The following is a 40489-nucleotide window of genomic DNA, read 5'->3' on the forward strand; positions in this document are numbered from 1 at the left end:
CCGCCTGGGTGACACGCTGGAGCTTGTCACAGGTGCGGTAGGGCACGGCTCCATGCTGCCGGAAGTCCTTCAGGAGCCGGAAGACCTGCCGGCGCTTGAGCTGAAGCAGGACGCAGGCGTCCCGAACGGTCATCCGGCGGGCGTCTAAATCCATCAAGACATTGAGCCTGGAAAACTCCTTGTCGCTCATCGACACCACCGCCATCGGCCACATCCTCCTGCAACCCCGGAAAGCAGGAGAGTGCCATTTGAACTTTGCAAAGGGGTGTCATCTCTATATTGCGGCTACAGATAAGATTCGCATAAGATATATTATGGAACTTAAATCTGTCTGGCTTTAGAGGGATCTGGCTTTCGATACGTATCTCTGGCCTTCAGCACGCTCGCTGGCCTGCATAGATCTGCGGGCTGTCACTCCGCCTCGACAGTCAGGCCGTCATACGCCGGCTCTATCTGCGGCGGCAGTTCCCGGCGCAGCGTTTCGTAATCCAGATCCGTGTGAAGATTGGTCAAGACGGCGCGCTTCGGTTTCACCTTTGCGATCAAGTCGAGCGCCTCGGGCACGGAGAAATGTGTGGGATGCGGCGTCTGGCGCAAGGCGTCCAGGATCAGGACGTCGAGGCCGTCCAGAGCGCCGAGGCTCTCCTCAGGCATCCGGCTGACATCCGGCGCATAGGCGATCCTGCCGAAGCGGAAGCCCATGGCCTCGATATCGCCGTGGATCATCCGGAACGGCAGAGCCTTGATCGCGCCTCCGGGACCCGAAACCGTGGTCGTGAGGCCGGGCTCGAGGTGATGCATTTTCAGGATAGGCGGATAGCCGCTGCCGGCCGGCGTCTCGAAGCAATAACCGAAACGCATCTGGAGCACCTCGCTCGTGAACCGGTCCGCATAGACCGGGATGCGATGCCGCTGGACGATGGCGAGCGGCCGCAGGTCGTCGATCCCATGAATGTGGTCAGCGTGCTCGTGCGTATAAAGCACGGCGTCGAGCCGGCGCACATCCGCGCCGAGCAATTGGTCGCGCAGATCGGGTGAGGTATCGATCAGAACCACAGTCTTTTCGCCGCTGCCCGAGGTCTTCTCGACAAGGACCGAGCAGCGGCGGCGCCGGTTCTTTGGATTCGACGGATCGCACTTGCCCCAACCGACCCCGACCCGCGGCACGCCGGCCGAGGATCCGCAGCCGAGAATCGTCAGTCTCATCGTCATGACGCTATTGCGAGCCCCATATCCGCATCGGCCTGCGCGGCCTTCGAGAACAGCCGGTAGAAGTTGGCCGTGGTGATCTGCGCCATCTGCGCATCGCTGACCCCGATCACTTCGGCGAGGACATGCGCCGTGTGGGCGACATAGGCCGGTTCGTTCGTCTTGCCGCGAAATGGTACGGGAGCCAGATAGGGCGCGTCGGTTTCGACCAAAAGGCGGTTCTGCGGCACGCCGGCTGCAATCCGACGAATCTCCTCCGAGTTCCTGAAGGTCAGGATGCCCGAGAACGAGACGTAGAGCCCGAGTTCGACGCCGACCTGGGCGAGCTTTTCCCCCGAAGAGAAGCAGTGGAGAACCGCATCGAAGCGCCCTCGCCCCATCTCCTCCTGGAGGATCCGGATCATGTCCTCATCCGCATCGCGGGCATGAATGACCAGAGGCAATCCGGTCTCCCGGGCCGCGTCGATATGAGTGCGGAAGACCCTCTGCTGCACATCGCGTGGGCTCTTGTCGTAGTAATAATCAAGTCCGGCCTCGCCAACGGCGACGCACCGCGGATGCGCAGAGAGTTCGACGATGCGCTGCGCCGGGACATCGGGCTCGGCTCCCGCGTTATGAGGGTGCGTCCCGACCGTGAAGTACACGCTCTCATGGGCTTCGGCGATAGCCCTATAGGTGTCGAAGCGGGCCACATGGGTCGAGATCGTCACCATCCGCCCGATGCCGGCGGCCGAGGCCGCGGCCAGGATCTCGGGCAGGCGCGCCTGAAGGTCGGGAAAATCCAGGTGACAGTGGCTGTCGATCAGCATCGGTGCAAGCGCCCTCCTCTCCCGCGAGACCGGGAGTTTCCGGCTGCATAGATCGGATTGGCGTCCTCGTCTACCAATGCACGCCCTGTGCTGCCGGCTCAGGCTGCCGGGCGTCTTCCCGCGCCTCCTTGCTGCGTAGCTCGCGCATCCGTTCCTGATGCCGGCGCACCGGAGCGTCGTGCTGCTCCTGTGGCCAGACGACGGGGACTGTCAGGCAGACGCTCTGGGCGGGAAGGACGTCGCACCAGTCGTGGATGAGTTGCTTGTAGCAGCGGCCCACGGGACGGATGTTGCGGTCGAGATCGTAGAGGCCGACGGGCGTGACGCGGTTGTTCTCCTCCCGGAGAGCCGTATCCCAGTCCATCTGGTCGGTCAGGGAGTACCAGGTGAAGCCGACGATGGGCACGCCGGTATTGCGGACCCTGAGCACGTTGGCCCACTGTTTCCAAAGCCAGTTGACGGCCTCGTTCCCGTTCGGCCCTTCCATGAGATTTGTCTCGGTGTGCATGACGGGGAGCTTGTAGCGATCATAGTATTGCCGCGTGATCTCGTCGTAGCCGAACACGTCGCCTGCGGCGCTCGTCACGCCGTCGGCGCGGACCCGGTGCTCGTTGGTGATGTAGTAGTCGTTCCCCATGATGCAGTGGTGGCGCAGCGACGAGCGCTTGAGGAAGAAATGGTATTCCTCCCGCGTCATGCCGCTATCCAGCAGGAACTCGTACATCTCCGAGTCGACCCGGCGCCCGTAGTTGAGGTCGAGCGACAGGAACCGCCGGGAGTTCATGATTTCGGCCGGCTTGATGGCCTTCGGGTTCTCCGCGTGGAAGTATTCCGAGGATTCACTCTGGATGAAGAGCGCATCGGGGCGAACCTTCAGGATTCGCTCCATGGCGAGGACATTGGCCTTCACAACGTGCTTGAGGGCCGTCACGAAGGCCCTGTCGCTGCACATCTGCTCGTTCCACCAGCCGTAGGCTGCCGAGAAGGTGGCGCAGATGAACATCTCGTTGATCGGCGTGTAGAGCTGCACCCAAGGAAACCGGCGGGCGAAAGCTTCGGCATAGTCCGCGAAAAGGTAGGGGAAATCCGGGTTCTGGAAATTCCCGATCCAGTCCGGGACGCCGAAATGGCAGAGGTCGACGATGGGAATGATCTGGCGGCGCTCAAGCTCGCCAAAGGTCATGTCGGCGAAGGACCAGTCGTAGCGGCCGGGGCCTAGATAGGACGTGTGGAGCGGCGGGCCGTAGCGCAGGACCTGGATGTTCAGGTCCTGCAGGAGATCGAAATCCGACCTCCAGTGCTCGTAATGGCCGCACTTTTCCATCTGGTCGATGCGGGTGCGGCCATTGTTGATGGTCGGGATGCTGTTCTCGATCCCGGTCGCGAACATGAAGGTGGTGAACATCTTACGCTTCCGCTGCAGGCCCTTTTGGGGCCAACCGAGGCGGAAGCGTTACGGTGCCTCCGCTTCCAGGTAACGCGGAAAGATCGGCGACGGTTGCGGAAGGGCCGTTCCGGCTTTCAGGCGCCGGTCGGGGCCGACGGCCGCCAGCGGCCTGTCTTCCGGCCCGATGGCCAAAAGGTCGAGGAGCTTGGCAGCGGCCTCCGGCACGAAGGGCTGGGCCAGAACGCCGACTGCGCGCAGCACCTCCGCGGTTACGTAGAGAACCGTGTTCATCCGCGCCGGATCGCTCTTGCGCAGAACCCAGGGCTCCTGGGACGCGAAATAGCGGTTCGCCTCCGCGACGACCGACCAGATGTCGGACAGGGCCGTGTGCAGGGCGAAATCCTTCATCGCACCCCTCACCTTTCCGGGCAAGGCATCGGCGAGCCAGAGCATGTCCTGATCGGCCTGGGTGAACTCGCCCGGATGCGGCACGGCGGCATCGCAGTTCTTGGCGATCATCGACAGCGAGCGCTGCGCAAGATTGCCGAGATCGTTCGCCAGATCCGCATTGATGCGGTTGACGATAGCCTCATGCGAGTAGTTGCCATCCTGGCCGAACGGTACCTCGCGCATGAAGAAGTAGCGCAACTGGTCGACGCCATAGGTATCGGCCAGATCGAAGGGGTCGATCACGTTGCCGACCGACTTAGACATCTTCTCGCCCCTGTTGAACAGGAAGCCGTGGCCGAAGACACGCTTGGGCAACGGCAGGCCCGCCGACATCAGGAAGGCCGGCCAATAGACCGTATGGAAGCGGACGATGTCCTTGCCGATGATGTGAACGTCCGCCGGCCAGTACTGCCAGCGCGGGTTGTTCTCGTCCGGAAAGCCGCAGCCCGTCACGTAGTTGTTGAGTGCGTCGATCCACACATACATCACATGCTTCGGGTCGCCCGGAACCGGCAGGCCCCAATTGAAGGTCGTGCGGCTGATGGACAGGTCCTGGAGGCCTGAGCGGACGAAGCTGACGATCTCATTGCGCCGGGTCTCCGGGCCGATGAACTCCGGATGGGCCGCATAATGCTCGAGCAGACGGTCCTGATAGGCGGAGAGGCGAAAGAAATAGCTCTCCTCCTCGATCCACTCCACAGGCGTGCCTGTCGGGGCGCGCCAGCTGCCGTCAGGCTGCTTCGTCAGCTCGCTCTCGTCGTAATAGGCCTCGTCCCGGACCGAATACCAGCCGGAATACTTGGAAAGATAGATATCCCCCCTCTCCTGCATCCGCCGCCAGAGTTCGTGGGTCGAAGGCAGGTGGTCGGCGTCGGTGGTGCGGATGAACCGGTCGTAGGAGCAGTTCAGCCGGTCCGCCATGGCGCGGAACTTCGCGGCCATCTCGTCGACGAAGGCCTTTGGCGTCGTGTTGTTCTTGTCCGCCGTCTGCTGGATCTTGAGGCCGTGCTCGTCCGTCCCGGTCATGAAGAACACGTCATAGCCGTCGATGCGCTTGAAGCGCGCAATCGCATCGGATGCGACGATCTCATAGGCATGACCGATATGGGGAGCCCCATTCGGGTACGAAATCGCCGTGGTGATGTAGTACTTCTGTCTGTCGGCCATGGCGCACTCTTTGAAACGTCGGGCCGCTGAGTGACAGCGGCGTCAGGCCGTCCGCCGAACGGCATCGGCCAGATCGTCGAACAGCGTCAGGATAAAGGGCCGGCGGTCGAGGTTGAACACGTCGATCTCGCGCGCCGAGCGGGCGATCTTGTCACATACCTCCACCAAAGGCGCAAGGCGTGCCGCACCAAGGCCTGCGCGCTCATGGAGCTTGTCGGACACCCAGCGCTGAACGGTGTCGAGCGTCAGCTCATAGCTGTCGTCCGCATCCCTTCGGGCGAGGGATTCGGCCAGACCGAGAATCTGCTTGGCGTCAGTGCGCGGCAGTCCCTCTAGAAGGCCTGTGACATGCTCGATGAACGACACCTTCTCGGCGTCCAGAAGCTCCAGCGTCCGCCGGACCGAGCCCTCGCCATAGCGAAGCGCCTGATCGATCAGCGGGCCCGGGATCTCCGCCCAGGCCTCGCCCAGAGAGCCGATCGCGGCCTTGATATCCTGCTCCGCAAGCGGGCGCAGCAAGAGGCGGCGGCACCGGGAGCGGATGGTCGGCAGAACCCTTTCCGGAGCATGGCTCACGATGAGGAAAAGCGAGCGCGGGGGTGGCTCCTCGATCACCTTCAGCAGTGCATTGGCGCTGGACACGGTCAGGTCCTCGGCACTATCCACAATGCAGACGCGGTAGCCCCCGTCGGCGGCGGTGGAGCCGAACATGCCCAGCGCCCGGCGGACGGCATCCACGGGGATCGTGCTCGATGCAGCCTTCTTGTCCGTGGCGGGAGCCCGCCTGAGGACAGAGAGGTTGGGATGGGACAGCGCCGCGACCTGGCGCGACACCGTCGAATCCGGAGCAACGTCCAGACTTCGAAGAGCAGGATCGCGACTCTTCTGCGGGTCGAGAACCGCCCGGGCGACCCGATAGGCAAGGGTTGCTTTGCCGATTCCCTGAGGGCCGCCGATCAGCCATGCGTGATGGAGGCGGCCGCTCCGCAAACCCTCCAAGAAAGCCCCCTCGCCTTCCCCGTGACCGAAGAAAGCGATCTGCTCTCGCGGGTGCACGGCCCCGTCGAACTGATCCGGCTCGACCGCATTTTGATCATCACGCGACATCGAGGGGCCTCGCCATGGTCTGGGTCAGTTGGGGAAGCCGCTCCCGCAGGGCGGCCCAGATGGCGGCTTCGACCTCATCGGGTGCCTGATCGGCATTGATCACGGCGCACCGTCCCGGATCCGCCTGGGCGATGGAGAGATAGGCCTGACGCAGGGCGTTGTGAAACGAGGCATGCTCCTCCTCGAAACGGTCGGCCCCCTCTCCTTTCCTGGCCCGCCGCTCCCCGGCACGAGCCAGCCCTACTTCGGCCGGCAGGTCGAGGATGAAGGTCAGGTCGGGCCTCACCCCTTTGAGCGTGATGCGTTCGAGATTGTCGATCAGAGCGGGATCGATATTGCCCAGCGAACCCTGGTACGCGCGCGTCGAATCTGCGAAGCGGTCGCACAGGACATGGGTGCCGCGCCTGAGAGCGGGCACGATCGTGGTGTCTAGGTGGTCGATACGAGCGGCGGCAAACAGCAGTGCCTCGGCGAAGGGGCCCAGGCTCTTGGCATGACCGCCGAGCAGGAAGGAGCGGATCTCTTCCGCATAGGGCGAGCCGCCCGGCTCACGCGTGACGATAACCTGCTGGTCGAGTTGCTCCAGCCGTCTACGGAGCCTGTCGATCTGTGTCGACTTGCCTGCGCCCTCTCCTCCTTCGAACGTGATGAAGCAGCCTGCCATTAAATCCCGTCGACGACTCTTGAGAAGGCTCGGCGGACCCAGCCGGTGCTGAACTCCAGCAGGCCGTCCAGGGCACGCTGGCTCAGCGTTCCTTCCTGGATGTCCTCTTTGGCATAAAGGGGCATTTCAAGAGCCTGCATGTCGCCACGGTTGACCTGGAGTTTGGCTACCTCGGTGCCCTGCTGGATCGGGGCCTGAATCGGGCCGGTGTAAATGATGCGCGCGGTCACCCGTTCGTCATCTCCCCTCGGCACCAGTACACGAACAGCCCGCTTGGCGACAAGCGGCAGCGAACGCTTGTTACCGCCAAAAACCTGAGCCTCCCCAACAACCTGCCCTTCCTCGAAGAGTTGCCGTGGCTCGAAGGCCCTGAAGCCCCAGTCCAGGAGCTTGCGTGCCTCGTTGGCCCGCTCCCTGGACGATTTCAGGCCGTTCACCACGACGATCAGGCGCTGATCGTCCTGGACGGCAGACGCCGTCAGCCCGTAGCCTGATTCCTCGATATACCCGGTCTTCAGGCCGTCCGCTCCGAGGCCGTCGATGGCAAGCAGCGGGTTGCGGTTCTGCTGGCGGATCTTGTTCCAGGTGAATTCCCTCTCCCCGAAGATCTTGTAGAGCTCAGGGTAAGTCTCAATGACGTGCATCGAGAGCTTCGCCAGATCTCGGACCGTGACCTTCTGCTCCGGGTGGTGGTAGCCCGTCGCGTTCCTGAAGGTCGAACTCTCGAGGCCGATCTCCCTGGCCCGCCGGTTCATGAGATTGGCGAAATTCTCCTCGGTGCCCGAGATGCCCTCCGCGATCGCAACAGCCGCATCGTTCCCGGACTGGACGATGAGGCCGCGCAGCAGATCCTCAAGCCTGACGCTCGTATTGACCTTGGCGAACATCGAGGAGCCACCCGAGCCTCCACCACCCTTGCGCCAGGCGTTTTCCGAGATGTTGAACTCGGTGTCCATCGAAAGACGGCCGTTCTTCAATTCGTTGAAGACGACCTCAGCCGTCATGATCTTGGCCATGCTCGCCGGAGCTGTCTGCTCATCGGCATTCTTTTCGAACAGGACCGCATGACTGGTGGCGTCCATGAGTATCGCCGTCGGAGCCGCCGTCTGGAACGACTGAGCCCGTGCTTCCTGGGTCGTTTCGACCAGAACGAGACCAGCCGCCCACAGGAGGCCGATTGACACCATTATCCGAGCAACCTTGAGATGACGCATATAAGATTCCAAGCCCTTTCCCTTAGGAAAGACTGAATCTGTAGCGCGTCAACAACAATTCAACGTCAGGCGGGGCGACCTGTGCGCCAAGTCACGAAGCGGTGAGCGCTCCTGGCGGACCTAGCGCTGAATGAATTTCGACTGATCGAGGGTCGTGAAGGAACCGCTCTTCTGGAACCCGCTCTTCGGCTCCGGCGAAGCATAGTAGAGCCCCGCAAGCACCGGCCGGGACGGGGGAAGGACACTGGGAGACAGGGAGCTGACGGCGACCGGGGTCGCAGCTCCAGGGATGGTGCCGAGGTCGAATGGCCGCTCCGGCGGCAGCGGAACGTTTGCTGCGACGGGTGTCCCGGCGGAAGCGGGAGCCCTGACGGGAGACTGGAAACTGCCGACGCCGACGGCCTGACGCGGCGCATCGGGGCGCGGCGTCGCCTGGGCGATCATGGTCGGAGCCGGGTTCGTCAGGCTGGCCGGCAGCCCGTCGGTACGGAGACTTGCCAGGAGAATCCGGTCGTCGCTACCGTTGGTCGAGGCGCGGCCAACATATTCCACGCGGACTTTCGCTGTGCCTTGCCGCTTGAACCCGAGGGCCAACGCCGCACGCTCCGACACGTCGATGACGCGATTGGCATGGAAAGGACCGCGGTCGTTCACGCGAACAATCATCGAGTGGCCGTTCTGCAGGTTCGTAACCCGCGCATAGCTCGGCAACGGCATGGTGGTGTGAGCAGCCGCAATCGAATCGCGGTCGAAAATCTCACCATTGGCGGTCATGCGGCCGTGGAAACTGGGCCCATACCAGGAGGCCATCCCCTCCGCCTGGTAATTGGGGTTTTCCCGCGGAGTATAGGCGCGACCTGCTACCGTATAGGATTTGCCTACCATGCGGCGCCCGCCGCCCTTCGGCACGGGCTTCCCGTCGGCGACCATTTTGGGGCTCGGCGCAACGCCGTACTTTGGATCGATGCCCCCTCTGGAGGAGCAGTTCGCGACAGTGAGCGCGACAGCAGTCACCCCTGCGAGGCGCAGGAGGGTCAAGGAATTGAACGAAATGACGCCTGCCTTGCGGCCTTTTCCGGCTTGAGCGCGATCAGAAATCATGTCGTTCGTGTCCTGGCTATCCGCACCTTCTGCTGGCGGCGTCAGCAATCTGCCCCCGGCAACCCGCCAAAGTGCCTTTTCAGCCCTCGAAAAAAGGGGAAACGGCTGCGCTTGTCAATGGCCAAGCCATCGAAGCGACAATATTGTTTCATTATTACTGTTAACGCTTATAAAACAGCAGGATAACCGGCATCAGTTGCAGCCGAACTTCAATTGGGCCGCTTCCGATAGGCCTTTTTTGGCCCGCGACAGTACGAGGCACCTTCGGATGCCATCGTTGTAACAGGAGATTGGCTGCGCAGCTCCGATATTGTGAGCCGCGCCCGCGGAACGGTCGTATCCGAGGGCGAGTTGACGGAAGCGGCCCGACAGCCTTAGAGCTTGGACTGCGAAGCGCTGGGGCCTGTCCGACAGCATCGCTTCCGGAGGGGTGGCCGAGTGGTTTAAGGCAGCGGTCTTGAAAACCGCCGTGGGTGCAAGCCCACCGTGGGTTCGAATCCCACCCCCTCCGCCGTAGGCTCTCGGACCGATTCCGGCTTTGGCAGTCTGCCTGGAAGGCGCTATCTCGGATCGACGCGGTGGTCGTTTCCGTTGCCGGCTGAAGCTCCGCCCTCGCCTCTCCCACCCGAGCCGAGCAACTCGGCAAGGCGGTTGCGGGCCCGGTTCACGCGGCTCTTGATGGTGCCGACCTTCACGCCGAGGGCTGCAGCAGCATCTTCATAGGACAACCCTTCAGCGCCGACGAGGATGATGGCCTCGCGCTGCTCGTCGGGCAGCTTGTACAGGGCGGCCGATAGGTCCTGAAGCTCAAGCCTGTCCTCCTGGTCCGGAATCGCAACCATCTTGGCTGCGTGGGCGCCATCCTCGTCCTCGATCTCGCGGCTGGTCTTCCGGTGAGTGGAGTAGAAACCGTTGCGGAGGATCGTGAAGAGCCACGCCTGAAGGTTCGTGCCCGCCTCGAACAGCTCCTGCTTGGTAAGCGCTTTGAGGACGGTATCCTGCACCAGGTCCTCGGCCTGATCGAGCTTGCCCGTGAGCGAGAGAGCAAAGGCCCGCAGGTTCGGCAGCGCCTGCATCACTCCCTGGATGAAAGCCTCGTCGACGGGTTCGGTGTGGGCACGGATAACCTGCGCAACCCGCTCCGCAAGCTTCGCCAAATCGCGCGGCAGCTTGTCGTCGGCGGGATCGCCATACAAGGCCCGCAGTTGCTTCCCCAAATGGGTACGAACCGCAGAACTGAGCGCCTTCGCATTGGTTTCCGATACAGAGCTACTGGTCTTGGGCATAGAATTCCTCGGCATGAGGGGATATCTGGGGCGCATCCTGGCCAGTTAAATATCGGCGCGACATTTGGACCGGGAGAAATTCCGTCAGTCGCCCGGAACCTGCTCGGCCACTTTCGCTGCCGGATCTCCGGCATCGTAGAGTTTGACATCCGCTATGCCCGTGATGCCGATGCGTCTGGCGCTTTCCCGCGACAGGTCAATGACGACATGCCTCGTGGTGCTCGGAATCCGATCATTGATGCGCACGACGATCGAGTCCCCCGTAGCATCATTGACGACGCGGACACGGGTCCCGAACGGGAGTGTATGATGCGCAGCCGTGAGCTGCTCAGGATCGAACACCTCGCCGCTCGCGGTTTGCCCTGGATGCTCGTACCAGCTGGCGCGGCCGGCGCCGATTCGGCGGGTTTCATCCACTCCAGCCGTGGTTTCGGGCTCCGGGAGCGCCGTCGCATCCTCGCTCCGGGGCATCTGGGCAGTCTCGGGCATCTGGGCAGCCTCGACCGGCTGGGACGGTTCGGAATCCTCCTGCCTGACCGGCGGAGGAGACAGGCTCAGGTCGGGGGCAGCCTCTTCCGAGATATCGCCCGCCTCTTGGGCCGGGCTCTCGGGCAGGGATGCAACTGTCTCCTCGGAGGGGGCCTCTGCCGGCTCTGGCTCGGCCGATGCCAACAGAGGCGCATCTGCTGCGGCCCAGGGCGGCAACGCTGCTAAAGATTGCCGGACATAAGGGTTCACGAATGTGGGATCAGCAGGCTCCCCGAACGTGACACGCTCCTCGAAGCTCCAAGTTGGCGGGGTTGCGGCGACGACGGGCTCATCTCGGCTCGATATGGAGGCAGTCCTATCCTCCGGAGCATCGCCCGCCGGTACGATATCGAGATCCTCTGCCGCCCAGGGCGGCAGAACAGCAAGAGCCCGTCTGATCTCGGGCCGGGTGAAGAGCGGCTCCGCTCTTTCGCCTGCATCGAACAGCGCGTCGAAACCGGGCCCAGTCAGAGGCTCAGCGCTCAGCGGCAGAGGAGTGGCTCCCAGTGCACAGAGAAGCCCTGCGGTAGCGGCTATGTGGCTCTCTGCGTGCGTGCTGCCGCGGCGAGACACGGACAAACTCCCAGCGTAAGAACGGACCTACGAGCCAACCGGTCGCCGCCCGAAACGTTCCGGCAAAGCAGGTAATGGGGTGGCGTGGCGTCCAACCGAAGGGGGGCTTTTCGGAATGCCTCGCGCTACGGCCTCAGCTCAGGAGGTCGTGATATTCCTTGTGACGGCGCAACCATGCCGATGCATAGCCGCAGAGCGGCGTTATCGTTCGGCCTTCGGTTCGCGCGAGTTCGGCTATCCCCTGCATCAGGCGACCTGCCGCGCCCGTTCCACGAAGCGCGGGAGGGGCCTCCACGTGCCGGATCACGAATGCGAAATCCCGGCGCTCATAGGTCGCAAAGACGACCTGTCCGTCCACATCGAGCTCGAGACGCCTGCCGGCGGCGTTGTCACGGATGACGCTGTTCATGCCCTTTTCTCGTTCTGCAGGCGAAAGGCAACGCGACGCCCGAACCTCCGTTCCTTGAGAGAGTCTTGAACCGGGCCAGACTGTCCGCCGCCTCAAGCCGGCAGTTGCGCGAGAACGGTCTTCTCTGACGATCAGAAACGGGCCGGGATCAGGCGGATCGGAACGGGGCTGCATGGCGTCCAGCCCTCCTCTGCAAGGACATGATTGCTTTCGACCGGCCGGCGGTCCTGATTTCGGTCCAGCGACCATGTAATGTGATAGGTGCTACCGTCCGGCCTTTCCGTCGTGCCGTCGATACGCACCACGAGCGCCTGGAGACCACGACCGTCATCAACGTGGCCCACGATCTCTCCTGCCGTCGCAGTAGGCAGCGGACCATCGGCTGGCGTCTTCGCCCGAAGGGTCACGTGATGGGCCACAACGTCCGGATAGACGGGTGGAAAGCGGCGGAGCAGTTCCTCACGCTCGGTTTCGTCCAGCAGCCAGCCGACGACATCGTTCATGCGCGGCTCCCCTCAGCCCGTCTCCTGGAGCGATCTGATTAGTTCTGCAATGTGCATGGTCTTTCGCCTTGTGCCCTGCTCAATCTGCTCGCGGCAGCTGAAGCCATTGGCGAGAATGAGTACATCCTCGTCCGCCTCCCGCACCATCGGCAGCAGCACCCGTTCTCCGGCAGCGAGCCCAACATCGTAGGTCTCCGACGCAAAGCCGAAGGCCCCGGCCATGCCGCAGCAGCCCGATGGCATGAGGTTGTAGTCGACTCCGGTCCGGTCCATCAGGCGGCGCTCTCCTTCAGCCTTGAGTACCGCATGATGATTGCAGTGCAGTTGAACCAGGGCCCTGCGGTCCCCCTTTGAGATATTCAGGTCATCCACCCGCTCGCCGAGAAAATCGCTAAAGAAGGATGTCTGCGCCCTCAGGCGCTGTGCGCGCTCGTCATCCGGAAAGAGGCCCGTGAGTTCATCCTTGAACGCCGTCACACAGGCCGGCTCGAGGCCGACGATGGGCGTGCCATCCTCGATTTCGTCGTGGAGGGTACGCATGGTCTTCCGCCAGAGGCGTTTGGCAGTCGGGAGCATGCCCTGATCGTAAAGGGGACGGCCGCAGCACAGGGGACGGCTGGGGATCGTCACATCATACCCGGCGGCCTCCAGGACTTGGGTTGCGGCGATTGCAGTCTCCGGGCGGAAGAAATTGTTGAAGGTGTCGGGCCAGAGCATGACCCGCAGTCCATTATTGGCCGGCTTGTCGCGGCGCCTGAACCATTCCGTGAATGTCTGATGGGCTAGAGCCGGCATGGTGCGGCTCTGGGCGATCCCTCCGACAGCCTTGGTGAGATTGCGCACCAGTGGCATCTGGGTCGTGAAATTCGCAAGTCGCGGGGACTTCGATCCCATCCGGGCCCACCAGTAGATCAGCCCCATGGAATAGGCGGAGCGCGGCCGAAGCCTACGTTTGTAGTAATGGGCGCGGAATTCGGCCTTATAGGTGGCCATGTCCACGTTGACGGGGCAATCGCTCTTACACCCCTTGCAGGCGAGACAGAGGCTCAGTGCATCCTCGACCTCATCGCTTCTCCAGCCCTTCTCGATCGGGCCTCCGTGCAGCATTTCGAAGAGCATGCGGGCCCGACCGCGGGTGGAGTGTTTCTCCTCATGCGTCACGAGATAGCTCGGACACATCACCTGGTCCTTGCTGTCATGGCGGCGGCACTTTCCGACTCCGACGCATCGTTCCGCCGCCCCCCTGAAGCCCCCCTCCTCCTCGAAGTGGAAGTAGGTGCGCTGCTTCTTCGGCCGGTAGCTCGGGCCCAAGCGGAGATTAGAGGTGATCGGGTAGGGATCCACGATCTTTCCAGGATTCATCCGTCCCTGCGGATCCCAGATTTCCTTGAACTCGCGAAAGGCCTGGATCAACTCGGGGCCATACATCCTCTCCAGCAGCGCTGCACGGGATTGTCCGTCACCATGCTCGCCCGAGAGGGACCCGCCGTAGCGGATGACGAGGTCGGCGGCCTCGTCCATGAAACGTCGCCAGATCTCTATTCCGTCCTCTTCTTTCAGGTCGAAACTGATGCGGCAGTGGACCAGACCGTCTCCGAAATGTCCGTACATGGGGGAGACATAGCCATATTTGTCGAACAGCGCCTTCAGATCGCGCAGATAGTCTCCGAGCCTGTCTGGAGTAACGGCAGAGTCCTCCCAGCCTTCCCATGTTTCCGGACGGTCGGGAACATAGGCGCTGCCGGGAAGCCCCGCCCGGCGAACGGCCCAGATCCGGTCTTCCGCTTCATCTTTGCGGATCAGCTTGGCCTCGGCATGAGGCTGAGCCTCGAACACATTAACAAGCCGCCGACCTTTCTTGACAGCTTCCTCTTCTGTATCCCCACCAAACTCCACTACGAGCCAGTCGCAGCCTTCAGGTAGGAGTCGCATATCGCTCTCGTGCAGGTGCTTGCGCATCATAGCGTCGACGAGAAAGTGATCGATGCCCTCGCATGCGAGGGGCTTATGCTCCAGGATCATGGGAACGACGTCGGCGGCCTGGAAGATATCGGGAAAGCCGATGATGACGAGGATGCGCTCTGGAGGGCTCGGGATCAGCCTGAGTGTCGCCTCCAGCACCGTTACGCATGTGCCCTCCGTCCCGACCAGAGCCTTTGCTACATCGAATCCGTTTTCAGGCAGCAGCTTGTCGAGATCGGCGTAGCCCGAAACGCGCCGAGGGATCTTCGGAAAGCGCTCACGGATCAGGTCCGCATACTTATGGCGGAAGGTATCCAGCTTGCGATAAATCTCCGCCCGTCGCCCACCGGATGCGAGGATCGAGCGCAGTTCGGCATCGTCAGTCGGGCCGACCTGGAGACGCAGCCCATCATAGGTCAAGATGTCCATGGCCTCGACATTGTCGGCCGTGCGCCCTGCCTGAACCGAATGGACGCCGCAGGAATTGTTGCCGATCATGCCGCCAAGGGTGTTGTGGCTATGAGTGGCTGGATCGGGACCGAAAGTCAGGTGGTGGCGCTCGGCCGTATCGCGCAGATGATCGAGAATGCATCCCGGCTCGACGCGGGCTCTTCGGTGATCCGGGTCGAGATCGAGGATACGATTGAGGTATTTCGAGAAATCGACCACCACGGCCGTGTTGCAGGCCTGTCCGGCAAGACTGGTGCCTCCGCCCCGGCTGACAAGCGGCGCGCCGTGGTCGCGGCACACCTCGACGGTCCGGACAACATCTTCGACGGTTTCAGGGACTACGACACCGATGGGGACCTGCCGATAATTGGAGGCATCGGTGGCATAAAGCGCACGGTCGCCATGGCTGAACCGAACCTCGCCTCGGATGGCAGCTCTCAGATCACGTTCGAGCTCATCCGGATCGGGCGTTTCCGTCCAGGCGCTCTGAACCCGGCCACGGGAATTCCGCTCTTCCCGGCGTCCAGGAAAGTGCCGATCAAGATCGTCCTTCAACACATCTGCCAAAGAGCCCTCCTCTTTTCTTTGCGTTCTGTCCCCCTCAGACGGAAAACCGCTCCGCATCCTCAGACTTGAAAATGAGGCCGTGGCCTGGCTGCGACAGGTCCGGCCGGATCACGCCGCCTTTGGCATCCGGTGCCCCATCGAACAGAATCTGCTCGATCCGCACATGGTCATGGAACCATTCGATATGGCGAAGTCGCGGGGCCGCGCAGCAGACCGGGAGATGGAGAGACGGCGCCGTGTGCGCCGAAAGCGGCAGAGGTTCGGCATCGGCGAGCGCTGCCACCTTGAGAAAGCCGGTGTAACCGCAGCAGCGGGTTGCGTCTGCTTGGACGACATCGACGGCTCCTGCATCCATCATGCGCTTAAAATAGAACGGCTCGTAGCCGTACTCACCCGCGGCGATCTCCACAGGAGTCGGCGCTCGATCCCGCAGGAGGCGCAACCCGGCAAAGTCATCGCTCGACACAGGTTCCTCGAACCAGATCACCCCAAGATCAGCCGCCTGCTCCGCGAACAGAAGTGCCTCTTTGCGGTCGAACGCACCGTTGGCGTCGATCATCAGAGCGGAATCGCCAATGGACTCCTTTGCGGCCTTCATCCGGGCCAGATCCCGGCGCGGTTTGCTCCCGATCTTCATCTTCACGAACCGGCAGCCATTCTCGTGAACCCAGGCCCCGAGTTGGTCTTGCAGCCGCTCATCGGAATAGCTCGTAAATCCGCCGCTGCCATAGATAGGCACCTCCTTACGGGCCAGCCCGAACAGGTGCGGCAGAGGTATACCAAGAAGACGCGCCTTCAGGTCCCAAAGGGCGACATCCACCGCCGAAATGGCGGTTGCGGCGATCCCCCGCCAGCCCATGTTGCGCACTTGGCCGACCATGGCCTGCCACAGGCGCGGGATCGAAAAGGCATCCTCTTCCATCAGGACGGGCGCAAGCGTCGAGGCGATCACCTGCACCGCGGCCATGCTCGAATAAGTGTAGCCGAGACCCGCCTTTCCGCCTGCCTTCACCTGAACGACAATGAGAGTCGTACGCTCCCAGGCGAAAGTTCCGTCCGCCTCGGGAGCATCGGTTGGCACCCGGTACGCCCGGGCCGTGACCTCCTTGATCGGCGCTTCGGCCCAAGCCACGGCGACCTCCCGGTTCAGACGATCTCGCGCACCGTGTTGGAAGCGACGGTCAACGCAATCTTGGAGGCGTTCGGCGTACCTGAAGCAAGCGATTGGGCGAACTTTGCGGCCTGCTTCACATCCACCTTCGGAGGCATCGGCGGCTCATGGGGATCGACGACGGCCTCGATCAATACCGGGCCCGGGGTCGACAGGGCCTGCCGGAGCTGCGCGCCACACTGCTGCGGATCCTCAATGGTAATGGCCTGGAGCCCGAACCCTCGTGCAATGGTGGCGAAATCCACCGGTTCAAGTTCGCAGACATATTCCGGATTGCCCAGAAAGACCATCTGCTCCCATTTGATCTGGCCGAGCGTATTGTTCTTGATGACGACGATCTTCACGTCGAGATTGTACTTCACCGCCGTCGCCAACTCACAGCAGAGCATTGTGAGACCGCCATCGCCGACGAACGCAACGACCTGCCGGCCCGGGTAGGCCACTGCCGCCGCATTCGCATAGGGTAGCCCGCAGGCCATCGTGGCGAGGTTGCCCGAGCACGAGAACATCATGTTTCCACGAATATCGACGTGGCGGGCGATCCAGCTGGTGATGGTGCCGGAATCCGTAGACAGAATGGCATCATCCGAGAGGAGCTTATTGAGCTCGTGGGCCACAACCTGCGGCTTCATCGGCATGTCCGTCCGGGTGCCGCGCTCGTTCATCAGCTCGCGCCACTCTTTCATTCCTTCCTGCCCCTGATCAAGGAAGGACCTATCCTGGTGGTAATCCAGCCGGGGCAGAAGCATCTGCAGGACTCTTGCGGAGTCGCCTACGAGAGCGGCATCGACCGGGTAGCGAAGCGAGATCCGTTTCGGATCGAGTTCGATCTGGACGCACTTCGCCTGTCCGGGCTTCGGGTAGTATTCGATATAAGGGAAGCTCGAGCCGATAATGAGCAGGGTATCGCATTCCTCAAGAGCGTCCTGAGCGGGACGAGTGCCGAGAAGACCGGTGCCGCCGACCGTCAGAGGATGCTCATCGGGCACGACAGCCTTGCCGAGGAGCGGCTTGGCGATCGGGGCGCCGAGGCGCTCGGCGATGGCGATCACCTCGTCGCGGGCATGAAGCGCGCCGCGACCGGCGAGAACGACGATTTTCCGCCCTTCATTGAGGATGGCGGCGGCCCTTGCGAGCTGGTCCTCTGTGGGAACATGGGCGCTCTCGGCCATCAGGTCAGAGACGTGGCTCGGGAGATTGCGCTTTGAGCGCTTACCGGACGACACCGACTGCGACTGGATGTCGACCGGCATGGTGATGTGAGCAACGCCCCGATAGGCGAGCGCGGTGCGGCAGGCTAGTTCCGTCACGTTCTCCACATGGGTGGGGCCCATGATGCGTGAGTTGTACACGCACACGTCCATGAAGAGCTTATCGAGTTCCACGTCCTGCTGGGTATAGGTGTGCAACAGGTCATGGAACTGGAGCCCGGTTATTGCAAGCACCGGCTGCCCGTCCAGCTTGGCGTCATAGAGCCCGTTCAGGAGGTGGATGCCACCAGGACCGGAGGTGGCGAGGCAGACGCCGAGCCGCCCTGTATATTTGGCATAGGCGCAGGCCATGAAAGCTGCAGCCTCCTCGTGCCGGACCTGAACGAAACGGATCTGATCCTTCTTCTGGCGCAGCGACTCGATGATGCCGTTAATCCCGTCTCCCGGAATTCCGAAGATCGTGTCGACTCCCCAATCGATGAGCGTGTCGACGAGCACGTCAGAGGCGGTTGTTGCCATGGCTATTCCCTTGCTCCCAGTTTCCGCTCCGCCGCGCGAGCATGGGCGCGGCACGGAGGATTCAGCGCAACCGGGCGGCTTCGCTGACAAGCATGTGCTGGGCTAACCCCGTCGAGTCCCTCCTGTTCCTATGCTGTCGGGCGAAGATCCCGGTCTTGGTACGTTGGCGGACAGAGAGGGATGGCCAATGGTCAGGCTCCGGAACCCGGCATCCATCCGTACTGTTTGGCCAGGAGCACCTTGGCGGTGACCTCATGCGACCTATACCGAACGGTGTGGCCTCTCGGCTTCGCTGTCGATCCGGATGTTGCATGATGTCCGCAGCAGCCGTCCAACTGGAGAACCCGTATGAAAAGCCGCGTCATCCACGAGGCCCAGGGGCTTCGCACCATCGTTGCAGTTCTCGGCATCGGTGATGAAGTGAGCCGCTGTCTGCAGGAGCTTGCCGAGACGGAGAAGCTCTCAGCAGCTCAAATTACGGCCATCGGGGCCTTCAAGGACGCGGTTCTCACCTATTGGGACTGGGACACCAAGGAATACCAGGAGATTCCCGTTCGCGATCAGGTCGAGGTCCTGTCCCTTAATGGGGACATCACCCTCGATTCCTCCGGCAAGCCGAAGCTTCATCTCCACACCGTCCTTGGCCGCCGGGACGGAGCCGCCATCGGCGGCCACCTGAAAGAGGCTCATGTGCGCCCGACCCTCGAGGTCATTGTGACGGAAGCTCCTGCCCATCTGCGCCGGCGACACGACCCCGAGACCGGCCTGTCCCTGATTGCCATCCAGGAATAACGCCGAGGCGGCGCGGAGACCAAGAATGAATCTTGATAACGAGAGGACCTTCCACCTCCGCAACCGAAGCAACGGTGCGCCGGTGGTCGTGATCACCGGCGCATCTGCTGGCATCGGCAGAGCCGTCGCACAGGTTTTTGCGCGGCAGAGCTGGCGGGTGGCTCTTCTGGCCCGGGACGCAGACAGACTTGCAGAGGCGCAGCGCGATATCGAGAGCGCCGGCGGTCAGGCGCTCACCGTTCCGGTAGACGTCGCGGACGCAGGGGCGGTTTTTGCCGCCGCCGACCACGTGGCGGCGAAGTGGGGCGGCATCGACGTCTGGGTCAACAACGCCATGGTCACCGTCTACTCGCCGGTCCATCAGATGTCGCCGGAGGAATTCAGGCGGGTCACGGAGGTGACCTATCTCGGCCAGGTGAACGGCACTCTTGCTGCGCTCCGGCATATGCGCCCCCACGATGCCGGGACCATCGTTCAGATCGGCTCCGCTCTCGCCTACCGCTCCATCCCGCTGCAATCGGCCTATTGCGCTGCAAAGTCGGCCGTACGCGGCTTCACGGACTCGCTTCGCAGCGAACTGATCCATGAAGGGAGCGCCATCCGCCTCACTATGGTCCAGCTGCCCGCCGTCAACACCCCGCAATTCGATTGGGCTCGCTCTCGCCTGCCGCGGAAGCTCCAGCCCGTACCGCCGATCCACCAGCCGGAGCCGGTTGCCGACGCCATCTACCAGGCTGCCCTGGAGGCTCCCCGGGAATTCTGGGTTGGAACCTCCTCTATGGAGGCGATTCTCGGTCAGGCGGTTGCGCCCGAGTGGCTAGACCACATGATGGCCGAAAGCGCCTGGAAGGGGCAGATGACAGACGATCCTGCCACGAGTGACAGGCCGGACAACCTCTTCGAGCCTGTTGCCGGAAGCTTCGACGCTCATGGACGGTTCGACGATCGCAGCCGGACCCAGGTTGTTTCGGCTTCCTCGGGAATGGTTCGACTCGGCATTCTCTTCACCGCCCTGGGCCTGGGCGCAGGAGCCCTGCTCGGGGCTGGGATGCTGGGGCGCTACAGCGCTCGCCGACAATCCCGTCCTGCGCCTGGCCTAGGCAGAGGACCGTCACGAATAGGGGCATTCGACGGCCGCCGTAGGCCGGAGCCTCGGCTCGGCTAGCCTCCAAACGATAGGGATACTCACCTTGCCGGGTTCACTGCCAACCAGCGGAATCATACAGCCAGCCGGGAGCAGCGCCTGATGGCTCAGTTGTTTCGGCCGGAAGCCAATGCGAGATTCCGGGTCGGAATTATCGTCGCTCTCCCGGCGGCTATCGGTGCAGTTGGCGTGGTCTTCGCCTACAATCATTCCGACAGCGCCTGGGATGTGGGGCAGACCGTTTCGCAGCCGATCCCGTTTCGGCACGATATCCACGCCGGCCAACTCGGCGTCGATTGCCGTTACTGTCACAACTCGGTCGAACGAGCCTCCTTCGCGGGCATGCCATCGGCCCAGACCTGCATGACCTGCCACTCTCAGGTTCTGGCCGGAGCAAGCGTACTGGAGCCGGTCCGCACGAGTCTCGCCCTCGATCAGCCCATCATCTGGAACTCCATTCATCAATTGCCGTCCTACGCCCGCTTTCACCATGGCATCCATGTCTCGAAGGGCGTGGCCTGCGAGACGTGCCATGGCGAGGTGTGGACAATGGCGCAGACGAGGAAGGTCGAGACCATGTCCATGGGATGGTGCCTGGACTGCCACCGCAATCCCGCGCCCTATCTCAGGCCTCCTGAGGCAGTCCACGCCATCGGCTGGACACCCGACAATCCGGCGGAATTGATCAACCTGCTCAAGGCCTACAACATAGCTACCGAGCGGCTGACCAACTGCAGCACGTGCCATTACTAGCGATGATGAACAACCGCGACACGGAGTTCTGGGCAAAGGTCAATGCCCGCCTTGCAGGAGAGAACGGGCCGCAGCTTTGGCGCAGTCTGGAAGAGCTTGCCGGTACGCCGGAAGCGCAGAGGCTGATGGAGGCGGAGTTTCCCGATCTGGCACGTCCCGATCTGGTCGACCGACGCACTCTGCTGCGGGTCATGGCCGCTTCCCTCGCGCTCGCCGGCTGCAATCCCTCTCATCCGCCTCTCTATTCTCGTCCCGAGGGCGTTCCCGGGCATCTGCGCGGACGTTCGATCTATTTCGCCACCACCTTGGAACTCGGAGGCTACGGGCGCGGCGTAGTCGTCGACACGCATGACGGACGCCCGATCCGGATCGACGGAAACCCGCTTCACCCGGCGAGCCTCGGGGCCATGGATGTGTTCGGTCAGGCCGAGATCCTCTCGCTCTACGATCCCGACAGATCCCGGTCGCCGCTAGAGAACGGGCTGGAGCGCGACTGGGAGACGGTGAAGCTCTTTCTCGCCTCCGTACGGGCCGATCTCCTGGGCAGCCGGGGCCGCGGCGTGCACATTCTCTCCGAACCGCTGACATCGCCAACCACCATCATGCTCGCCGAGGCCGTACGTACGGCCTATCCGGAAGTCGCTTGGCATGAGTACAGCCCGATCCTAGACGATTACGAGCGCGTCGGAGCCGCAATGGCGTTTGGGCGACCTGTCGAGACGGTTCTCGACCTCACCCGGGCGGACGTGGTGCTCAGCCTGGGGGCAAATCTCTTCCTCGAGACGCCGGGGCACATCCGCTATGCAGCCGATTTTACGGCCAGGAAACGTCAGGGGTGGGAAACGGGCGGCAGGCCTCGTCTCTATGTAGCTGAGACTTCGCCGAGCATCACAGGTGCAAGCGCCACCGAACGCATCATCCTTCACCCTAGCGAATTCGAACCGTTCGCGCGGGCCGTCCTCGCACACCTGACCGGCCAAATTCGTGCCGAAGCGTCCCATCCGGCAGTTGCTGCGGTCGCCTTGGCTTTGCAGGCCGGATCGCGTGGCCTGGTTGCTGTGGGACGATCACAAACACCTGTGGTCCATGCCATTGCCCATGCAATCAATGCCGCACTCGGCGCACCCGGACAGACTTTGCGCTACATCGACCCGATTTCGCCTTGGCAGAAGCCTCGGGTCGAGTCCCTGATCGAGCTGACCGAGGCCATTGCTGCAGGTTCCGTTTCCCACCTCCTGATCCTCGGAGGCAACCCGGCCTACGATGCTCCTGCCGGGCTTAATTTCGGGGACATGATCCGGCGCGTTCCGCTCTCGTTCCACCTTAGCACCCACTTCGACGAGACGTCGGTCGCCTGTCGCTGGCATCTGCCTCGCCGACACCCGCTTGAAAGCTGGGGGGATCTTCGTGCCTTCGATGGCACCGTGGGGCTACGCCAGCCCACGACGATGCCCCTTGTCGATGCACTGACGCCTGACGAATTGCTGGGTGCCCTTGCCACCGGGACGGTTCCCGATGGCCGCGAGCTGGTGCGCTCCTATTGGCGGACCCGATGGGCGGATGGGTTTGAGGATCGGTGGCTGAAGGTGCTCGAAACTGGCGTGGTGCCCGGAACCGCATCCGAGCCGCTTGACCTTAGGCTGAGGGAGGACTGGGATCCAGGACCGACGCCCACGCCGAACCCGGCAGGAGTCACGGTTACCTTTACCGCAGACCCCTCGGTCTGGGACGGACGTTTCGCCAATAATGGGTGGCTGCAGGAACTCCCCCGGCCCCTGACGAAGATCGTGTGGGGCAATGCGGCGCTGATAGCCCCTGTGACCGCCGAGGCTCTCGGCTTCGAGGCTGGGGACATTGCCGAACTGCGGGCCGGCGAGCTGACGCTGCGGGCGCCAGTGTGGCCGCATCCAGGTCAGGCGCCTGGCACCGTGACGCTCCAGCTCGGCTATGGGCGCTGGGCCGCCGGACGCGTCGGCAATCTCGTGGGCTTCAACGCCTACAGCCTTCGGCCAGCGCAGCAGCCATGGGCGGTCGACGGTGTTCAGATCGCCAGCACCGGCGAAAAACAGCGACTGATCAGCACGCAGAACCATCATTGGATCGATGGGAACGAAATCATCCGCACGACTTCCGAGCGTGATCTCGCCGTGACCCGCGAGGCTGCCGATCTACCCTCGCTCTATCCCGAATATCCCTATGTAAGTTACGCCTGGGCGATGGCCATTGATCTCGATGCCTGCATCGGCTGCAACGCTTGCGTCATCGCCTGCCAGTCGGAGAACAACATCCCCGTGATCGGCCCTGACGAGGCGGCGCGCGGGCGCATCATGCATTGGCTGCGAGTCGACCGTTACTATTCGGGAGAGCCATCCGACCCCGAAACCTATTTCCAGCCAGTCCCATGCATGCATTGCGAGAAGGCGCCCTGCGAGGTGGTGTGCCCGGTCAACGCCACCGTTCATTCGAGCGAGGGCCTGAACGACATGGTTTATAACCGCTGCATCGGCACGCGGACCTGCTCCAACAACTGCCCCTACAAAGTGCGCCGGTTCAATTGGTTCGACTACAGCGGCGGCGAGCTGAACACCGTCACCGCGCAGGCGAACCCGGAGGTCACGATCCGCCCACGGGGCGTGATGGAGAAGTGCACCTATTGCGTCCAGCGCATCAGCAGCGCACGCATTGAGGCCCGGCTGGAGAACCGGCTCATCCGCGATGGAGAGGTTGAGACCGCCTGTCAGTCCGCCTGTCCGACCCGGGCCATCATCTTCGGAGATTCCAACGACCCGACCACCCTGGTGAGCAGGCTCAGGGAGAGCCCGCGCAACTATGCGCTCCTCGGGGAATTGAACACGCAGCCGCGCACCACCTACCTCGCGAGGGTGGAGAGCAGCGGGAGCCCCGTCAGTCCGCGTCCGGTGAATGTCGAGGGAGAGTAGCCGTGGCGCACGAAACGCAGGCCTCCGCCGCACCCATAGCCGACGTCCCCCTCTCCCCCTCCTTCGGCTGGGGCTGGACGATCGCGCTGCTCCTGTCCGGCATTCTGGTGGTGCTGCTGGCCTATGCGCTGATCATGCTGCTTCTGGTCGGCACCGGGCTCTGGGGCACCAATATTCCCTTCGTCTGGGGCTTCGACCTCATCAACTATGCCTGGTGGATCGGCATCGCCAATGGTGCGACGCTTGTCGCGAGCATTCTCGTCCTGAGAAAGCACGACCTGCGAACGGCTGTGAACCGTTTTGCCGAGGCGGTCAGCCTGTTCGGGGTCATCTGTGCCGGCATTTTTCCGATCTTCCACCTGGGCAAGCCATGGCTGTTCTACTGGGTGTTTCCCCTGCCCTACACTTTCGAGGTCTGGCCGCAGTTCCGCAGCTCCCTCACCTGGGACTTCTGGGCTATCAGCACCCATGCGATCATGACGGCCATGCTCTGGTACACCGGCCTGATCCCGGATCTCGCGACCCTTCGCGACCGGGCGGCGACCCACCGGTGCCGGAAGGTCTTCGGCTTTTTCGCTCTTGGCTGGCGGGGATCGGCGCGGCATTGGGCTTACCATCAGACGGCCTACCGCATCATCGCGATTCTGATGCTTCCCCTGATCCTGGTCATGCAGAGCGTCGTCTCGCTGGAGCATGCGGTCATGCTGCCACCCGGGTGGCACCAGAGTTCGCAACCCCTTTATTACATTGCCAGCGGCCTTGCTCAGGGCATCGCTGCGGTCCTGCTCATAGCCGTTCTTCTACGCCGCCTCCTTGGACTGGAGCGTTACATCGACGATGGCGACGTGCAGCTGATGGCGAAGCTCGTCGCCTCCAGCGGACTTATTATCGCTTACGTCTATACCTCCTGGATTTTACTTTCCCTCCTGTCGAGCGATGCGGTTCGCGCGGCGACGGTCGCCCGGCTCAATGGCACTTATGCCGCGTTCTTCTGGAGCAGCCTCGTCCTGATGGCCCTTGTCCCGCAGCTGCTTTGGATACCCCGGATCCGCAACAGCTTCTGGGGCACCGTCCTTGTGGCGCTCGCCGCCATCGTCGGCGTGTGGCTCGACCGCTTCTCAATCATGATAGGCGGTCTCGAAAAGCGATACCTTCCCTGGGGCTACGATCTCTACTGGCCGACCACCCCCGAATGGTTTCTTCTCGCCGGGACCGCCGGTCTCTTCACGGGACAGCTCCTCCTCTTCGCGCGCTACCTACCGGTCGTCTCGATGTATGAGACACGCCATGACGAGCACCTGGTGGAAGGCCGATGAGACGGCCCTCCGTCAGCGGCATTATCGCCGAGTTCGACCGTCCCGAAGCGCTGATCGAGGCAGCTCAGCGCGTGCAGGAGGCCGGATACACCAAGGTCGACGCCTTCAGCCCCTTCCCGCTCACCAAGGTGAACGAGATCCTTGGGTACAAACCATCCTGGTTCCCCTATGTCCCGCTTGCCGCCGCCATCGTCGGTGGGGCTGTCCAGTACTTCGCCCAGTACTGGATGAACGTCATCGACTACCCGATCAATGTCGGCGGGCGTCCCCTGCACAGCTGGCCGCCGTTCCTGCCTTCAATGATCATCGTTGCAATCCTGTGGGCCGGCGTCACGACTTTTCTCATATTGCTCTTTGCGGCACGTCTTCCGCGCCTGAATCACCCCGTCTTCGCCGTACCGGACTTCGAGCGGGCGTCGCAGGATCGGTTCTTCATCTGGATCAGGGCCGACGACCCCCTGTTCGACCTGGAGGAGACGAGCAGGCTCCTCACAGCCTTGAACCCGCAGGCGCTTCGGGAGGTGCCGGGGTGAGACGGACCTTAAGCCTGGCCGTCCTGGCTTCAGCTCTGCTTGGCGCCTGCGATGCAAGCACCGAGGGGGAGAACTACAACCCGCCTCATCAGGCCATCATAACGCCGGCGCGGCCCGTTCCGCCCGGCACGGCTCCGGTAGGTACGACGGAATATCTCGCGGCTGTCGCGCCACCTGGACCTCCTCTCACCCCCGCCCTCCTCCAGCGCGGCCGCGAAAGCTATCTGGCGTTCTGCACGTCGTGTCACGGGTCGTCTGGAGCAGGTGATGGAGCGGTGATTGGAAGAGGCTTTCCCGCGCCGCCCTCCTTTCATCAGGCGCAGTTCCTGGAGATGGAGCCAGCCCGGATCGTTGCGGTTGTCACCGAAGGCAAAGGCCGGATGCTGCCGATGGCGGAGCGCATCCCGCCGCTTGATCGCTGGGCTATCGCCTACTACGTCAAGGCGCTCCAACTCAGCAGAATTCCACCGCATATGGTCCCGAACGAGGGACGAGGCCCATGAGCGGCAAACGCGCCAACACTGGTCGATCGCACCGGCTTCTTCTGTTCATGGCAGGCGGAACCGCTGCCGCCGTGGCTTCCCTCTTCCTCGATGCGGATCTGCTGGAGTCCTGGCTCTTCGGATATGTCCTGCTCGCGGGCCTCGCGACGGGTGCGCTTGGCCTTCTGATGATCGGCCATTTGCTAGGGGGGTACTGGCTCACTCCGGTGCGAAATGAACTCGAGGCCGCCGCCCTTACGATGCCGCTTGTCGCCGTTCTCGCAATACCGATTGCCTTCGGTCTGGATCAGGTCTTCCCCTGGGCCGCTGCAAGCGGCAGCGTGGCTATTCCTCAGCCAAGGGAAATCTATTTCGAGCCGACCTTCCTCCTTGTCCGAAGCGCAGTTTATCTCGCGATCTGGATCGTCCTGGCGCTCTGGGTCGCCCGTCCGGGCGAACACCGGGCTCGGAGCTCCATCGGTCTCGTGTTCCTAGTTCCGACTGTGACGCTGGCAGCCGTCGATTGGGTGATGTCGCGCAATCCCGAGTGGTGGTCGAGCCTGTTCGGAACCGTCTTTGCCATCACCCAGCTGCTTCCTGCACTAGCCGGCGCCGTTCTGCTGACGCTCGTGCGCCCCGACCAGCCGGATCGCAAGCGGCTTCGCAGCATGGAACGGGCCCTGATCACCCTCGCGCTTCTCATCCTGTGGCTGTGGTTCGTCCAATTCCTGATCATCTGGATGGCGAACCTGCCCGATGAGGTCACATGGTACATCGTGCGGCATTCGGAGTGGGGCTGGGTTAAGCTGTGGGTTGTCCTGCCTGCACTCATCATCGGGGTCGTCGCTCTGCTTCCTGCCATCGTCGGGGGCAAGCTGCTTCGCCTCGGAGTCGTTCTGCTCCTGGTTCAACATGTCGGGCATATGCTGTGGCTCGTGAACCCGGATGTGAACGGCCCGCTCTGGCCCGGCCTGATCGTCCTGGCCGTCATGATCGCGCTGTGGGCTCTGTGGCTCGCAAGCGACCTGCGGGAGCGCCCGAACGTCCCTCAGGGCGCCGGGGAGCCCGCCTGACCAGCCCCAACCCGCCGCACTAGCGTGTCCATTGCCCGCTCGACGGAAGCACTCTCGAGCCGGATCCGTTCGCTTTCGGCGGCAGGAACGGCGCGGTCTACCTGAACCTGCCCGTAGGGCTGCACATCGACGGGCCAGATCTGGGCCTCTCGGGCTCCAAGCGTGTATAGGTACGTGGCGATGTCACGGGCCTCAGGTTCGCTGATCCCAAGGTTCGGCATGGCCGTGTCCGGGTCTATGGCCGGCGGATTCATGAGCCATGGCACAAGTGTGCGCGGTGCATTGGGCACAATGCCGGCAAGCAGCATACGCTGGGCATAATCAGTCAGCGGGGGACCTACGACGCCGTCGGCGCCGCGGATGCCTTCTATCATGTGGCAGGAACCGCATTCATAGGCCTGGATCAGGGCCCGGCCCCTTTCCGCATCGCCGCCGACAATGCGCAGGTGCGCCGGGGGCTGCATATCGGAGCACCCCGATAGTCCGAGGAGAGCTAGAACCAGGGTTCTTGCCTGAAGTCGTCTGGCCGGAGTGCCGATCGGCTGCCTACGCATGCCCTGTCCCGCTGGGTTCCTGCCCAGGCTTGTCGTCATCAGTCATGACTCTCATCCAGAGAAAACCGTAAGGATTCATCGTGATCGGATCGAGCGCGCTCCTTGCGGTGCGATCGTCCGTGTCGCAGAACATAGGCACGAGGCGGGCCTGTTCCCCCTCCCAATCGATCTTGGTCTCGACGCAGCGGTCGTCCAAGTTGTGAAGGACGACAAGCGTATTGCCCCGCCAACGATACCGAAGTGCGAGCACGCTCGTTTCACTCGTTGGAAGCACCGTCCAGTTCCCCCATCCAACCTCCGGGCAGGACCGGCGGGTGCGGATCAAACGCTGGATGTGCTCCATGATTGAGCCCGGTTTATCATGCTGGCTTGCGGCGTTCACTTTCCGGTAGCTGTAGGGCCCGTCATTGATCACCGGACGCAATAACTTGTCGGAGGATGCACTCGAGAAGCCGGCGTTCGGCCCATCGTCCCACTGCATCGGGGTTCGAACAGAGTTCCGCTCGGGCAGTGAGAGGTCCTCACCCATCCCGATCTCCTCGCCGTACCAAAGCACCGGCGTGCCCGGCATCGCAAACATCAGGCTGTAGGCCATCTTGATGCGCCGTTCATTGCCCAGCATGGGTGCGAGTCTGCGGCGGATTCCTCGGCCGAAAATCTGCATCGACGGATCAGGAGCGAAAGCTTCGAAAACTTCCTGCCGCTCCGAGTCTGAGAGACGCGCCAGATCAAGTTCATCATGGTTCCGCAGGAAATTCGCCCATTGTGCCGTCTCCGGCAGCTCCGGCATCTGGCTCAGGGCTTTGCGGATCGGCTCCGCATCGCGACGAGACAGGGCGAGGAACATATTCTGGTTGAGCACGAAATTGAAAATTATCTGGATCCGGTCGCCACCGCTCCCGAAGTAGTCGGTCGCATGATCGAACGAAATATTCGCCTCGCCCAACAGAATTGCTCGCGACTTCCGCCAGGCGAGGAAGGTCCGCAGCTCCGTCAGGTAGTGGTGAGGATCGTGGTCCGGACGCTCCTCCTCCTCCAGCCCCTTGAATTCGATGAGGAACGGCACCGCATCGAGGCGAAACCCAGACGCGCCGAGCTGGAGCCAGAAGCCCATGATCTTATCGATTTCCTCCTTCACAGCCGGGTTGGCGATATTCAGATCGGGCTGGAAGTCGAAGAAGCGGTGGAAGTACCACGCCCCGGCGACCTCGTCATAGGTCCAGGTGCTCTTTTGCATCCCCGGAAAGATCATGCCCTCATGAGGATCCTCCGGCTTTTCCTTCGACCAGATGTACCAGTCGCGATACACCGAGTCCGGATTGCGGCGGGCCTCCTGGAACCAGGGGTGATCGATCGAGGTGTGGTTGGCGACAAGATCCAGGATAACGCGCAGGCCCCTGTCGGACGCAGCATGCATGAAGCTGACAAAGTCCCCGAGGCTCCCATGAGCGGAATCGACCGAATAATAGTCGCTGACGTCGTAGCCGTTGTCTCGATTAGGACTCTCGTAAAACGGTAGGAGCCAGAGGCAGTTGACCCCCAGGGCCTCGATATGATCGAGGCGATTGGCTAACCCCTGGAAATCGCCGACTCCCGTGCCGCAGGAATCCCGAAAGGTTCCGACATCGAGACAGTACACGATTGCATTCTTGTACCAAAGGTCGAGCATCTAGGCGTTCCGTTCGCTCACATTCCCGATCAGTGCACCGCGGTCGCGGCAGTCCAGGCCCTTCTCCATCAGTGCCAACCCGTCAGAGTCCGCATCATCGCTTGTAGCCACGTGTATTCGGCCGCCAACTATTCAAGGCGCTAAACGCTACGCTCCGCCATAAGCAGAGCATTGGGCTACACTCGCGATCTGACTATCACTCTTCTCAGTTCGCTACCGGACCAAAACGTCCGAAAATAGTGAACCATGTGGGCGCTTGAGGGTTTCGCCGTCTGTCGGAAAAGCCAGCGTTCTGTCCAGGCGGCTCCGACGATCTGGTCGGCCGACAGCCAGTTACTGGTGCTCAAAACGATCCCTGTTCCTTATGACCGGACCAGATCAGACACGCGCTTGCAAACTGCAACAGCTCGACTGAAACAGGAGAATTCTATGCGACACGCATCGATTGCGACGCTTGCAGCAGCCCTGATGATGGGCACCGCTGGAATGGCCTATGCACAAGGCGCAAACCAGCAGTTCGGACAAGGTGGCCAAGGCTATGGCAACCAGCAGCAGTTCGGACAAGGCCAGCAGCAGTTCGGCCAAGGCCAGCGGCAGTTCCGTCAGGGCCAGGGTCAGTTCGGTCAGGGTGGCCAGCAGTTCGGACAAGGCCAGCAGTTCGGTCAGGGTGGTCAGCAGTACGGCCAGATGGGCATGATGCGCTCCGGCGGAGACCGCTTCCAGCAGCGCGCAGCCCTGCGGCGGCAGCTCCGGCAGGTCGGATTCCAGAATATCCGCATTCTTGATGCCGCCTACCTCGTTCAGGCCAGCAGCCCCGATGGGCGGACCTTCCTGATGGTGGTGGATCCCCCGTCTCGGATGATGTCTTCCGGCCAGCAGAGCGCCCAAATGGGGCAGATGGGCTGGCAGGGGCAGCGGTCCCGTGGCCAGCAGCAGTTCGGTCAGATGGGATCGCAGGATCAGCGCTCCGGTGGCCAGCAGCAGTTCGAACAAGGCGGCCAGGGCAGCCAGATGGGCCAGCAGAGCGCGCAGGCTCAGGGTCGCATGGGCCAGTCCGGCAATATGGACCAGTCCGGCAGTGAGGCTACCGGCGCGATCACTCAGACCAGCGGTCTGGATCAGGAGCAGGTCCGCTCCATGCTGGAATCGCGTGGCCTCTCGAATATCGAGAACCTGCAGCGCGAAGGCGACACCTTCACCGCTTCCGCCGATTGGCAGGGTGAGCAGGTCGACGTCTCGGTGAACGCCAGGACCGGCGAGATCACCCAGCCCGAGGAACTGTAAGGTTTTTCCCTTTGAATGCCCCAACGGGCAGGCAAAATCGATACTCCGGGGAAGCGGGCCTAGCCCGCTTCCTGCTTTTTCAGGACATGCCAGTTTTCCACGCCTATTCGCACGGCGTGCAGAAAAATCGCAACTCAGTGGCCATGCCCGCGTTCTTCCCCAACAGCCTTGCGCAGTGAGGGACTGTGGGGAAGGCCGCTTGGCCCTCGCCACAAGCCCTCTGCAACGACCCTGCGCAACTCTTGAAAACCGATTCACAGGAGTTCGATCGATGAAGATACGATCCCTTTTGCCTTTCGCCGCCGCTCTGGCCCTCGTCGCCTGCGGTGAGGAGCAGACCGCCGAAGCGCCCGTTACCCCGGCCCCTCCGCCGACAGAGACCGCCGAGGCTCCGCCGGTTGTAGTTCCTGAGCCTGTGACGCCTGAGCCTGTCGAGCCCGTGACGCCTGCGCCCGCTACGCCCCCGGCCGCAACTGCCGAAGTCGAAACCGAGACCGTGGTTGTCGCTCCGGCGGAGACGACCGGAAACGTCAATCTGGCGCCCTCGACCGACGCCACGCAAACGGCGGCCACATCGGCCACGAGCCTCGAGCCCTTCCAGGGCCGGACCTATGCCGCAGGTCCTCTGACGATCCAGCTCAACCCCGATAACACCTTCGTTATGAACGAGGCTGAGGGCAACCGCCGCGTAGAGGGCCGCTATGCCTTCGAGAACGGCGTTGTCACCTTCTCCGACCCCACCGGCGATATCGGACCGGCGCAGTTCCCGATGCGTTGCCGCTTCGAGGCGACCGGCACGGACGAGTTCAGGCTCGCCGACAATGAGGGAGCCTGCACCCGGTTCAATGATCTCACCTTCAGACCCTCCGCCGGCTAATCATTCTTGATTACGGGCGGGGCGCCTAGGGCTCCGCCCGGCTTACATCGAAGGATTGACAATGCTCAAGGTTCTTGGTGGCACCATTGGCGTCATCTTCCTGATCGGGCTTCTCGTCGTGATCGGGATCCTCGCACTGATCTTCTGACGGCGCTTGAACCATGTCGCCTGCCGGAGACGATATCTCGCAGGGCAGCGCCGACCGGGCCATTCTCCGGGAAGGCGAAAGCTGCTGGCGTATCGCCAAGGCCGACCGCGTCGCCGTTATCGCCGACGCGGCGGCCTATTTTGCAGCAGCCAAGGCTTCCATCCTGAAGGCGAAGCACTCGGTTTTTCTCATCGGCTGGGACTTCGACCTGCGCATCGGGCTCGAGCGGACCGATCCGATGCCCGACGTGCCGGACGAGCTTGGCGATTTCCTGACCTATGTGGTCGAGAATCGGCCGGATCTCAGAGTCTTTGTTCTCCGCTGGGACCTGTCCTTCCTCAAATTTCCTTTTCGAGCGACGCTGCCGCTGAAACTACTCGATTGGATTGCGGGCAGGCGTCTCCAGTTCCGCCTTGATCACGAACATCCTACCGGCGCCTGCCACCATCAGAAGATCGTCGTAGTGGACGACACGGTGGCCTTCTGCGGCGGCATCGATATGACCGTATATCGATGGGATACGCCGGCCCACGCCGACGAGGATCCCTGCCGGAAAGACCCGACCGGAGAGCCCTACCACCCCTGGCATGATGCAACCATCTGCCTTATGGGAGAGGTCGCCAGGGCCCTCGGCGATCTGGCGCGGGAGCGCTGGAAGCGCGCCACCGGGGAAAAGATTCCGCCCGCACCGCTCTGCGAACCATGCTGGCCGGACCATCTTTCCCCCGACCTCACCGATGTCGATGTAGCCATAGCGAGAACGGAACCGGCCTACGGTCGTGCGCAACCTGAAGTGCGGGAAATCGAGGCGCTCTATCTCGCCGCCATTCGCGCCGCACAGAAGACGATCTATATCGAGACGCAGTATTTCGCCTCGCACCGCATTGCCGCTGCGCTGCGCGAGCGCCTGCAGGAGGAGGACGGCCCCGAGATCGTCGTGATCAATCCGAAGACGGCCTATGGGTGGCTTGAAGAAGAGGTCATGGGCACGTCCCGGGCCGTGCTCCTCAAGCACATCCGGAATTGCGACCGCTATGGCCGCTTTCAGATCTACACGCCCGTCACCGAGAACGGCACCGACATCTACGTCCATGCCAAGGTCGTCGCCATCGACGATCGCCTTCTGCGGGTAGGCTCCTCGAACCTGAACAATCGCTCGATGGGTCTCGATACGGAATGCGACCTCGCCATCGAGGCGCTTCCGTCCCAAAGTAACGAGGAGACCATCCGCCAGATGATCAGGGACGTCCGCAATCGCCTCGTGGCCGAACACCTGGGCGTTACCCGGAGCGAACTCGACGATGCGCTCGAAGCCGAGGGCATGTCTCTGCTGAGAGCTATCGAACGGCTGCGGCGTGAACACGGGCGCAGCCTGGTTCCCTTCGATCCTCCGCCCCTCAGCGAGGCAGAGATGGCGCTGGGCGAAACCCGCATTCTCGATCCCGACCGTCCGGAGGAGATGTCGGAGAACCTGCTGCAGGGCCTCGATCTGCCGGGCGTGGGCAAGGCCATCGGATTGGGCATAGGAGCTGCAACGGGGCTGGCCGCCGCGGTCGCGTTCGGTCGCACCCACTCGAACGACAAGTGAGGTCGCGAGCGTGACCGGCGGACTGTCGGTGTCTAAAGCATTGGACCCAAAAGTGGACTTGCACTTTTGGGATCCCATCCGATGCTTTCTCTTATGATGAGAGCACCGTTGGTGTGCGGAAAACCGGATCCACTTTTCCGCACGATGCTCTAGCGGATGCGCCGTCGTCCGCGATCCTCGGCCTCGGCCCGGNAGCACCGTTGGTGTGCGGAAAACCGGATCCACTTTTCCGCACGATGCTCTAGCGGATGCGCCGTCGTCCGCGATCCTCGGCCTCGGCCCGGTCCCGCCCCCTCTTCTCCCGCTGCTCTTTGCGGCCCCTGCCCTGCCGCCGCTTCTCGTCAGGCTTCCTGCGGCGGGCGACCGAGGTCGCGATGAGCTTCTCCTCGATGGTCTCGTTCAGGCTTGCCCGAAGATCCACGACGGCTTGCACATCCTCGAAAACCTGCGGATAGCGCTGGGCCAGCCAGAGCCAGGTAGTCGCAATCTTCACTCTGGCCTCGAGCTTCAGAAGATCGGCGTGCACGCCGAAATTCGGCGGCTGCACCATTCCGTTACGCGCATGCTGCCGTGCCCAGTCGAGGAGCAATTCGACCGCTTTCTGCTCCCGTGCATCGACGGGAGCTGTTGCGTAGGAAAGCCGGTCGAGGATCGGAAGATCGACCGTGTCGAGAAGAAAGGCGAGATCGATCATCTCCTCCATGTCGGCCATGCGCAGGTCCGGATGGCCCGCCACGAGCGTGTCGTTGAGGTGTCGGAGAATCCTGCCGAGCCGGTCCGTCTGCAGCAATTCGCTCGCCGACAGCACGGTCTCCTGGTTGGGACGGACATAGGCCTTGCCGCGCAGCTTGGTGGACTCGCCCGTCAGCGCCTTGGAGATCACCGTCTCGATTGATCCATAAAGCCCCGCATCGGCAAGGGCGGTCACGTACCCTCCGTCATGGTGGCCGAAGCGCCCTGCGCGACCGGCGATCTGCTTGATCTCCATGGCGCTCAGCTGCCTGTCCCTTACACCGTCGAACTTGCTCAGCGTCGAAAACACCACACGCCGAAGGGGCCCGATATTGAGCCCCATCCCGATGGCGTCGGTAGCCACCAGGATCTCCGCCTCACCGTTGCGGAAGCGCGCAGCCTCGGCGCGGCGAACCTCGGGGCCGAGGGCGCCATACACAGTGGCGACCGTGCGCCCGGCCTGGACGAGGCGGGTTCGAAGATCATGAACGTCCCTGCGGGAGAAGGCGACCACGGCGTCCCCCCGGGAGAGCATGTTGAGATTGGCAGGCGAGCGCTCGACGAGCAGATCGCCCTTGCGCTTGAGGATTCTCACTTCCAGCGGCTCGCCGGTCATGGCCAAGAGATGTTCGACCAAGGGAATGGCCTCAGGCGCGCCGGTGAGGACGACGAGGCGCCCGGGAGCGCCGATGATCGCCTGGGTCCAGGCCCAGCCGCGGCTGGGATCGTCCAGCATCTGGACTTCGTCGATGACGCAGACATCCACCACGCGGTGGAGGTCCAGGGTCTCGATGGTGCGGGCTATATGGGTCGCTCCCTCCGGATGAACACGCTCCTCGCCTGTGATCATGCCGGCCGGCAGGCCGCTTTCGCTCAGGCGCTCGTAATGCTCGAGCGCAAGGAGCCGCAAGGGAGACAGGATCTCCGCCGTATCCGCCTCGCGTGCGAGGCGAAGCGCTTCATGAGTCTTGCCGGAATTGGTCGGCCCGGCGAGGAACAGAAAGCGGCGTTCGAGGGATCGGGCCACGGGAAAGATGGCGGCATAGCGCTCGTAGCCTGAAGCTTCGCGGATCTGCACCTCGCGCAGGTGGCGCAGCCGCCTTGCCGTGGCCTTTGAGCGGAGGTCGTCGAGCTTCTGACGCAGCTTGCGCCCGGCCTCCCCCGGCCCGCGCCGATCGGAGACATGAACCCGCTCGAGCCTTTCCAGGGCAGCCTTGAGGCCGCCGAGAATGGCGCCACGCTCTGTCTCATCCTCGTAGGCGGCGAGGTAGGTCTCGAACTCATCCCGCCATCCGTCGAGCTCCTGCTCGCAGGAGCTAAGGGCCGCATCCCGCGCGGCGACCAACTGGTCTTCGAGGACCCCAGCGGCCGACGCGATTTCATCGCGGCCGATCCGGGCCGGCGAGAGCACGACCGCAGCGACCTCGAGCGGTTCCGAGAAAGCGTATTCGATGGCAATCTCGGTCGGAGCCTCGTCCGGGAGGACCTGCATGGATTGCACGAAGACGGCGCGATAGCCTATGAAGATGCGCTCCTGCCTTTCCTTGAAGCCGTGGTGTGGCCGCCTCCCGTGACGGCCACGCTCGGCCTGGCGGAAATCCTCGGCCACGTAGAGCTTGGTGTTCTTCCGGACGGCGGCAAGGATGCTCTGCCGGCGTCGGTGGGCGTGCTCGTCGCCGTGTCCATCCGTCAGCCTGGAGGAGGGCCGATCGGCATTCCGGTCGCGCCGCAGCCCGGCGCTGTCCTGCTCCCGCCATGCGGGAACCTCGGTCGCAAGCTTGGCGACAGTCTCAGAATCGAGCATCGGGGCCTCGACGACGCGGCCCGCTTTCCGGAACCGTCGGCGCTCGGCGACCGGGATCAGCCCCTCCGCGATCCATCTCTCGCACTCGGCCTCGCTGGCGAGCAGGAGGCCCGGAAGGTGATTGATGGTGACCAGATTTTTCGACTTCTTCGACATGCACAAAAATCCGCCTCTAGCGGATGAAACCCGAATCATCCCCTTTTGCTCCCAAAGCTATGCCTCGGGAGCAGGCGGTCCGCACTCAGGAAGAGTTTTCGTTTAGGCGCTCTTCTCCGGAAGGGGCTTCTTATCGACAAGCGTCCTTCTCAGGAAGGAAAAGCCCAGGGCGGAGAGAAAAGCCCCCTGTTTCTTGTTGGCTGCACCGTGCCCTCCCTCGTCGGGCTCATAGAAGAGAACCTGTTGTCCCAACTCCTCCAGCCTTGCCGCCATCTTGCGGGCATGGCCGGGATGGACGCGGTCGTCGCGCCGGGAGGTGACGAGGAGCAGCGGCGGATAGGACTGCGCCGGATCGATGTTCTGGTAGGCCGAGAAGCCCTGCATGTAGCTCCAGTCCTCCGGCTTGTCGGGATCCCCGTATTCGGCCACCCAGCTCGGGCCTGCGAGCAGACGCGTGTAGCGCCGCATGTCGAGGAGCGGCACGGTGCACCAGATGCCCCCGAAGAGATCGGGATAGCGGGTGAGCATGTTGCCGACGAGCAGGCCGCCGTTCGAACCGCCATAGGCCGCAAGCTGCTCCGCCGTGGTGACGCCACGCTCGACGAGGTCGCGGGCGATGGCGGCGAAATCGTCGTGGGAAAGCCGCTTGCCTTCGCGCATGCCGGCCTTGTGCCAGTCCGATCCGAACTCCCCGCCCCCGCGGATATTGGCCACGACCCAGACATTCCCGCGCTCAAGCCAGGCCTTCCCGACGCCACCGAGATAGCCGGGCCGCAGGGAGACCGAGAACCCGCCATAGCCGTAGAGCACGGTCGGACGCGGACCGTTCCGATCCTTCGGACCGATCTCGAAATAGGGAATGCGCTCGCCATCGACCGAGACGGCCTCATGGCGCATCACCTCGAGCAATGAAGCGTCGAAGGCGGAGGGGGCTTCCTTCAGGACCGCGATCCGCTCCTCCTCGTCCACGAGCGCGAGCTTCGTCGGCTCGATATAGCTGGAGATCGAGACGAGGAACTCGTCCGAACGTTCGAGCTGGCCCGCATCGAGCGGGAAAGCGTCGACGGACGCCGTTTCGGGCAGGCCCTCGAGACGCTCCATGCGCCACGGGCTCCCCGGCCGGGCCAGCCAGATCTGGCTCGCGAGGTTGTCGAGCACGGTGAGCACGAGCTTCGACTTCGCCCACCAGAACCCGCCGAGCACGCGGCGTGGAGCGGGCTCGAACAGGACCTCGAACTCCCTGTCGCCGGCGAGGAAGCGCTCGAAGCCGATCGCCAGGAGCGCATCCGCCGGATAGGTGCGATGCGGCAGCGCCCAATCCGACTTGAGCTTCACGAGCATCCAGTCGCGCTCGACGTCGAAGCGCGCATCGAGCGGCAGGTCGATGGCGAGCGACGCGCCATCCCGGGACAGATAGCTGATGCCCTCCTCGAACGTCGTCTGGCGGCGGTAGAACACACGCTCGAAGCCCGGCTCGCGGTCGACAGCAGCGGAAATGTAGACGTCGCTGGCCTCGCCCTCGAAGAGGATGGGAACCTCGGCGAAATCCGTCCCACGGCGCCAGCGGCGCACGGTGCGCGGGTAGCCTGAGACAGTAGCGGAGTTGTGGCCCAGCGTCGTCGAGACGAGGAGCGTGTCCTTATCGTGCCAGGTCGCTCCGCCTTTCGCCTCCGCCAACATGAAGCCGTCTTCGACGAAACGCTTCTCGACGAGGTCGAATTCGCGCACCACGGTGGCGTCCGCGCCGCCGCGGGAGAGGTTCACGAGGCCGAAACGATGCTCGGGCTCGAAGGTGCCGCAGCCTTTCCAAACCCAGTCCTCCACCTCCTCGCGGGCAAGGGCATCGATGTCGAGCACCGTTTCCCAGGCGGGCTCCGGCTTGCGGTACTCGTCGAGGGTCGTGCGCCGCCACAGGCCTCGCACATGGGTCGCGTCCTGCCAGAAATTGTAGAGATACGCGCCCCGGCGGATCACGAAGGGGATGTTGTCGGGCCGTGTCGAGATTTCGTAGATCGCAGCCATGTCGGCCTCGAAGGCCTCATCGCGGAGAACGCCTTCCGTGCGGCTGTTCTGCATGCGAACCCAGGCCAGCGCATCCTCGCTCTCGACCTCCTCCAGCCAGAGATAAGGGTCGGGGCGGTCGAGAGTCGGTGCGGCCATTCTGCGATCTCCTGCCTGCCATCGGGCGTGTTTCGGGAATATCGGTCGCACCGCAAGGATGACAACCTACGGGCTGCTCTATGCCGCTCCAGCGCTTCCTCCTAGCCTGGTGGAAGCCGGCTCGGATTCTTGAGAACCGAAAGCGCGACCGCCCGTTGACTCGTGCACATCCATGTCAGGGGGAACATGATGGATCCATTCGTTCCGGCCATTGAGGAACTGGAGCAGGCTCTCGTCGCCGGCGAGGACATCGAGCAGGCGCTGAAGGACATCGCCGAGGAGCATGACCTGCCTCTCCAGGCGCTGCGAAACCGGGCCGTGCGGGCGCTCGGCCCGCTGGAGACCTACAAGGAGCGCAAGGCGGAGCAGAAGAAGGAGCGGGAGAAGACCGCCATCCGCCGGGACCCGGTCCTTGCGGGCGCCTCGTTCTTGGCGGCGATCGCCAGCCTGAACCCGCGTCTGTCCGCCGAGGACCGGCAGGCGGAGATCCAGCGCCTCGCCGAGGTCTATGACGTCGATCCCGCCGCCCATCGCGACGCCATCGAGCGGCTTCGCAAGCGCTGACCGCCGGCCCTTTCTTCCTGAACGGCATGCGGACGGGTCCCGCAGCTTGGCGGCACGGGACTGTGACCTTGGGGGCGGCCCATCGCACTTGCCTTGTTGAACCTTTTGAGACATTGACCACATGAAGGCGGCACACACGCCCCTCCGCCCCCGGAAATTCGCGCCTGCACGGTGCGAGGCGGACGCCTCTGTATGTCTCTATCGGTCAAGGTTGAAAGTGGATCTCGCGGATGAATGCTCCCGCGCCGAAAGTCTCGTTCGTGTCCCTGGGCTGCCCGAAGGCCCTGGTCGATTCCGAGCGGATCATCACCCAGCTGCGCGCTCAGGGCTACGAGCTGACGAAGCAGCATGACGGGGCCGACGTGGTCATCGTCAACACCTGCGGGTTTCTGGACAGCGCCAAGGCCGAGTCCCTCGAGGCCATCGGCGAGGCCATGGCCGAGAACGGCAAGGTGATCGTGACCGGCTGCATGGGCGCCGAGCCCGAGCAGATCCGCCAGCAGTTCCCGGACGTTCTGGCCATCACCGGGCCGCAGGCCTACGAGTCGGTGGTCTCAGCGGTGCATCAGGCGGCTCCCCCCGCCCATGACCCCTTCGTGGACCTGGTTCCGCCCCAGGGCGTGAAGCTGACGCCGCGCCACTACGCCTATCTGAAGATTTCGGAAGGCTGCAACAATCGCTGCACCTTCTGCATCATCCCGAAGCTGCGCGGCGATCTCGTCAGCCGTCCCATCGGCGACGTGCTGCGCGAAGCAGAGAAGCTCGCCAGGGCCGGGGTCAAGGAGCTGCTGGTCATCTCGCAGGACACCAGCGCCTACGGCCTCGACATCAGGTACCAGCCGAGCCTGTGGAAGGACCGGGAGGTCCGCACCCGCTTCTACGAGCTGGGCAAGGAGCTGGGCGAACTCGGCATGTGGGTCCGCATGCACTACGTCTATCCCTACCCGCATGTGGACGAGGTGATCCCGCTCATGGCGGAGGGCAGGATCCTCCCCTACCTCGATATTCCCTTCCAGCACGCTTCACCGAGCGTTCTGAAGGCCATGCGCCGCCCCGGCAACCAGGAGAAGACCCTGGAGCGCATCAAGAAGTGGCGCGAGATCTGCCCGGATCTCGCCATCCGCTCCACCTTCATCGTCGGCTTCCCCGGCGAGACGGAAGAGGATGTCGACTTCCTGATGCAATGGCTGAAGGAAGCGAAAATCGACCGCGCCGGCTGCTTCCAGTACGAGCCGGTCCAGGGCGCGCCCGCCAACGACATTGCCGGGCAGGTTCCGGCGGAGGTCAAGGAGGAGCGCTGGCACCGCTTCATGCAGACCCAGCAGAAGGTCAGCGCCAAGCTCCTCAAGGCCAAGGTCGGCAGGACGCTTCCCGTCATCATCGACGAGCCCGGTGCGACGGTCGCCACCGGCCGCACGAAGTACGACGCCCCGGAGATCGACGGCGCTGTCTACGTGGCCGCCAACCGCGCGCTCAAGCCCGGCGAGATCGTGGACGTGAAGATCGAAAGCTCGGACGAGTACGACCTGCACGGGACACTGGCCTAGATTCTCTCAGCGGCAGGCGTCCGCACCGGTGATTCCGGGAGCGTGTCATTCCCGGCCGGAGATGGCGCAGCCATCGGAGGGGAAGGG

At 63.1% G+C, this 40489-nt stretch carries 33 protein-coding genes, 1 tRNA gene and 1 pseudogene; 15 read left to right on the forward strand and 20 right to left on the reverse strand.

Annotated elements, in window-relative coordinates; translation table 11 throughout:
* The 9 genes and pseudogenes from LG661_RS16995 to LG661_RS17035 form a co-directional block, all read right to left on the reverse strand.
* A partial coding sequence (locus LG661_RS16995; protein WP_230533068.1) for a helix-turn-helix domain-containing protein occupies positions 1-205 on the reverse strand: 205 nt, incomplete at its 3' end.
* A 206-nt stretch (positions 206-411) separates the two neighbouring features.
* Positions 412-1212 carry an MBL fold metallo-hydrolase gene (locus LG661_RS17000; protein WP_230533069.1) on the reverse strand — a complete coding sequence of 267 codons (801 nt, stop codon included), beginning with the start codon at positions 1210-1212 and terminating at the stop codon, positions 412-414.
* A complete protein-coding gene (locus LG661_RS17005) occupies positions 1209-2018 on the reverse strand; it encodes a TatD family hydrolase (protein ID WP_230533070.1) in 810 nt (269 codons plus the stop codon). Before LG661_RS17005 ends, LG661_RS17000 begins: the two co-directional genes overlap by 4 nt.
* Positions 2019-2088: 70 nt before the next feature.
* A complete protein-coding gene (locus tag LG661_RS17010; RefSeq protein ID WP_230533071.1) occupies positions 2089-3423 on the reverse strand; it encodes a family 1 glycosylhydrolase in 1335 nt (444 codons plus the stop codon).
* Positions 3424-3471: 48 nt separating this feature from the next.
* Positions 3472-5025: pseudogene (metG, locus tag LG661_RS17015) on the reverse strand (methionine--tRNA ligase); the annotation flags it as partial.
* Between the two features lie 39 nt (positions 5026-5064).
* The gene (locus tag LG661_RS17020) at positions 5065-6129 is read right to left on the reverse strand and encodes a DNA polymerase III subunit delta' (protein WP_230533073.1); all 1065 of its coding nucleotides are present in this window, start codon (positions 6127-6129) and stop codon (positions 5065-5067) included.
* Positions 6119-6793, reverse strand: a complete 675-nt coding sequence (gene tmk, locus LG661_RS17025; protein WP_230533074.1) for a dTMP kinase — start codon at positions 6791-6793, stop codon at positions 6119-6121. Before tmk ends, LG661_RS17020 begins: the two co-directional genes overlap by 11 nt.
* The gene (locus tag LG661_RS17030; RefSeq protein WP_230533075.1) at positions 6793-7980 is read right to left on the reverse strand and encodes a D-alanyl-D-alanine carboxypeptidase family protein; all 1188 of its coding nucleotides are present in this window, start codon (positions 7978-7980) and stop codon (positions 6793-6795) included. Before LG661_RS17030 ends, tmk begins: the two co-directional genes overlap by 1 nt.
* A 147-nt stretch (positions 7981-8127) precedes the next feature.
* Positions 8128-9108: a septal ring lytic transglycosylase RlpA family protein gene (locus LG661_RS17035; protein WP_230533076.1), complete on the reverse strand. Its 981-nt coding sequence runs from the start codon at positions 9106-9108 to the stop codon at positions 8128-8130.
* A 424-nt stretch (positions 9109-9532) separates the two neighbouring features.
* Between LG661_RS17035 and LG661_RS17040 the strand changes: the two genes are divergently transcribed.
* Positions 9533-9619, forward strand: a tRNA-Ser gene (locus tag LG661_RS17040).
* A gap of 49 nt (positions 9620-9668) precedes the next feature.
* Here the strand turns inward: LG661_RS17040 and LG661_RS17045 are convergent.
* The 7 genes from LG661_RS17045 to LG661_RS17075 form a co-directional block, all read right to left on the reverse strand.
* Positions 9669-10394, reverse strand: a complete 726-nt coding sequence (locus tag LG661_RS17045; protein WP_230533077.1) for a sigma-70 family RNA polymerase sigma factor — start codon at positions 10392-10394, stop codon at positions 9669-9671.
* An 84-nt stretch (positions 10395-10478) separates the two neighbouring features.
* Positions 10479-11495, reverse strand: a complete 1017-nt coding sequence (locus LG661_RS17050) for a septal ring lytic transglycosylase RlpA family protein (RefSeq protein WP_230533078.1) — start codon at positions 11493-11495, stop codon at positions 10479-10481.
* Between the two features lie 133 nt (positions 11496-11628).
* Positions 11629-11904 (reverse strand): GNAT family N-acetyltransferase, encoded by a 276-nt coding sequence (locus tag LG661_RS17055; RefSeq protein WP_230533079.1) that lies wholly within the window; start codon positions 11902-11904, stop codon positions 11629-11631.
* Between the two features lie 131 nt (positions 11905-12035).
* On the reverse strand, positions 12036-12407 hold the full coding sequence (locus tag LG661_RS17060) for a hypothetical protein (RefSeq protein WP_230533080.1): 372 nt from the start codon (positions 12405-12407) through the stop codon (positions 12036-12038).
* Between the two features lie 12 nt (positions 12408-12419).
* Positions 12420-15377 (reverse strand): FAD-binding and (Fe-S)-binding domain-containing protein, encoded by a 2958-nt coding sequence (locus LG661_RS17065; RefSeq protein ID WP_230533100.1) that lies wholly within the window; start codon positions 15375-15377, stop codon positions 12420-12422.
* A gap of 43 nt (positions 15378-15420) precedes the next feature.
* Positions 15421-16518: an enolase C-terminal domain-like protein gene (locus tag LG661_RS17070; protein ID WP_230533081.1), complete on the reverse strand. Its 1098-nt coding sequence runs from the start codon at positions 16516-16518 to the stop codon at positions 15421-15423.
* 14 nt (positions 16519-16532) lie between these two features.
* Positions 16533-18287: a thiamine pyrophosphate-dependent enzyme gene (locus LG661_RS17075; protein WP_230533082.1), complete on the reverse strand. Its 1755-nt coding sequence runs from the start codon at positions 18285-18287 to the stop codon at positions 16533-16535.
* 348 nt (positions 18288-18635) lie between these two features.
* Between LG661_RS17075 and LG661_RS17080 the strand changes: the two genes are divergently transcribed.
* From LG661_RS17080 to LG661_RS17115, 8 genes are all read left to right on the forward strand, one after another.
* The gene (locus LG661_RS17080; protein ID WP_230533083.1) at positions 18636-19079 is read left to right on the forward strand and encodes a PPC domain-containing DNA-binding protein; all 444 of its coding nucleotides are present in this window, start codon (positions 18636-18638) and stop codon (positions 19077-19079) included.
* 25 nt (positions 19080-19104) lie between these two features.
* Entirely contained in the window at positions 19105-20244 is a 1140-nt protein-coding gene (locus tag LG661_RS17085; protein WP_230533084.1) for an SDR family oxidoreductase, read from the forward strand.
* Positions 20245-20325: 81 nt separating this feature from the next.
* The gene (locus tag LG661_RS17090; RefSeq protein ID WP_230533085.1) at positions 20326-20976 is read left to right on the forward strand and encodes a cytochrome c3 family protein; all 651 of its coding nucleotides are present in this window, start codon (positions 20326-20328) and stop codon (positions 20974-20976) included.
* Positions 20977-20978: 2 nt separating this feature from the next.
* Positions 20979-23915 (forward strand): TAT-variant-translocated molybdopterin oxidoreductase, encoded by a 2937-nt coding sequence (locus LG661_RS17095; RefSeq protein WP_230533086.1) that lies wholly within the window; start codon positions 20979-20981, stop codon positions 23913-23915.
* Between the two features lie 2 nt (positions 23916-23917).
* The gene (nrfD, locus tag LG661_RS17100) at positions 23918-25231 is read left to right on the forward strand and encodes an NrfD/PsrC family molybdoenzyme membrane anchor subunit (RefSeq protein WP_230533087.1); all 1314 of its coding nucleotides are present in this window, start codon (positions 23918-23920) and stop codon (positions 25229-25231) included.
* Positions 25228-25764 carry a DUF3341 domain-containing protein gene (locus LG661_RS17105; RefSeq protein ID WP_230533088.1) on the forward strand — a complete coding sequence of 179 codons (537 nt, stop codon included), beginning with the start codon at positions 25228-25230 and terminating at the stop codon, positions 25762-25764. Before nrfD ends, LG661_RS17105 begins: the two co-directional genes overlap by 4 nt.
* Complete coding sequence (locus LG661_RS17110) at positions 25761-26267, forward strand: c-type cytochrome (RefSeq protein WP_230533089.1); 507 nt, start codon at positions 25761-25763, stop codon at positions 26265-26267. Before LG661_RS17105 ends, LG661_RS17110 begins: the two co-directional genes overlap by 4 nt.
* Positions 26264-27319, forward strand: a complete 1056-nt coding sequence (locus LG661_RS17115; protein WP_230533090.1) for a hypothetical protein — start codon at positions 26264-26266, stop codon at positions 27317-27319. The genes LG661_RS17110 and LG661_RS17115 overlap by 4 nt, the downstream gene beginning before the upstream one ends.
* Here the strand turns inward: LG661_RS17115 and LG661_RS17120 are convergent.
* Positions 27295-27783, reverse strand: a complete 489-nt coding sequence (locus tag LG661_RS17120) for a c-type cytochrome (protein ID WP_230533091.1) — start codon at positions 27781-27783, stop codon at positions 27295-27297. The genes LG661_RS17115 and LG661_RS17120 overlap by 25 nt on opposite strands.
* 82 nt (positions 27784-27865) lie before the next feature.
* Positions 27866-29542, reverse strand: coding sequence for an alpha-amylase family protein (locus LG661_RS17125; protein ID WP_230533092.1), 1677 nt, complete (start codon positions 29540-29542; stop codon positions 27866-27868).
* Positions 29543-29971: 429 nt separating this feature from the next.
* On the opposite strand from LG661_RS17125, the gene LG661_RS17130 reads away from it, so the two are divergent.
* From LG661_RS17130 to LG661_RS17140, 4 genes are all read left to right on the forward strand, one after another.
* Positions 29972-30826: a hypothetical protein gene (locus LG661_RS17130; protein WP_230533093.1), complete on the forward strand. Its 855-nt coding sequence runs from the start codon at positions 29972-29974 to the stop codon at positions 30824-30826.
* 271 nt (positions 30827-31097) lie between these two features.
* A complete protein-coding gene (locus tag LG661_RS17135) occupies positions 31098-31703 on the forward strand; it encodes a hypothetical protein (RefSeq protein ID WP_230533094.1) in 606 nt (201 codons plus the stop codon).
* A 61-nt stretch (positions 31704-31764) separates the two neighbouring features.
* Complete coding sequence (locus LG661_RS25685) at positions 31765-31851, forward strand: small membrane protein YohP (protein ID WP_456085519.1); 87 nt, start codon at positions 31765-31767, stop codon at positions 31849-31851.
* A 13-nt stretch (positions 31852-31864) separates the two neighbouring features.
* Entirely contained in the window at positions 31865-33439 is a 1575-nt protein-coding gene (locus tag LG661_RS17140) for a phospholipase D-like domain-containing protein (RefSeq protein ID WP_230533095.1), read from the forward strand.
* 241 nt (positions 33440-33680) lie between these two features.
* On the opposite strand, the gene LG661_RS17145 is transcribed toward LG661_RS17140, so the two are convergent.
* Both LG661_RS17145 and LG661_RS17150 read right to left on the reverse strand, forming a co-directional pair.
* Positions 33681-36131 carry a helicase-related protein gene (locus LG661_RS17145; RefSeq protein ID WP_230533096.1) on the reverse strand — a complete coding sequence of 817 codons (2451 nt, stop codon included), beginning with the start codon at positions 36129-36131 and terminating at the stop codon, positions 33681-33683.
* Positions 36132-36233: 102 nt separating this feature from the next.
* Complete coding sequence (locus tag LG661_RS17150; RefSeq protein WP_230533097.1) at positions 36234-38291, reverse strand: prolyl oligopeptidase family serine peptidase; 2058 nt, start codon at positions 38289-38291, stop codon at positions 36234-36236.
* Positions 38292-38480: 189 nt separating this feature from the next.
* On the opposite strand from LG661_RS17150, the gene LG661_RS17155 reads away from it, so the two are divergent.
* Together LG661_RS17155 and rimO are read left to right on the forward strand one after the other, a co-directional pair.
* Positions 38481-38855: a hypothetical protein gene (locus tag LG661_RS17155; protein WP_230533098.1), complete on the forward strand. Its 375-nt coding sequence runs from the start codon at positions 38481-38483 to the stop codon at positions 38853-38855.
* A gap of 230 nt (positions 38856-39085) precedes the next feature.
* On the forward strand, positions 39086-40402 hold the full coding sequence (rimO, locus tag LG661_RS17160; protein ID WP_230533099.1) for a 30S ribosomal protein S12 methylthiotransferase RimO: 1317 nt from the start codon (positions 39086-39088) through the stop codon (positions 40400-40402).
* Positions 40403-40489 lie beyond the last annotated feature (87 nt).

The sequence above is a fragment of the Microvirga roseola genome, assembly GCF_020866965.1.
GTDB classification, from domain to species: Bacteria; Pseudomonadota; Alphaproteobacteria; order Rhizobiales; family Beijerinckiaceae; genus Microvirga; species Microvirga roseola.

Bases quoted from the DNA above. Each gene is read 5' to 3' on its own strand.
- LG661_RS17000 (WP_230533069.1), bottom strand. From the start codon at position 1,212: ATGACGATGAGACTGACGATTCTCGGCTGCGGATCCTCGGCCGGCGTG.
- LG661_RS17005 (WP_230533070.1), bottom strand. From the start codon at position 2,018: ATGCTGATCGACAGCCACTGTCACCTGGATTTTCCCGACCTTCAGGCG.
- LG661_RS17010 (WP_230533071.1), bottom strand. From the start codon at position 3,423: ATGTTCACCACCTTCATGTTCGCGACCGGGATCGAGAACAGCATCCCG.
- LG661_RS17020 (WP_230533073.1), bottom strand. From the start codon at position 6,129: ATGTCGCGTGATGATCAAAATGCGGTCGAGCCGGATCAGTTCGACGGG.
- tmk (WP_230533074.1), bottom strand. From the start codon at position 6,793: ATGGCAGGCTGCTTCATCACGTTCGAAGGAGGAGAGGGCGCAGGCAAG.
- LG661_RS17030 (WP_230533075.1), bottom strand. From the start codon at position 7,980: ATGGTGTCAATCGGCCTCCTGTGGGCGGCTGGTCTCGTTCTGGTCGAA.
- LG661_RS17035 (WP_230533076.1), bottom strand. From the start codon at position 9,108: ATGATTTCTGATCGCGCTCAAGCCGGAAAAGGCCGCAAGGCAGGCGTC.
- LG661_RS17045 (WP_230533077.1), bottom strand. From the start codon at position 10,394: ATGCCCAAGACCAGTAGCTCTGTATCGGAAACCAATGCGAAGGCGCTC.
- LG661_RS17055 (WP_230533079.1), bottom strand. From the start codon at position 11,904: ATGAACAGCGTCATCCGTGACAACGCCGCCGGCAGGCGTCTCGAGCTC.
- LG661_RS17060 (WP_230533080.1), bottom strand. From the start codon at position 12,407: ATGAACGATGTCGTCGGCTGGCTGCTGGACGAAACCGAGCGTGAGGAA.
- LG661_RS17075 (WP_230533082.1), bottom strand. From the start codon at position 18,287: ATGGCAACAACCGCCTCTGACGTGCTCGTCGACACGCTCATCGATTGG.
- LG661_RS17080 (WP_230533083.1), top strand. From the start codon at position 18,636: ATGAAAAGCCGCGTCATCCACGAGGCCCAGGGGCTTCGCACCATCGTT.
- LG661_RS17085 (WP_230533084.1), top strand. From the start codon at position 19,105: ATGAATCTTGATAACGAGAGGACCTTCCACCTCCGCAACCGAAGCAAC.
- LG661_RS17090 (WP_230533085.1), top strand. From the start codon at position 20,326: ATGGCTCAGTTGTTTCGGCCGGAAGCCAATGCGAGATTCCGGGTCGGA.
- LG661_RS17095 (WP_230533086.1), top strand. From the start codon at position 20,979: ATGATGAACAACCGCGACACGGAGTTCTGGGCAAAGGTCAATGCCCGC.
- LG661_RS17105 (WP_230533088.1), top strand. From the start codon at position 25,228: ATGAGACGGCCCTCCGTCAGCGGCATTATCGCCGAGTTCGACCGTCCC.
- LG661_RS17115 (WP_230533090.1), top strand. From the start codon at position 26,264: ATGAGCGGCAAACGCGCCAACACTGGTCGATCGCACCGGCTTCTTCTG.
- LG661_RS17120 (WP_230533091.1), bottom strand. From the start codon at position 27,783: ATGCAGCCCCCGGCGCACCTGCGCATTGTCGGCGGCGATGCGGAAAGG.
- LG661_RS17125 (WP_230533092.1), bottom strand. From the start codon at position 29,542: ATGCTCGACCTTTGGTACAAGAATGCAATCGTGTACTGTCTCGATGTC.
- LG661_RS17130 (WP_230533093.1), top strand. From the start codon at position 29,972: ATGCGACACGCATCGATTGCGACGCTTGCAGCAGCCCTGATGATGGGC.
- LG661_RS17135 (WP_230533094.1), top strand. From the start codon at position 31,098: ATGAAGATACGATCCCTTTTGCCTTTCGCCGCCGCTCTGGCCCTCGTC.
- LG661_RS25685 (WP_456085519.1), top strand. From the start codon at position 31,765: ATGCTCAAGGTTCTTGGTGGCACCATTGGCGTCATCTTCCTGATCGGG.
- LG661_RS17140 (WP_230533095.1), top strand. From the start codon at position 31,865: ATGTCGCCTGCCGGAGACGATATCTCGCAGGGCAGCGCCGACCGGGCC.
- LG661_RS17145 (WP_230533096.1), bottom strand. From the start codon at position 36,131: ATGTCGAAGAAGTCGAAAAATCTGGTCACCATCAATCACCTTCCGGGC.
- LG661_RS17150 (WP_230533097.1), bottom strand. From the start codon at position 38,291: ATGGCCGCACCGACTCTCGACCGCCCCGACCCTTATCTCTGGCTGGAG.
- LG661_RS17155 (WP_230533098.1), top strand. From the start codon at position 38,481: ATGGATCCATTCGTTCCGGCCATTGAGGAACTGGAGCAGGCTCTCGTC.
- rimO (WP_230533099.1), top strand. From the start codon at position 39,086: ATGAATGCTCCCGCGCCGAAAGTCTCGTTCGTGTCCCTGGGCTGCCCG.